This window comes from Streptomyces sp. CNT360 (assembly GCF_000424785.1).
In genome coordinates this window covers 16935-74605 of sequence record NZ_KE384247.1, presented here as the reverse complement: position 1 = coordinate 74605, position 57671 = coordinate 16935, and the positions used below count along the sequence as shown (strand labels likewise).

The 57671-nt window shown below is 73.5% G+C and carries 43 protein-coding genes, 1 tRNA gene and 4 pseudogenes (1 of these 48 only partly in view); 25 read left to right on the top strand and 23 right to left on the bottom strand.

All coding sequences use genetic code 11. The features are described from left to right. Positions 1-2785, top strand: partial view of a PAS domain-containing protein gene (locus tag H297_RS0132175; RefSeq protein WP_027740396.1) — the 3' portion only. The gene continues 1778 nt to the left of window position 1, outside the view; 2785 of the gene's 4563 nt are visible here — the last part of the coding sequence; its start codon lies beyond the left edge, outside the window; it ends in the stop codon at positions 2783-2785. Positions 2786-2860: 75 nt separating this feature from the next. Here the strand turns inward: H297_RS0132175 and H297_RS0132170 are convergent, their stop codons facing one another. From H297_RS0132170 to H297_RS0132105, 14 genes and pseudogenes are all read right to left on the bottom strand, one after another. Continuing rightward, on the bottom strand, positions 2861-4516 hold the full coding sequence (locus tag H297_RS0132170) for a long-chain fatty acid--CoA ligase (protein WP_027740395.1): 1656 nt from the start codon (positions 4514-4516) through the stop codon (positions 2861-2863). Positions 4517-4983: 467 nt separating this feature from the next. Continuing rightward, a pseudogene (locus H297_RS39705) lies at positions 4984-5550 on the bottom strand (SigE family RNA polymerase sigma factor); the annotation flags it as partial. 167 nt (positions 5551-5717) lie between these two features. Next, positions 5718-6884 (bottom strand): glycoside hydrolase domain-containing protein, encoded by a 1167-nt coding sequence (locus tag H297_RS0132160; protein WP_051352364.1) that lies wholly within the window; start codon positions 6882-6884, stop codon positions 5718-5720. A 143-nt stretch (positions 6885-7027) separates the two neighbouring features. After that, a complete protein-coding gene (locus H297_RS0132155; protein ID WP_027740393.1) occupies positions 7028-8188 on the bottom strand; it encodes a lipid-transfer protein in 1161 nt (386 codons plus the stop codon). After that, positions 8185-8697, bottom strand: coding sequence for a MaoC family dehydratase (locus H297_RS39700; RefSeq protein WP_037795867.1), 513 nt, complete (start codon positions 8695-8697; stop codon positions 8185-8187). The genes H297_RS0132155 and H297_RS39700 overlap by 4 nt, the downstream gene beginning before the upstream one ends. Then, a pseudogene (locus H297_RS0132145) lies at positions 8688-8873 on the bottom strand (acyl-CoA dehydrogenase family protein); the annotation flags it as partial. The gene H297_RS39700 and the pseudogene H297_RS0132145, both read right to left, overlap by 10 nt. Before the next feature lie 29 nt (positions 8874-8902). Beyond that, entirely contained in the window at positions 8903-9802 is a 900-nt protein-coding gene (locus H297_RS0132140) for a bifunctional MaoC family dehydratase N-terminal/OB-fold nucleic acid binding domain-containing protein (protein WP_027740391.1), read from the bottom strand. 194 nt (positions 9803-9996) lie between these two features. Then, positions 9997-10188, bottom strand: a pseudogene (locus H297_RS44765) (acyl-CoA dehydrogenase); the annotation flags it as partial. 56 nt (positions 10189-10244) lie between these two features. Further along, positions 10245-10421: pseudogene (locus H297_RS44760) on the bottom strand (acyl-CoA dehydrogenase); the annotation flags it as partial. 177 nt (positions 10422-10598) lie between these two features. After that, complete coding sequence (locus tag H297_RS0132125) at positions 10599-10880, bottom strand: hypothetical protein (RefSeq protein WP_027740389.1); 282 nt, start codon at positions 10878-10880, stop codon at positions 10599-10601. A 255-nt stretch (positions 10881-11135) separates the two neighbouring features. After that, the gene (locus H297_RS0132120; RefSeq protein ID WP_078514938.1) at positions 11136-11900 is read right to left on the bottom strand and encodes a TIGR03086 family metal-binding protein; all 765 of its coding nucleotides are present in this window, start codon (positions 11898-11900) and stop codon (positions 11136-11138) included. 75 nt (positions 11901-11975) lie between these two features. Further along, positions 11976-14321: an excinuclease ABC subunit UvrA gene (locus H297_RS0132115; RefSeq protein ID WP_027740387.1), complete on the bottom strand. Its 2346-nt coding sequence runs from the start codon at positions 14319-14321 to the stop codon at positions 11976-11978. A gap of 203 nt (positions 14322-14524) precedes the next feature. Then, a tRNA-Ser gene (locus H297_RS0132110) sits at positions 14525-14611 on the bottom strand. 43 nt (positions 14612-14654) lie between these two features. Beyond that, positions 14655-16448, bottom strand: coding sequence for a trypsin-like peptidase domain-containing protein (locus H297_RS0132105; RefSeq protein WP_027740386.1), 1794 nt, complete (start codon positions 16446-16448; stop codon positions 14655-14657). Positions 16449-16941: 493 nt separating this feature from the next. On the opposite strand from H297_RS0132105, the gene H297_RS0132100 reads away from it, so the two are divergent. From H297_RS0132100 to H297_RS0132090, 3 genes are all read left to right on the top strand, one after another. Next, entirely contained in the window at positions 16942-17838 is an 897-nt protein-coding gene (locus tag H297_RS0132100) for a glycerophosphodiester phosphodiesterase (protein ID WP_051352363.1), read from the top strand. A gap of 193 nt (positions 17839-18031) precedes the next feature. Continuing rightward, positions 18032-18847, top strand: coding sequence for an ATP-binding protein (locus H297_RS0132095; protein WP_027740384.1), 816 nt, complete (start codon positions 18032-18034; stop codon positions 18845-18847). A 128-nt stretch (positions 18848-18975) separates the two neighbouring features. Then, positions 18976-19974, top strand: coding sequence for an SEC-C domain-containing protein (locus H297_RS0132090; RefSeq protein WP_027740383.1), 999 nt, complete (start codon positions 18976-18978; stop codon positions 19972-19974). A gap of 264 nt (positions 19975-20238) precedes the next feature. On the opposite strand, the gene H297_RS0132085 is transcribed toward H297_RS0132090, so the two are convergent. Both H297_RS0132085 and H297_RS0132080 read right to left on the bottom strand, forming a co-directional pair. After that, positions 20239-20823 (bottom strand): hypothetical protein, encoded by a 585-nt coding sequence (locus H297_RS0132085; RefSeq protein ID WP_027740382.1) that lies wholly within the window; start codon positions 20821-20823, stop codon positions 20239-20241. A gap of 335 nt (positions 20824-21158) precedes the next feature. Further along, positions 21159-21887: a bifunctional DNA primase/polymerase gene (locus H297_RS0132080; RefSeq protein WP_027740381.1), complete on the bottom strand. Its 729-nt coding sequence runs from the start codon at positions 21885-21887 to the stop codon at positions 21159-21161. Positions 21888-22717: 830 nt separating this feature from the next. On the opposite strand from H297_RS0132080, the gene H297_RS0132075 reads away from it, so the two are divergent. The 3 genes from H297_RS0132075 to H297_RS39695 all read left to right on the top strand — a co-directional run bounded on the left by H297_RS0132075 (position 22718) and on the right by H297_RS39695 (position 27366). Further along, entirely contained in the window at positions 22718-24325 is a 1608-nt protein-coding gene (locus tag H297_RS0132075) for a PP2C family protein-serine/threonine phosphatase (RefSeq protein ID WP_027740380.1), read from the top strand. Between the two features lie 158 nt (positions 24326-24483). Further along, a complete protein-coding gene (locus tag H297_RS0132070) occupies positions 24484-25926 on the top strand; it encodes an aminopeptidase P family protein (protein ID WP_027740379.1) in 1443 nt (480 codons plus the stop codon). Positions 25927-26124: 198 nt separating this feature from the next. Continuing rightward, complete coding sequence (locus H297_RS39695) at positions 26125-27366, top strand: PP2C family protein-serine/threonine phosphatase (protein ID WP_486589761.1); 1242 nt, start codon at positions 26125-26127, stop codon at positions 27364-27366. A gap of 31 nt (positions 27367-27397) precedes the next feature. On the opposite strand, the gene H297_RS0132060 is transcribed toward H297_RS39695, so the two are convergent. After that, a complete protein-coding gene (locus tag H297_RS0132060; RefSeq protein ID WP_027740378.1) occupies positions 27398-27841 on the bottom strand; it encodes an ATP-binding protein in 444 nt (147 codons plus the stop codon). Between the two features lie 189 nt (positions 27842-28030). Between H297_RS0132060 and H297_RS0132055 the strand changes: the two genes are divergently transcribed. The 9 genes from H297_RS0132055 to H297_RS0132015 all read left to right on the top strand — a co-directional run bounded on the left by H297_RS0132055 (position 28031) and on the right by H297_RS0132015 (position 38687). Continuing rightward, entirely contained in the window at positions 28031-28954 is a 924-nt protein-coding gene (locus H297_RS0132055) for a hypothetical protein (RefSeq protein ID WP_027740377.1), read from the top strand. A 220-nt stretch (positions 28955-29174) separates the two neighbouring features. Next, positions 29175-29897 carry a YcnI family protein gene (locus tag H297_RS0132050; RefSeq protein WP_027740376.1) on the top strand — a complete coding sequence of 241 codons (723 nt, stop codon included), beginning with the start codon at positions 29175-29177 and terminating at the stop codon, positions 29895-29897. 162 nt (positions 29898-30059) lie between these two features. Then, on the top strand, positions 30060-30719 hold the full coding sequence (locus H297_RS0132045; RefSeq protein ID WP_027740375.1) for an SCO family protein: 660 nt from the start codon (positions 30060-30062) through the stop codon (positions 30717-30719). After that, complete coding sequence (locus tag H297_RS0132040) at positions 30716-31234, top strand: copper chaperone PCu(A)C (RefSeq protein WP_027740374.1); 519 nt, start codon at positions 30716-30718, stop codon at positions 31232-31234. The genes H297_RS0132045 and H297_RS0132040 overlap by 4 nt, the downstream gene beginning before the upstream one ends. 11 nt (positions 31235-31245) lie before the next feature. Continuing rightward, on the top strand, positions 31246-33561 hold the full coding sequence (locus tag H297_RS39690; RefSeq protein ID WP_486589760.1) for a copper resistance protein CopC: 2316 nt from the start codon (positions 31246-31248) through the stop codon (positions 33559-33561). Positions 33562-33583: 22 nt separating this feature from the next. Further along, entirely contained in the window at positions 33584-34969 is a 1386-nt protein-coding gene (gene efeB / locus H297_RS39685) for an iron uptake transporter deferrochelatase/peroxidase subunit (protein WP_078514936.1), read from the top strand. A 56-nt stretch (positions 34970-35025) separates the two neighbouring features. Further along, the gene (gene pheA, locus H297_RS0132025) at positions 35026-35955 is read left to right on the top strand and encodes a prephenate dehydratase (protein WP_027740373.1); all 930 of its coding nucleotides are present in this window, start codon (positions 35026-35028) and stop codon (positions 35953-35955) included. A gap of 546 nt (positions 35956-36501) precedes the next feature. Beyond that, on the top strand, positions 36502-37830 hold the full coding sequence (gene serS / locus H297_RS0132020) for a serine--tRNA ligase (protein ID WP_027740372.1): 1329 nt from the start codon (positions 36502-36504) through the stop codon (positions 37828-37830). Continuing rightward, a complete protein-coding gene (locus H297_RS0132015; protein WP_051352362.1) occupies positions 37827-38687 on the top strand; it encodes an HAD family hydrolase in 861 nt (286 codons plus the stop codon). The genes serS and H297_RS0132015 overlap by 4 nt, the downstream gene beginning before the upstream one ends. Positions 38688-38709: 22 nt before the next feature. On the opposite strand, the gene H297_RS0132010 is transcribed toward H297_RS0132015, so the two are convergent. Beyond that, positions 38710-39699 (bottom strand): AsnC family transcriptional regulator, encoded by a 990-nt coding sequence (locus H297_RS0132010; protein WP_027740370.1) that lies wholly within the window; start codon positions 39697-39699, stop codon positions 38710-38712. Positions 39700-39870: 171 nt separating this feature from the next. Here H297_RS0132010 and H297_RS0132005 point away from each other — a divergent pair, with 171 nt between their 5' ends. Then, positions 39871-41481, top strand: a complete 1611-nt coding sequence (locus H297_RS0132005) for an MFS transporter (RefSeq protein WP_027740369.1) — start codon at positions 39871-39873, stop codon at positions 41479-41481. Here the strand turns inward: H297_RS0132005 and H297_RS39680 are convergent. Further along, a complete protein-coding gene (locus H297_RS39680) occupies positions 41447-42523 on the bottom strand; it encodes a WYL domain-containing protein (protein WP_051352361.1) in 1077 nt (358 codons plus the stop codon). The two genes, H297_RS0132005 and H297_RS39680, sit on opposite strands and share 35 nt — an antisense overlap. A gap of 99 nt (positions 42524-42622) precedes the next feature. Between H297_RS39680 and H297_RS0131995 the strand changes: the two genes are divergently transcribed. The 5 genes from H297_RS0131995 to H297_RS0131975 all read left to right on the top strand — a co-directional run bounded on the left by H297_RS0131995 (position 42623) and on the right by H297_RS0131975 (position 48407). Further along, the gene (locus tag H297_RS0131995) at positions 42623-43261 is read left to right on the top strand and encodes a TIGR03086 family metal-binding protein (protein ID WP_051352360.1); all 639 of its coding nucleotides are present in this window, start codon (positions 42623-42625) and stop codon (positions 43259-43261) included. Between the two features lie 127 nt (positions 43262-43388). After that, positions 43389-44858: an FAD-binding protein gene (locus H297_RS39675; RefSeq protein WP_051352359.1), complete on the top strand. Its 1470-nt coding sequence runs from the start codon at positions 43389-43391 to the stop codon at positions 44856-44858. A gap of 246 nt (positions 44859-45104) precedes the next feature. Continuing rightward, positions 45105-45914 carry a hypothetical protein gene (locus tag H297_RS39670; RefSeq protein ID WP_037795866.1) on the top strand — a complete coding sequence of 270 codons (810 nt, stop codon included), beginning with the start codon at positions 45105-45107 and terminating at the stop codon, positions 45912-45914. 270 nt (positions 45915-46184) lie between these two features. Continuing rightward, positions 46185-46919, top strand: a complete 735-nt coding sequence (locus tag H297_RS0131980; RefSeq protein ID WP_037795865.1) for a FadR/GntR family transcriptional regulator — start codon at positions 46185-46187, stop codon at positions 46917-46919. Between the two features lie 126 nt (positions 46920-47045). Next, positions 47046-48407 carry an MFS transporter gene (locus tag H297_RS0131975; RefSeq protein ID WP_027740366.1) on the top strand — a complete coding sequence of 454 codons (1362 nt, stop codon included), beginning with the start codon at positions 47046-47048 and terminating at the stop codon, positions 48405-48407. Between the two features lie 95 nt (positions 48408-48502). On the opposite strand, the gene H297_RS0131970 is transcribed toward H297_RS0131975, so the two are convergent. From H297_RS0131970 to H297_RS0131955, 4 genes are read right to left on the bottom strand one after another with little or no spacing between them, the layout of a single operon-like run. Then, positions 48503-49225 carry an ABC transporter permease gene (locus tag H297_RS0131970; protein ID WP_027740365.1) on the bottom strand — a complete coding sequence of 241 codons (723 nt, stop codon included), beginning with the start codon at positions 49223-49225 and terminating at the stop codon, positions 48503-48505. A 22-nt stretch (positions 49226-49247) separates the two neighbouring features. Further along, positions 49248-50198: an ABC transporter ATP-binding protein gene (locus H297_RS0131965; RefSeq protein ID WP_027740364.1), complete on the bottom strand. Its 951-nt coding sequence runs from the start codon at positions 50196-50198 to the stop codon at positions 49248-49250. Then, entirely contained in the window at positions 50195-51196 is a 1002-nt protein-coding gene (locus H297_RS0131960; protein ID WP_078514934.1) for an ABC transporter permease subunit, read from the bottom strand. Before H297_RS0131960 ends, H297_RS0131965 begins: the two co-directional genes overlap by 4 nt. Next, positions 51186-52142 (bottom strand): ABC transporter ATP-binding protein, encoded by a 957-nt coding sequence (locus tag H297_RS0131955; protein ID WP_027740362.1) that lies wholly within the window; start codon positions 52140-52142, stop codon positions 51186-51188. Before H297_RS0131955 ends, H297_RS0131960 begins: the two co-directional genes overlap by 11 nt. A gap of 697 nt (positions 52143-52839) precedes the next feature. Between H297_RS0131955 and H297_RS0131945 the strand changes: the two genes are divergently transcribed. The 3 genes from H297_RS0131945 (at position 52840) to H297_RS0131935 (ending at position 57430) form a co-directional block, all read left to right on the top strand. Beyond that, positions 52840-54678: an SDR family oxidoreductase gene (locus H297_RS0131945; protein WP_051352358.1), complete on the top strand. Its 1839-nt coding sequence runs from the start codon at positions 52840-52842 to the stop codon at positions 54676-54678. A gap of 125 nt (positions 54679-54803) precedes the next feature. After that, positions 54804-56093, top strand: coding sequence for a MerR family transcriptional regulator (locus H297_RS44755; RefSeq protein WP_486589759.1), 1290 nt, complete (start codon positions 54804-54806; stop codon positions 56091-56093). 431 nt (positions 56094-56524) lie between these two features. Beyond that, the gene (locus H297_RS0131935) at positions 56525-57430 is read left to right on the top strand and encodes an LLM class flavin-dependent oxidoreductase (protein ID WP_027740359.1); all 906 of its coding nucleotides are present in this window, start codon (positions 56525-56527) and stop codon (positions 57428-57430) included. Positions 57431-57671: the final 241 nt, after the last annotated feature.

The window sequence follows — 57671 nt, the reverse complement described above, 5'->3', positions numbered from 1 at the left end:
GGGCACCGAGCACGGGGAAACGACGGTCATGCCCATGCCATCGGCCCCGGCGCGCGGGACGGGAGGGACCGGCCGGACCGCAGCCGAGGAGTTCCGGGGAGACGGCCCGGGGCCGCAAGCGGTACCGGGGCAGGGCGCGACGCAGGACCCGGGTCAGCACTCGGGCCAGGGCGGGGCGAGTGCGGGCCGAGGGCGGGCCCACCCGCCCGGTCCGGGCCGGGAGCTGGAGCAGGGCCCGGGGCCGCAGGTTCCGGCCCCGGGCCCTGCCCACGGGCCGCAGCAGTCCCGCGGGCCGCAGCAGGGCGTGCCGGGACCTGGCGGTCAGGGGGCCGGGGCACCGATGGCCGGCGGCCTGGAGCCGGTACGGGACCCGCGGCAGGGACCGCCCGCTCTCGACCACGTGCCCGACCCGCGGCAGAGCCTGGAGTTGGGACCGGGGCCGTCCGCCTCTCCCTCAACCGGTCGAGGCGGCCCCGGCGACGGGTCCGGCGGGCCCTCGCCCGCCCTGCCCGACCCGTCGGGCGCCTACGCGCTGGCACCCGCCCGCACGTCCGCGGCACGCATCCCCGCGCAGACCCCACAGGCCGCGCAGACCCCACAACAGGCGGCGCAGGAAGCCCCTCACGGCGCGCCCGGCGAAGGGATGGCGCACGAGGCGGCCCGCGAAGGGACGGCGTCCGCTCCTCCGTCCGAAGAGGCGTACGAGGAGGGGGCGGCCGTGCCCCGGCCCACCGGTCGACGGCGGCGTCGGCCCAGCCCGGACGAGGAGCAGCACGAGCAGGCCGGGACGGGCGGCGAGAGCGCGACGCGTGACGCCGCCGGTCCCCTCGCACTGCCGCCCGTACCCGCGCAGGGCAGTGGGCGGCGCGCCCGGCGCGCGCTGACCGACCCGGCGGAGGAGGCGTCGGGCCCGTACGGGAGCGGGGCCGCCGCGCAGCCGGGCGAGACCGACCCGCAGCCCGGCGAGGCCGTGCAGCACGCGGGCGGGCCTGCCGCGTACGCCGGTGGCCCGTACGCGGAGGATGCCGGTCAGGAAGCACCGTACGGCGAGGGCGCGTTCGGGCCGGGCGGGCCGGAAGCGGCGGGGGACGTGTCCGGCGGGCTGGAGCTGCCGTCGGCAGGCGGCCGAAGGGCCCGGCGCATCGCTGCGGCGCGTGCGCGGGCGCAGGCCGAGGCCGAGGCGCAGCAGGGCCCGCGGCACGCGCCGTTCGCCCTCCCACCGGTCCCCGCCTCCGACGCCTCCGAAGAGCTCGCCGCTCCGGCCGACGCGGCGCCGCAGGACGTGCGACCGGAGCTCCCGCAAGAGGTGCCGCAGGAGCCCGGGCAGGGTTTCCCGGACGCCGACGCCGCCGACAGCGGCGCGGGCAGCAGCACCGGGACCGGTGCCCCGGGCAGCGACCCGGCTCAGCCGCGGGATCACTCGGTGGTGGCCGCCAGCCCCATCCTGGGCGGCGGCCCGTACCCGCAGCACACGCCGGGACAGCAGGCAACGGGCCGGTCCTCCGGCGCACAGCCCCACCCTGGAGCACCGCCTTCGGGCGGGCAGTCCTCGGGCGGGCAGCCGGGGACGCCGGCCGACCCGTACGGAGCGGACCAGGGCCCTCGGGTGCGGACTCTCGGTCAGGGACTGCCGTTCACGGAGCGGATGGCGGAGCAGGCGGCACAGCAGTGGCCCGGCTCGCCGTCGTCGGCGCCCTCGGCCTCCTCGGCCATACCGTCCACCCCCTCCACCCCGGCTCCGCCGCCCGGCACAGGCCGCCGTCGGAAGTTGGCGACCCCGCAGGAGCGGCCGACCGGCCGGTCCGGCACCGCGCCCGCACCGGGCGGGCCGGAAGACACCCAGCAGTCCGCCCCCGAGGCGGGCCCTGTCTCCCAGCCGCTGCCACGGCCCCAGCCCCAGCACCAACCCCTGCCGCAGCCCCAGCCCCGGTCCCCCTCTCCGTCGCAGTCCGGTGAGGACGTGACGGAGGGGCCGGAGCCGTTGGACGGTCCGGACAGTCCCGTCGCGATGACGGACGGGCGCAGCCCGGGGATGCCGCCGCACGCGCGGGACGACGAGCTGCCGCCCGAGCCGTTGGACAACCCGCGGCGGCTGCTGGTCTGGCCGGAGCCGGACGTCTCCACCCAGCAGGCGCTCTCGGACCGCGGCTACCGTCCCGTCCTGGTGCGCTCGCGCGAGGAGGTGGACGCGCAGATCGCGGCGTATCCGGCGGCGCTCTTCGTCGATCCGCTGACGGGCCCGATCACCAGGACGGCGCTCCAGTCGCTGCGCACGGCGGCCGTGGCGGCCGAGGTGCCGGTGCTGGTGACGGCCGGACTGGGCCAGGCCACGCGGGAGGCGGCCTTCGGCGCGGACCCCGCGGTGCTGCTCAAGGCGCTGGCCCCCCGGGACAGCGAGCAGCATCCGCCGCGGGTCCTGCTGGTCGAGGAGCAGCAGGCCGTCGCGGCGGCGTTCGCGGCGACGCTGGAGCGGCGCGGGATGCGCGTCGCGCACGCCCCGACGGACGCGGACGCGGTGAACATCGCCGCACAGGTGCGGCCGAACCTCGTGGTGATGGATCTGATGCAGGTGCGGCGGCGCCGCGCGGGCATCATCGACTGGCTGCGGGTGAACGGGATGCTCAACCGCACCCCGTTCGTCGTCTACACCTCGGCGGACCTGGATCCGGGCGAGCTGCCGCGGCTCGCGTCGGGCGAGACGGTGCTGTTCCTGGCGGAGCGTTCGACCAGTGCCGAGGTGCAGTCCCGGATCGTCGACCTGCTGGCGAAGATCGGCGCCAACTGACCCCGGCGCGCGCCCCGACGGTGCCGCGGGGCCGTCCGGCCGGTGACACCGCGCCCGGACGGCCCCACGGGACGTTCACAAGGTGGTGACGTCCAGGTCGCCGGCCGCGTACTGCCCGCGCAGCACCTTCTTGTCGAACTTGCCCACGCTCGTCTTCGGTACGGCGTCGAGGGTGGCCCAGCGCTCGGGGAGCTGCCAGCGGGCGACGGTCTGTCCGAGGAAGGTGCGCAGCTCCTCGAACGGGACGGACGCGGCGCCCTCCTTGAAGACGACCGTGGCCAGCGGGCGCTCGCCCCACTTGTCGTCGCTGACGGCGACGACAGCGGCCTCGGCGACGGCCTCGTGCGCCATCAGCGCGTTCTCCAGCTCGACGGAGGAGATCCACTCCCCGCCGGACTTGATGACGTCCTTGGCGCGGTCCGTCAGCGTCAGGTAGCCGTCGGGGCTGATGACGCCGACGTCACCGGTGCGCAGCCAGCCGTCCGGGCTGAACTTGTCGGTGGGCCGCAGCGGCGGCTCGTCGACGCCGCCGAAGTACGCTGCGGCGATCCAGGGGCCGCGCACCTCCAGTTCCCCGGGGGACCGTCCGTCCCAGGGCGCGAATCCGCCGCCGGGTGCGGCCAGCCGGGCCTCGACTCCGGCGGGGAACCGGCCCTGGGTGACCCGGTAGGGCCACTCCTCCTCGGGGTCGAGGCCGCCCGGCGGGTGGGCGAGGCTGCCCAGCGGTGAGGTCTCCGTCATGCCCCAGGCGTGACAGACGCGTACGCCGTGCAGCTCCTCGAAGGCCCGCATCATGCTGGGCGGGCACGCGGACCCGCCGATGGTGACGGTCTTGAGGCAGGAGATGTCGCGCGGCGTGGCCGCCAGCTCGGCGAGGAGGCCCTGCCAGATGACGGGGACGGCGGCGGCGTGGGTGGGGCGCTCGGCCTCGATCATCTCGGCGATCGGCGCCGGCTGGAGGAAGCGGTCGGGCAGCAGCAGGCCGACCCCGGTCATGAACACCGCGTGCGGCAGCCCCCAGGCGTTGACGTGGAACATCGGGACGACCGGCAGCGAGGTGTCCGCGGTGGTCAGGCCCATGGACTCGGCCATGTTGACCTGCATGGAGTGCAGGTAGACCGAACGGTGGGAGTAGACGACGCCCTTGGGGTCGCCGGTGGTGCCGGAGGTATAGCACATGGCTGCCGCGGTGCGCTCGTCGATCTCCGGCCAGTCGTAGTGGGTCGGGCGCCCGGACAGCAGATCCTCGTAGTGGTGCACCCGGGGGGCGCAGCCCTCCAGCAGGGAGGTGTCGCCCGGCCCGACGACGACCAGGTGCTCGACCGTCTCCAGCCGGGGCAGCAGCGGGGCGAGCAGGGGCAGCAGCGTGCCGTTGACCAGGACGACCCGGTCGGCCGCGTGGTTGATGACGAAGACCAGCTGCTCGGCGGGCAACCGCAGGTTGAGGGTGTGCAGTACGGCCGCCATGGAGGGGATCGCGAAGTAGGCCTCCACATGCTCGGCGTTGTTCCACATGAGGGTTGCGACCCGGTCCTCGGGGCGTACGCCGAGTTCGTCACGGAGGGCGTGCGCGAGCTGTGCGGCGCGCTCGCCCGTGGCGCGGAACGTCGTACGGTGCGGCTCGGCCTCGCCCGCCCACGTGGTGATCCGCGCCTCGCCGTGGACGGTCGTTCCGTGGCGGAGGATGCGCGAGATGGTCAGCGGTACGTCGTCCTGCATCGTGCTCAGCACCGGGGCCTCCCGAGGTACGGCGGTTACGCGGAGCAGACGCGGTACCTCCTGCGAGGGGGCGGCACGGCGGTCCGGCCACCGGCGGCACCCCGGGTGCGACAGCACGGAAGCACCACGGTCCACCGCAGCCCGACGACCCGACACCTGTACGCAGGGGTAACGCGCTGGTTCCGCGGAAGCCTGCCACCGACCGCTCGGTATGTCACGGGGTCCCGCGCATCCGGCCCGCTCACAGCCTTCGCGAGCGACCGGCCGCGCTTCCGGAGCTGTCGCCTCCGCGGGCCGGCTGCGGCGCGGGGTCAGGCCGCAAGTGGCGCCCGCTCGGCCGGGCCGGGGCCCCACGCGCGCGGCGCCGCCTCGGCACCCGGCGTCCTTTCTCCTTCGGCCGCACCGGTGCGGTCCGCCCGGTCCGCCCGCCCCGATCGACCCGCTCGGCCCCCGTGCGCCTCCGCGCGGATGTCGGCGACGAGCTGCGGATCGTCCCGCAGCTTGGCCAGGGCGCGGGAGACGGCGCTCTTGACCGTGCCGACGGAGACTCCGAGCACCTCGGCGGTCTGCAACTCGCTCAGGTCCTCGTAGTACCGCAGCACCACCATGGCGCGCTGCCGGGCGGGCAGCTTGAGCACCGCCCGCCACATCGCGTCCCGTACGGCCTGCTGCTCGGCGGGGTCGGGTGCGGGCAGCGGGTCGGGCTCGGGCAGTTCCTCGCACGCGAACTCGTCGACCTTGCGTCTGCGCCACTGCGAGGTACGCGTGTTGACCAGCGCCCGGCGCACGTAGCCGTCCAGCGCGCGGTGATCGGCTATCCGGTCCCAGGCCAGGTAGGTCTTGGTCAGCGCGGTCTGGAGCAGGTCCTCCGCGTCGCTGGGGTTGGCCGTCAGGGAGCGGGCGGTGCGCAGCAGCACCTGGCCGCGGGCCTGAACGTAGGAGGTGAAGGTGAGCGGTGATCCCCCGGAGGCTGGCGGCACCGCAGGGGACCCCGCGTGCGTCGTGGAGGTGGTCCGGGGAGTCCGAACAGTCCCAGGCGTGGTCATGGCATCCACGCTAGGAGCCGCCGCCCTGCACCGGATCGCCCCAAGGTCGCGAAGCCGCGTCCGTCTCAGGGTGTAGGGGTGGTGGTACCTACACCTCCTGTAGGTGGAGGGCGTCCGCTCCGGGGCTCAGGGGCGTGTAGGGGGCGCCACCCTCACCCCGGCCCGGGTCACCCGACGACGGCGACGGGCGCGTCCACCAGGTTGTGATCGACGGTCACCGTGTGTCCACCGTAGGTACGTTTCGAGCTGCCGGTGTGCTGGTGGATCCGGCGGTGCGGCTGCCACGCCTTCGGGTTGATGTTGCGTTCGTCGTCCGTGGAGGCGGGCACGTGCCAGCGCGCGAACCACACCGCCGTCGGCAGCCCCCGCGCCCCCGCCGCGCGGGCCGTCTCCAGGTGGGCGGCGCCCGAGTTGGCGCTGCCGTAGAACCCGGCGACGTACCCCTGGGCACGTACCGCGCTGTTCCACCCCTGGATGAAGCGCAGCGTGGTGTCGGCACAGCTCTTGTTCTTGTGGTGGTACGCCTCCATGTCGAGGTAGAGGGCGCTCTTCTCGGCCATGTGGAACCGCTGCGCCTGCCGGACCGCGTCCTGCCCCTCACGCTGCCCCTGCGCATAGGGGTACTTGCTGCTCATCCGGAACTTCTGCTTGTTCTTCGCGACGACGCAGGGCGCCTGCGAGCCGACGTAGATGGGCATCAGTTTCCAGCCCTGCCGGTTGACCTCGGTGACCCAGTCGGGGCTCAGATGCTTCTGCTGCGGGCAGGCACGGCCGCGGCCGCCGATGTAGATGCCCGCGGCGCCGAACGGGGAGGCGTCCTTCCACGCGCGCATGGTGGCCGTCGAGGGCGCCTGGCAGGTGTCGAAGGCCTTCCCCTGGAAGATCTGCGCGCCGAAGTCGCGGGGGTCGCCCACGACGAGCGACGGCTGGTCGGCCGGTACGCCCGGTGCGCCGGGCGCTTTCGGGTCGGCGGGCACGTCGGGTGCGGCGGGATCGGTCAGCTTCCGCGCGTCGGTGGAGGTGGAGGGCTCGCCCGCGGGCGACTCCGACGTCGGGGCCGAGGAGGTCGAGGGGCGGGACGTCGAGGGCTGCGATGCCGACGGGTCCGGCGTCGACGGTTGCGACGCCGATGGCTGTGACGCCGGGGGCTGCTGCGACGGGGGCGCCGAACCGCCCGGGGCGGGGGACGGGTCGGAGTCAGCGGCAGCGGCGGGAGCGTGGTCGGGCGGTGCGGGCTCGGTACCGGCGGCGGGGAGGGCGGCGCCGGTGAGCGCGGCGGCGAGCGCGGCCGAGACGAGGGCCGCTCGTCGCATCATCAGACTTTTTGTCGCCATGAGGCGAGTGAACGAGCCACGGCCCGCCGAACCGCTCAGGCACGCCAGCAGCGCCCCCGGATTCAGCCGTCTGCCGGGCACCCACCGGTCGCGCCCCTCCCAAGCCGTCCCCCGTCCGGGTCACCGGCCCCCCGACTCACCGGTCACCGGGTCAGCACCAGTCCCGAGGTGGGCACCCCGGTGCCCGCTGTCACCAGGACCCGCTCACATCCGCCGACCTGGTTGACGGAGGTGCCGCGGAGCTGCCGTACCGCCTCGGCGATGCCGTTCATGCCGTGCAGGTACGCCTCGCCGAGCTGACCGCCGTGCGTGTTGAGGGGCAGGGCCTCCTCCGCGACGAAGGCGGCGCCCTCGCCGGGGCCGCAGAAGCCGAACTCCTCCAACTGCATCAGCACGAACGGGGTGAAGTGGTCGTACAGGACGGCCACATCGATCTCCCCGGGCCGCAGTCCGCTGGTGCGCCACAGTTGGCGGGCCACCACGCCCGTCTCGGGCAGCCCGCTCAGGTCGTCGCGGTAGAAGCTGGTCATCTGTTCCTGTGCGCGGCCCGCGCCCTGGGCCGCGGCGGCGACGACGGCCGGCCGGTGCCGCAGATCGCGGGCCCGCTCGGGGGTGGTGACCACCAGCGCCTGGCCGCCGTCCGTCTCCTGGCAGCAGTCCAGCAGCCGCAGCGGTTCGACGATCCAGCGGGAGGTCGCGTGGTCGGCCGGCGTGAGGGGCGCCCCGTAGAAATAGGCGGCCGGGTTGGTGGCGGCGTACTTCCGGTCCACCACGGCGACGTGTCCGAACGCCTCCGGGGTGAGCCCGTAGGTGTGCAGATAGCGCTGCGCCACCATGGCGACCCAGGAGGCGGGTGTCAGCAGTCCGAAGGGCAGCGCCCAGCCGAGCGCCGCCCCCTCGGCCGAGGGCTCGCGCTGCTGCACACCGGAACCGAAGCGCCGGCCGGACCGCTCGTTGAACGCCCGGTAGCACACGACCGTCTCGGCGAGCCCGGTGGCGACCGCCAGCGCGGCCTGCTGGACGGTGGCACAGGCGGCGCCCCCGCCGTAGTGCACCCGCGAGAAGAACGACAGCTCCCCGATACCGGCCGCCTGCGCGACGGTGATCTCCGGGCTGGTGTCCATGGTGAAGGTGACCATGCCGTCGACGTCCTGGGGGGCGAGCCCCGCGTCGTCCAGTGCGGCGCGGACGGCCTCCGTGGCGAGGGCCAGTTCGCTGCGCCCGGAGTCCTTGGAGAACTCGGTCGCTCCGATGCCGACGACGGCTGCCCTGCCGCCGAGTGTGTCGGGGGCGCGCAGGCTCATGAGCGGGTGCCCTCCCGCTCCGGCGCACCCGATCCACCGGGCGCCGCCGCAGGGACGGTGACCGTGACGGTGCCGGTGACGTGGTTGCCGAGCCGGTTGGCACCCCGTACGGCGATCTCCACGAGGGTTCCGCCGTCAGCGGCGAGCGCACCGTCGGAGGCGCTCGCACCGGGCGCGGCGGGGCCGGCAGGCATGACGGCGACGACCTGTCCGGTCAGCTTCATGGTGTCGCCCGGGTGGTTGGGGGCGCCCAGCCGGATGGCGACCTTGTGCAGCACGGCGTGCGGGCCCGCCCAGTCGACGACGTACCGGCCCACCAGACCGTTGGTCGTCAGGATGTTCATGAAGATGTCGGGCGAGCCCTTCTGCTGCGCGGCCTCGGCGTCGTGGTGGACGTCCTGGAAGTCGCGCGAGGCCAGCGCACCGGAGACGATCAGCGTGCGGGTCACCGGGATCTCCAGCAGCGGCAGTGCGTCGCCCTCGCGCGGGCCCGGTTCTGTTACCGCCATGCGGCATCTCCCTCCGGATCGGACAGTGCCTCTCCCGGCGCGCCGGGAGAACCGAGACGGGCGGCCAGTCGGCGGCCCCACAGGAAGTGCCGGTGGGGCGGGTGGGTGAGATCGGCGCCGACACCACCGTGCAGGTGCGCTCCGGTGCGGACGCCCCTGCGGCCCGCCTCGGCGGCCGCCTGCTCCTCGGTGGGGGTGAGGTCCATCAGAGCGCCGCCTGTCCGCGCGGCTCGGCGGCGCGGAAGACGGGCAGTTCCAGCGCGTCGTCCACCCGCAGGAACTCCAGCTCCACCGGCATCCCGATGCGCACCTCCTCGCACGGCACACCGACGACGTTGCTGACGATCCGCACGCCCTCGGCCAGTTCCACCAGCGCCACCGCGTACGGCGGATCGAAGGCGGGGAAGGGCGGGTGATGCATGACGACGTAGGAGTAGACGGTGCCGCTCCCGGACGCCTCGACAGCGGACCACTCGGCGGAACCGCACGCATTGCATCCCGGCAGCCAGGGGAAGCGCGCAGTTCCGCAGGCGTCGCAGCGCTGGAAGAGCAGCACATGCCGGGCGACCCCCTCCCAGAAGCCCGCGTTGTCCCGGTTGACGACGGGACGGGGCCGGCGGGGCGCGTCCGTACGCGCTCGCGCGGGGCCGTGCGGGCGGTACTTGAGGATGCGGAACCGGTGCGTGCCGACCAAGGCGTCGCCGACGCGCACGGACATGCGGGTCGTGACGAAGTGACCGGTGCCCAGCTTGGTCGTCTTGCGCGGGGAGACGGACTCGATCACCGCGTCGAAGGTGATCTCGTCCCCGGGACGCAGCGGCCGCGTGTACTCCTGTTCGCAGTCGGTCGCGACCACGGAGGTGTACCCGGCGCCGTCCAGAGCGCCCAGCAGGTCGAGGTAGGGCCCCTGCCGGCCGGGCTGCCCGTCGATCCCGGCCATGGTCCACACCTGGAGCATGGTCGCGGGCGCCGAACCGTCCGGCGGTACGGGGTGGCCCAGCGCCTCGCACCAGTGGCGGATCATGGCCGTGCCGACCGGGTCGCGCCCGTGCGCCGGCGGGGCGGCCGGGCGCCCCTCGTAGCCGCGCAGCCGCTCGTACAGCACGTCAGGTCCCGTCTCCGGCCCCGCCTTCGTCTCCGGCCTCCCGTCGGACCCGGTGTCGGCCCCCGGGCGCGGCTGCGCGTCAGCGCCTGTGCGCGTCCCAGGCTCCGACTCCGGACGCTCGGGAGCGTGCTGCCCAGCGGTCTCCGCCGTCTCCTGGCCCGCCCCGCACGTGGAGCCGGGCGTCCCCGGTGTGCTCACCGTCGCCTCCTGGGCATCCCGAGCCGCATGGTCGCGGCGATCTCCCGCTGGACCTCGCTCACTCCGCCCCCGAACGTGTTGGTCTGCGCGGCTCGGTTCATCGGCGTTCACCGGCGTTCATCGGCGTTCCTCCGCTCGGCCTCTCCGCCCTCGCACGCACCCGGCGAACCGGACCGCACCGCGTCACCATGGAGACCGGGGCGCCCGCGCGGTGGGCCTCCTCGAAGAAGACGGACTGGTTGTCAGGGCCGCGCCCCTGGCCGCCGTACTCCACCGGCTGGTGCGGACCGAGCCACCCGTCGGGCCCGACACGGCGCAGCAGCGTGCGCTGCCCGGCATCGCGGGATGCCGGTAACACGCCGCAGCAGGCGTGCAGTTCGGCGCGGAGCGCACGTTGCCGCTCGGTGGGCACGGGATGCATTTTCTGACTGTCCGTCAGGAATACGGGCACTGTCAACAGCCCGCGCACCGCTACGGTGCGGCTGCCCGACCGCCCCCGGGAACGCGACCGCGCGCCCGCGATCGGCATCGCGGGCGCGCGGCCTCAGCCCGTCCCCATGAACGCCCGGCCCGTCAGGCCGGCCGGTCGTTCAGCGGGTCACCACAGGTTGTGGAAGACGACGGTGGTGGTCTCGTTGTGTGTCACGTTGGCCTGGTTCACGTCCGCACCGTTGCCGTTGACGGTGGCATTGTTGGCGTTGTTGGTGTTGTTTCCGTCACCCACGGCGCCCTGCACCTGGGAGTTCGAGCTCGCGTTGGAATTCGATCCGTCGTCCGCAAGGGAGCCGTTGTCCGCCTGGGCCACGCCGGACATGACGGCGACGGCGAACGGAAGGGCGGCGGCGGCCGCGATGACGCGGGCGGTACGGATGCGTGCCATGTTCAGTCCTCCAGGAACCGTGAGTGCGCCACGAGAGCGCTCTGCACAAGAAGTGCCTTGCTGCCGTCGGCAGTTGGCCTGCTGCCGGCGGCCTCGCTGTACGACGTCGCGGATCCAGAGTTGCCCACCGCACAACGGGTGAACCACTCCTGACGGGTTGTTTCCCTCGCAAGTATGACGACGTGTCGATAAACCCCCCGTACGCCCCCGAGCCCGCTCACGCTCCCCCACGGGCACACGCTCACCCCCCTCCCGTCACGCACCGGGCGGCTGCCAGTCCGGGTCCCGGCCGGTGAGCGCCACCACCTGTGCCAGCAGCGGCGCACCGGGACGGGTGGGCACGACGGGGCCGAAGAGGCCCGCACCGCTCGCCTCGTCGGCGGCGGCCGCCAGGAAGGCGTGCAATGGGCGCAGTTCGGCCTCGGTGACCCTGTCCGCCGCCCTGTCGGCCCGGTCGGCCTCACCGTTCCCGTCGGCCCCGTCGGCATCCTCGATCTCGTACGGCTGCCCCGTCGCGCGCGCGAGGTCCCAGCCGTGGACCACCAGTTCGTCCAGCGTCACCAGTCCGGCCTCCGCGCCCGTCAGGGCGAGGCCGCCGGCCTGGGTGTCGCCCGTCCAGGCCGCCGGCTCCGCCCAGGCCGCCGCCAGCTCGGCAAGGCGGCCCGGGACCCGGGTGCGCCATCCGTCCCGGAGGGGCCGCCGCCCGCCGTCCGCCCGGGCCCCCGAGGTGTCCTCGCCGAGGTCCTTGCGCGCGGTGCACCGCAGTCCGACGGCGAGGTCGTCGATGTGCCGCAACAGGTCCCGTACGGCGAAGTCAGCGCAGGGCGTCGGGGCGTCCAGCACCCCCTCGTCCACCGCCACGACGAGGGCCGCCAGCCGGTCGGCAGCCGGGGTCAGGTCCACGGCCACCCCGTCCCCCTCCGCACCCGCCCCGGTGTTCTCTGCCGCACCCGCGCCCCTCGCCGGGCCCCGGGTGTTCCGCACGTCGCCCGCGTTCCCCGCGTTCCTGTCGTCCGTCATCTCCTGCGCCTCCCGCGCTCCGCTACCGCCGGATCACCGTCTCCGCACGGAGACCGCCCGGCCCGCCGCCCCTCGTCACAGGGCCTTGCGGAGATGGTCCGCCGTGTGTGTGCCCCCGGCGCGCACCATCTCCTCCGGCGTGCCGGTGAACACGATCCGGCCGCCGCGCGTGCCCGCTTCGGGGCCGACATCGATCACATGGTCGGCGTGCTTGACCACTTCCAGGTCGTGTTCGACCACGACGACGGTGTTGCCCGCGTCCACGAGCCGGTCCAGCAGGGCGAGCAGTGCCTCCACGTCCGCCATGTGCAGCCCGGTGGTGGGCTCGTCGAAGACGTAGAGACCGCCCTTCCCGTGCAGCCGGTGAGCCAGCTTGATCCGCTGGCGCTCTCCACCGGACAGCTCCGAAAGCGGCCGGCCGAGCGTGAGGTACCCGAGCCCCACCTCGCGCAGCGGTGCGAGACGGCGTCGCACGAGCCCGTCGAAGGGCGGGCCGGCGACATGCTCCAGCGCCTCGTCGACAGTCAGGGCGAGCAGATCGGCGACGTTCTTCCCCCGTACCCGGTAGGAGAGCACCTCGTCCCGGAAACGCCGCCCCTCGCACACCTCGCACACGGTGGTCACCGGGTCCATGAAGGCCATGTCCATCGTGATCGTGCCGCGCCCCCGGCAACCGGGGCACCCACCCGCCGAGTTGAAGCTGAATGCTCCCACTCCCACCCCGTGCTCCCGCGCGTACGTCCGCCGGATCGGGTCCCACACGTCCGTGTACGTCGCGGGGGTGGAACGCGGCGAGACACCGACCGCCGACTGATCGAGAACGACCGTCTCCGGGTGGGCCGCCGGCAGCGCCACCGCTGCCAGCGTGCTCTTTCCCGAACCGGCCACCCCCGTCACCACGGTGAGCACGCCGGCCGGGAAGTCCACGCCGACGTCCCGCAGGTTGTGCGTCGAGGCGTTCCGCACCGGCAGCGCACCCGTGGGTGTGCGGCGCAGCGCGGCCGGCTTGAGGCCGGTCCGCTTCCGGAAGCGCTCCCCCGTGAGGGTCCCGCTCGCGGCCAGCTGAGCCACGCTGCCCTGGAAGACGACCTCGCCGCCGCGCGCACCCGCCCCTGGCCCCATGTCGATCACATGGTCGGCCAGGGCGATCACCTCCCGGTCGTGCTCGACGATCAGCACCGTGTTCCCCTTGTCGCGCAACGCCCGCAGCAGGTGGCCGAGCCGCTCCACGTCCCGGGCGTGCAACCCGACGCTGGGCTCGTCGAAGACGTACGTCATCCCGGTGAGGCTGCTGCCCAGGTGCCGCACCGTCTTCAGCCGCTGGCTCTCCCCGCCCGACAGCGTCCCCGTGGGCCGCTCCAGGGTGAGGTAGCCCAGCCCGACCGCGTCGATCCTGCGCAGCGCGGCCAGCGCCGCCGCCACCGGCGGGCCCCCCACGGCGTCCTGGGCCACCCGCGAGCCGGCCAGCCATGCCACCAGGTCCCGGATCTCCATGGCACACAGCTCAGGCAGCGACCGCCCCTCGATCCGGGACGCCGCAGCCCGCTCGTTCAGCCGTGCCCCGCCGCACGCCTGGCAGACCACCTCGCTGACGACCTGCTCGGCCTGTCGGCGCTCCCGCTCGCCCAGCGTCGCCAGGCCCGGTTTGAGGAAGCGGCGCGTGAACCGCGGCACCAGGCCCTCGTAGTCGTTCACGGCGAGGGACTCGAACCCTTCGCCGCCCTGCGGACGGTGCGGCCGCTGGGTCTTGAAGCCGCCGCCGTACAGCAGCGTTTCCCGCTCCCGCGGGGTGTACGCACACAGCGGCTTGTCCGGGTCGAGCACGCGTGGGGCGTCCTCCCACCGCGGCCCGTCGGCCCCCTCGTACACGCGGATCTGCGCGTACCGCTTCCAGTAGTTCGTCCCCACCGCGAACGCCGGGTGCCTGATGGCGCCCTCGTTCAGCGACTTCGACTCGCCCAGCAGCTTGGTCAGATCCACCCGCACCGTGCGTCCCAGACCCTCGCACGCGAGGCACATGCCCTCCGGGTCGTTGAACGAGTACCGGTGCGAGAACCCGGCACCCGGGTGGGCGCAGCGGGAGAAGAGCACCCGCAGCACGGGGTTGACCTCCGCCATCGTCCCCACCGTCGAGCGTGCACCGCCGCCGGCCGGCCGCTGGTCCACCACGATCGCCGGCTTCAGGTTCTCCAGCGCCTCGAACCGTGGCCGCTCGTACCGCGGCAGCCTGCTGCGCACGAACCACGGGAAGACCTCGTGGAGCTGCCGCTGCGACTCCACCGCGACCGTGTCGAACACCAGCGACGACTTGCCCGAGCCCGACACCCCCGTCACCACGGTCAGCTCTCCCAGCGGGATCCGCAGTGACACCCCGCGCAGGTTGTTCTGCCTGCCGTCCCGCAGCACGATGTGCCCGCGCACGGTACCTCCCTCTCCCTCGCCAGAACCCCACCCTCCCCCGGAAACCCGACACCCCCTGTCCGGTTTCCGGCCCTCTTCCTCCCTGGCCTCCCCCGCTGTGCGCACCCCCGGCAGGCGGTACCGGGAAGCACCCGCACACAGCGAAGGGGCATCACCTGTGCGGTGGTGCCCCTTGGCAAGCTGAGCTCTCAGTCGGTCCCGTGCGGAGGCGGTGGGATTTGAACCCACGGAGGTGTTGCCACCTCTACGGTTTTCAAGACCGCTCCCTTCGGCCGCTCGGGCACGCCTCCCCGCGTCGTCGCACGGACGACGCGGGGACAGCCTAGCGCGTGATCAGTTGTCGTCGCCCTTGCGGGAGCCGAGGGTGACCTCGACGGTGTGCTGCTTGCCGTCGCGCTCGTAGGTGATCTTGACCTTTTCGTCGGGGTTGTGGGACCAGATGGTGCCGATGAGGGTGGGGCCGCTGTCGATCACCGTGTTGTCGAGCTTGGTGATGACGTCACCGGGCTTGAGGCCCGCCTTGTCCGCGGGGCCGCCCGGGGTGACGGGCTCGTCGCCGTTCTGGCCGGAGCGGGAGATGGTGGCGCCCTTGCCCTCGCCGCCGAGCTGAACGGTGGCGCCGATCACCGGGTAGACGGGCTGGCCCGTCTCGATGAGTTGTTCGGCCACGCGCTTGGCCTGGCTGGAGGGGATGGCGAAGCCGAGGCCCACGCTGCCGGACTGACCGCCGCCCTCCATACCGCCGCCGCCACCGCCGCCCGACTGGATGGCGGAGTTCACGCCGACGACCGCGCCCTGCGAGTTGAGCAGCGGACCGCCGGAGTTGCCGGGGTTGATGGAGGCGTCCGTCTGGAGCGCGTTCATGTACGACGCCTGGCTGCCCTTGCCGTCGCTGGAGGCCACCGGACGGTTCTTCGCGCTGACGATGCCGGTGGTGACCGTGCCGGAGAGCCCGAACGGCGCGCCGATCGCGATGGTCGCGTCCCCCACGGCCACCTCACCCGAGTCGGCCACCGGCAGCGGGTTCAGCTTGCGGTCGTCGGCACCGCTCAGCTTGAGGACGGCGATGTCGTACCCCTGGGCCTTGCCGACGACGTGGGCGTCGTACTTCTTGCCGTCGGAGAAGGTCGCTGTGAGCTTCCCGCCCTCCGTCGCGTTGGCCACCACGTGGTTGTTGGTGAGGATGTGGCCTTCCTTGTCGAAGACGAAGCCCGTACCGGTGCCCTCCTCGCCGCCGCCGGACGCGCGGATGGTGACCACGCTCGGCAGCGCCTTGGCGGCTATCCCCGCGACCGACTTGGGCGAGCGGTTCAGCTTCCCGGGGTCGGACGAGGAACTGATGGTGGTGCTGCCGCTGTCCGAGCGGTCGGCGGCCCAGAAACCGATGCCGCCGCCGATGCCGCCGGCCACCAGAGCGGCGACGACCACGCCGACGATCAGCCCGTTGCGGCGCTTCCTGCCGCCCGGCTCGGGGCCGCCCGGGGCGGAGCCCTGGGGCATTCCCCACGGGTCGTGCGGCGGCATCCCGCCGCCACCCGGGCCACCGGGCCCGACCGGTCCGCCCGGGCCACCGCCGTACGGGGGCGGAGGCGGGGGCGTCTGGTGGCCCGCGCCACCACCCCAACCGCCGGACTGGCCCGCACCACCGTCACCGGCCCCGCCGTAGCCCCCCGCACCGCCACCGGCCGGTCCACCGGGCTGCGACCCGCTCATGGTGGGAGCCGGGGGTGCTGCGGGTGCCGCGGGGAAAGCAGCCGTGTCCGCAGGAGCGTCGCCCGGCTCACCCGGGGTGGCCGCCGGCCCGGTCGGGGCGGCCGGACCAGCCGGGACCGCAGCCTGGGGCGCGGTCGGTGCATCGGCAGGGGGTTGCGGGGCCTGCTCGGGGACGCGCGAGGAGTCCGCGGTGTTCTCCGGGCCGCCCGGAGCGGCACCACCGGCGGAGGAGGGCGGGGAAGCAGAAGCGGCGGCAGTGGCAGCAGAAGCGGAAGCGTCCGGGGAGGGCAGCGAGAAGTCGCCGTCCTCACGGCTCGTCGGGGCGCCGGTGGACGGGGCCCCGGCCGGCGCCGGAGGCGTGGGATCCGACCCCGCCGCAGGCGTCACGGCAGCGCCCTCGTTCTCGGTGCTCACAGCTCACTCCTCATCAGGTGCACGACATCGCAGGAAGTGCGGTTGCGTATGGGGGTTCCCATGGACAGCTTTTCCCATCACACGTCAGGCGGACGTAAGCCAATGCTGAGCCTCCGCACTCCCGTCCTTACATCGGACCAACACGGACGAAACTCCCGGCCGTCGGCGGCCACGGGCCGACGCGTGTGCGACGGCGTCGACACGCCGTTCGAGGGCTCACCCTCGACGCGCTCCGCACATTCGCACGCACATACTCCACGGTCACGGCACCCAGCCTAGGCGCGCCCCGGCGGAACCGCCCCTCGGGGAAGCCCGGTGGAGCTCCGGAATACCGACGGGGCCGACCAGACCGACGGGGCCGACGGGGCCGACGGGAGACCGGGGAGTACGGACGGTCGGGGGAACTCTCCGAGTGGGTCCGCAGAGCTGTCCGCAAAGCCGTGCGCAGAGCCCTGCGCAGCGTGCACGCCGACTCCGGTGGCACGATAACCCGGTGAGCAACGAGATCGACGCCGGGCGCCGCCGCCGTCTCGCGCGCACTCCCGCCGTCATCGCCCACCGCGGTGCCTCCGTGGAGGCACCGGAGCACACGCTCGCCGCCTACCGCACTGCCATCGAGGAGGGTGCGGACGGGCTGGAGTGCGATGTGCGGCTGACCGCCGACGGCCACCTCGTCTGCGTCCACGACCGCCGGATCGACCGCACCTCCAACGGCCGGGGCGCGGTCTCGGCGTTCGAGCTCGCCGACCTGGCCGCGCTCGACTTCGGCTCCTGGAAGGGCCGGGACGCCGACCCGTACGAGTCCCCGGACACCGCCTTGGACACCGACGCGACCGACGCCAGGACAGGCGCGCGCGCCGCCGTCCGGCCGGCCGGCCCCTCCGCCGGCGCCGACCCCGACCGCACCTCCGTCCTCACCCTCGACCGGCTGCTCACCCTGGTGGCGCAGGCGCCGCGTCCGGTGGAGCTGGCGATCGAGACGAAGCACCCGACACGCTGGGCAGGGCAGGTCGAGGCGAAGCTGCTGGAACTGCTGGAGGCGCACCGGCTGGTCACCCCCGTGCGGGTGATGAGCTTCTCCGCGCGTTCGTTGCAGCGGGTACGCGTCCTGGCCCCGCACCTGCCGACGGTCTTCCTGATGCAGTTCCTGCTGCCCCGCCACCGCGACGGCAGGCTGCCGAACGGGGTGCGCGTCGCGGGCCCGAGCGTCCGCCTGCTGCGTGCGCACCCGGAGTACGTGGAGCGGGCGCACCGTGCGGGCAACGAGGTGCACGTGTGGACGGTGGACGAGCCGGCGGACGTCGATCTGTGCGTACGGCTCGGTGTCGACGCCATCATCACCAACCGCCCGCTGCAGGTCCGGGCCCAGCTCGACGGCGAAGGGGGCTGAGGGGCCGCGCGTCGCCGTACGGGACCCGGCGGTGCAGGTCCGGTGGCGGAGCGGTGCGGGCCCGGGAGTGCACCGGCGCATTCGGTGCTTATGGGAGACGTGCGAGTGCGTCAAGAGAACGGGAGTGGCCGGTTTCCGCCGCCCTCGACGGGGGCATTCATCCCGTTGGCGTGGGGCAAAGGAGGTCTCGGGGGTGGCGTTGGTGGTGGCACAGCAAGTGCCTGCTTCGTCGGCCATGGCCGTGCCCCATGGTCCGTCGGGTGTGCGGCTCGCACGGCGCAGGATGCGCGAGGAACTCCTCGCATCCGGCACGCCTGACACGGTCGTCGATGATGCGATCTTGATTCTTTCGGAACTCCTCAGCAACGCGTGCCGGCATGCGCGGCCCTTGCACGAAGGGGCCGCCGGGCCCGGCGAAGGATCCGACGCCCGTGACGGAGCCGGTGCGGGTGCCAGGATCGGTCCGCGCAACGGCGCCGGTGCCCGCGAAGGGTCCGGCGGTGCGCCCGGTGGCGACGTCGCGACTGTCAGGGCGGCGTGGTCCAGGGACGGGGCAGGTGAAGTGACCATCGCGGTCACGGACGGTGGCGGGCCGACCCGTCCACTTCCGGCCAAGCCCTCCGTCTCGGCACGCGGCGGCAGGGGGCTCGCCATCATCACCGCCCTGGCCCGCGACTGGGGCGTCCGCTCCGAAGGGGACCGGCCCCGCCGAGCCGCCGTCGCACCGCAGCGGACCGCAGCGGACGGCCCGGCAGCGGGCAGCACCGCACGCGGTGACACGCTCGGTCGCGGCAGTCCGTACGGCCCGGACGACCCCTGTGTCCCGTACGGATCGGCCGGGCCGGTGGACGGGGCGCCCGGGGTGACGGTCTGGGCGGTGCTCCGGCCCGACACCTCGTTCAGCGGCAGGGTCGCCGCCAGCCTGGGTGGCCTCGCCCCCGACCTGGGTGGCGGTCTCGGCGGTGACGGCGGTGAGGGGTTCGACCTCGCAGCCGTGGAAGAGCTCTGAGGGCGGCCCCCTGCCACCGGACGTCCCTCCCGGCCCCGTGCCGTCGGCAGCCGTCCGGGCAGCACGGCGTGCCCGGCAGCCACTAGGATCGCGGCGCCCACAACGCCGCACACGGGAGTACCGCTCGCATGGCCAAGAAGCGCCGACCCCAGCCAGTTGCCACTGCCGCCACCGGGACGGCAGACAGCGGGAGCTACCCGGTGGTGGGGGCACGTCAGCCGTGCCCCTGCGGTTCGGGGCGCCGTTACAAGGCCTGCCACGGCAGGGCGGCGGCACAGGCCGCGACCGAACTGGTGCGCCGCCCGTTCGAGGGGCTGCCCGGGGAGGCCGACTGGGTGGCGCTCCGCGAACTGGTCCCGGCGGCCACCGCGCGGCTGAGGCTCAAGGGGGGCCTGCCGGAGGGTGTTCCGGCGATCACCCTGGCGACGGTGCTGCCGATGGCCTGGCCCGCGCTGCGCCGGGAGAGCGGTGAGATCCTGTTGGGCCTCCAGAACGACACCGCCTCCGGCGACCTCAGCCGGGACCTCGCGGACACGCTGCGCCGTGCCCTCGCTGCCGAGCCCGGCACGCCCGTGGACGCCGGCCGGCCCGACCCGCAGGGCCTCCGGTTGCAGGACCTGCTCGACCTGGACGCCCCCTTCGAGCCGGAGGTGCACTCCGGGTTCGAGTTCTGGGTGGAGGGCGAGGAGCAGCCCGCCGGTGAGGTCGCCGCCTCGCTGGAGAGCGCCAACTCCGCGGCCATCCCGACGGCCCGGCTCACCGGTGTGCCGGGCGCCTACTGGTGCGAGACGCCGGAGAAGAACCACCTGCGCTGGGTGATGGCCCAGCCGGAGGAGCAGTTGCTGGACGCGCTGGCCCGGTTGCACGCCGCGGGCGCCTCGTCACTGGACGAGCAGCGGGGGTCCGGCGACGCCGAGGGCTCCCGGCTGGTCGGCTCCTTCCGGGCGCACGGGCTGACCGTGCCGGTGTGGGACCTGCCGTCGGGGATGACGGCCGAGGAGTGCGAGAAGCCCGCCGCGGCGTTCGCCGAGCGGTTGGCCGAGGCGCTGGCGGTGACCGCACCGCTGACGGCCGAGGAGCGGCGCGCCCGCAGCGGTCTCACCAACCGTCAGGTGACGCTGAGCTGACGGCAGTCGGGAGATCCGGTGCGGGGTTTGCGCAGGACCCGTGACCGTGACTCCGGTCACACCGCGGGTCCAACTTGCCCTACTCGCAGGTAAATCGGCGTCCGGATTCGCGCGATCGAATTTGCTAACCGCCGATCTCTTGTTACCGTTCTAGAAGCCCGGTCGCTGGTGCATCCCCCGTCGCCAGCGACCGGGTTCTTCTTTTGCCCGCTCGCCCGGGCGCACGCGGGGCCGCACCCTCAACTCCGCCTCGCAAGCGCGGTGTTACTTTCCGCTGTCGGCCCGCAGCAGCAGCCGCTCCCCGTCGGCCGACGCCACCTCCGCCACCGCGGAGTACGCCCCGGCGGCAGCCGCTTCGCGCCCCTGCGGTCGGCGCCCGCGCGGCGTCTCGCACAGCTCCCGGTCGTCCGCCGGGACCATGGTGCAGCGCACCCGTGTGGTGTGTCCCTCCGGGCCGTGCAGGGTGAGGACGGCGGGCAGGGCGCCGCGGGTGGCGTTGCGGTAGGAGGCCCGCGCCCAGGTCTCGCCGCCCTCGGTCAAGACGCAGGTCCGGACCTCCACTCCTTCGGGTGAGGCGACTTCCGGCCCGCAGGAGGCCCCGGGCCGCCCCTTTTCAGCCGCGTCACCCCGCGCCTGGTCCGCCGTACGGCGCTCCTTCCGGCCGGCATCGTCGTGCCGGACCTCCGCGACGGTGTCGCGGTGGGTGCGGGTCTCCTCGAAAGCCCTGGCCGCCAGCCGTGCGTCCTCCCCCGCGACCGCCGCGGCGAGTGGCACCGCGCCGACGAGCGCGACCGTACTGGCGAGCGTGATCACGCGCAGCCGGGACGCGCGCTGGTGCGGCTGGAGCATGGGAACCCACCTGGGCGAGAACGGGACGAGGGAAGGCGAGGGAGGGGAGGAGGGAACAGGAGGGAACGAGGGAACCGGGCCGACTGATGCGGTGAACATATCGGGGCGAAGGGGGCGGGCACGCGGCAAGGGCGCCCGTATTCCCCACAATTCAGCACGGCTCCAACCCGTACGAGTGAACAGCCCCCGCAACCATCCGGCCACCACTCGGTCGAACGAGCCCTCCGCACGGCGCGTACGAACCCGCCGGGGCGCGGGGGCGCACGGAGCCGCAGGGGGGCGAGCGCCGCGGAGTGGGCCGCGCGCCCCACGGGCGCGTCCCGGAGGGCGCTGTGTCAGTACGCCAGTCGGCTTCCCGTGTCGGGTGTCGCGGCGCTTTCCTCGACGAGGACGTCCAGCAGGGTCTCCATCCGGGGCAGCCACGGGCGGCGGTCGTCCGTACCGCATTCGGGTTTCCGTTCCCAGCGGACCTTGCCGGCTCCGGTGAGGGAGCCGGGCAGCGGTACGTAGCCGCCGTCGCCGTGGAACCGGAGGCAACTGGGCACCTGGTCCTGCGCGTACAGCAGGTCGCCCAGCTCTTCGAGGCCGTAGGGCGCGACCAGCACGGAGAAGCGGGTGGGGGTGGCGATCACCGGGCCGAGCCGGACGCCGGTGCGTGCGAAGGTGGCCAGGGCACGCGCTCCGGCGACGGCGGGCAGGCTCAGTGCGCAGGCAGCGGTCCCCCCGGTCGCCAGGATGACGGGGGCGTCCGGCTTGGCCTCCCACCACCAGCCCACCATGGCCGCGTCGGTGGTGGCCGCGAGCAGCACGGGCTCGAAGGGGTGTGCGCCCGGCACCACGCACTCCGGGTCGCGACACGCGCAGACGGCGGATTCGCCTCTTCCTCCGCTGGAGGCGAGGGGAGCGCCCGGGACGACGGGCCACTGCCACTCGGTGGCCGCTGCCAGCGCCGTACTCCGCATCGGGGACCGCTGGGCGGACCGTGCGGACCGCGCCCGGAACCGTCGGCCCTGGAGCCACCCCCAGGGCAGGAGGGAGCGTCGCCTTCCGAGGATCTCGCGCATGAGCGCTCGTTCCTTTCCGTGAACGCCGAACAACCCGTACAAACGCCTGCAACGCCTCACAACGACCGCCGCGCGTCGAGCTGGGCGACGCGCACAGCCGGTACAACGCGAACAGCCCGACAACGGCACCCGTGGGGTCCCCACGCGGCCGTACGGGGCTGAACCGGCCGGCAACCGGCCGGGTGCCTGCTGCCGAACGCCGACTGACCGTGTTGAGCGGTCTCCCGGCTCCGAAACCTGCCGAAGACCGTGGTGACCCGGTGTGCTGGTGGCAGCGCATCATGCTGCGGGTCGAGCGTGGAACGTGGCGCGGGGTGGCGCGGATATGGCGTTCGTACTGCGGACTGCCACCTGCGCCGCTGCTGCTCGTACTTGCTCGTTACCGGCCGTACGGCTCCCCCGGCCTTTCACCGGGAGGGACCCTGGCTGCGCTCGTACCGCGTCTGTGCTGCCTGGTGCAATTCCGCGACTGTGCTGTCCCGCGAACTCGTGCTGTCCCGCGAAGAGGGACGGGCGTGGCCCGCTGCCCTCTAGGACGCCATGTGTCCCCACAGGGTTCCGTACCCGCAGCGTCGGTGCCAACGCGCTGCTGAACGGCTTCAGTCGACCGCAGTATGCATGTCAGGTGGGCGATTTTCCGCCAATCTTTTCGCCCCACGGCCTGTCCCCCGTGCAGTGTCTCCTCTTCCGGACATGCTCGGCACCGCAGCGCACGTGCTGGACATGCCTCACCAGCATGTGTACATGTAGTGCCATTGATAGCGGAGCAGCATGACATGGGGGTTCGCGATGCTGTTGGGACAGTTCGTCCGTACTCCGAGCCGCCGCCCATGACCTCCCCTCACGTACCGAAAGTGGCTGGAATCAAACCGGCGGCTTCCTCGAAATCCCCGACGAGCTCCGCCTCGTCGACGTCCGCGGCGGCAGCGGAGCCGCCGGCCGCACCGGAGCCTCCCGTGTCACCAGAGCCCTCTGTACCCCCGGAACCCGCGACGTCCGCCGAGCCCTCGGCCGGTGCGACCTCCACGGCCGCTGCCACCGCCGCGGCCGCCACCCCCGCCTCCGCCACGACTCCCCCGGTCTCCGCCCTCCCTCCCGCAGCCCCGCCCGCACCGGAGGTCCGCTCCGCACGGGGGCAGCCGCCGGAGCGGACCCCGGCGGCCGGTTCACCCGCGGACCGCAACCGGATCTGCGATCTGTCCTGCCTGCTCGACATGACCACCCGGCTCGCCCGCACCGACCACCTGGACGCCGCGCTGCACGAGACGCTGCGCGCCGGGGGCGTACTGCTGGGCGCCCCGCGCGGGCTGATCGTCCTGGAACCCGGCACGCGCCCGGGCTCCACCCCCGGCCTCACCCCCGAGCACACCGTCGGCTCCGGACTGGGGCGTGCCGAGCTCGGCGAACTGGAGACCGTGCCCTCGCTGTTCCCCGCGGAACCGGCCGCTCCCTCGTCCGCGGCGGAGCCAGGTACCGCCTGCGCCGACATCGCGGCCGACGACGGCGCCGATCCGCGCCACCGGCAGGTGGCCGCCCGCCTCGGGTACGCGGCCACCTATGCGGTGCCCCTCACCACCGGGTCCGGCGCCCGCCTCGGTGCGGCGGTCTGGCTCTACGACGAGCCCGGCGAGCCGACCGCGCGCCAGCGGGAACTGCTGGCCGGCTACCTGCGGCACGCCACCGAGCACTGCGCTCGGCTGGGCGAACTCGCCCGTACCCGCGCCGAGTCGGCCGCCCTCGGCGAGAAACTGCTGCCGCGCACGCTGCCGCGCATCCCCGGTGTGACGCTCGCGGTGCGGCACCGTACGACCCCGAACGGCGGCGGGGACTGGTACGACGCGCTGCCGCTGCCCGACCGCACCGTAGGGCTGGCCGTCGGCTCGGTCACCGGCAGCGGCCCGGCCGCGGTGGCCGCCATGGGGCAGCTGCGCGCCTGCCTGCGCGCGTACGCCGTGATGGAGGGCGAGGACCCGGTGGCGGTCCTCTCCGACCTGGAACTGCTGCTGCGGCTGACCGCACCGGCGACCTCGGCGACCGCCCTGTTCGCGTACGCCGAGCCCGCCGCCCGCAAGGTGCTGCTGGCCGGCGCCGGGCACTGCGCGCCGCTGATCGTGGGACCGCGGCGCACCGAACCGGTGGAGACGGCCGTCTCGGCGCCGCTGGGGATGCTGGCCTGCTGGGAGGCGCCCAGCGCGGAGGTCGAGCTGGGCGAGGGCGAGACGCTCCTGTGCTACACCGACGGGCTGCTGCACCGCACGGGGCAGTCCATGGACCGCGCCTTCGCCCGGCTCCGCTCGGCCGTCTCCGCGGCGCCGCGCGCGGTGCGCGACGACCCCGAGGCGCTGGTCGACCACGTGCTGCGTACGGTACTGCCGGAGCCGCTGGCCGACCTGCCCGACCACCCCGAGGACGTCGTCCTGCTCGCCGCCCGCTTCTGAGGTCACCTCCGCCCCCGGCCCGCTCACCCGCCCCTCCCGACAGGCGGAGCCCCCGTGGCGCCTGTTCTTGGGGGAAGGTCACATCCGCGCGGCTCTGGACCAGCGGTGTGCCGCCCATACGATGGAAGGCGGTTCCAACCGTCCAAGAGGAGGCACACGTGGCAGACGACGCCGCTGACGAGCAGCCGATCAAGCAGCGGAAGAACGGCCTGTACACGGGCGTCTCCGACGAGCTGGCGGAGAACATGAAGTCCGGCTGGGCCGACACCGAGCGGCCCGGCCTGGAGCCGATCGCGCAGGCCGCCGAGGCGGCCGGGCGGCGCGAGCGCCTGTCGGCGCGGTTCCCCGGCGAGCGGCTGGTCGTCCCGGCAGGCAACCTGAAGACCCGCTCCAACGACACCGAGTACCCCTTCAGGTCGTCCGTCGAGTACGCCTACCTGACCGGCAACCAGACGGAGGACGGCGTACTCGTCCTGGAGCCGACGGGTGCGCAGGGCCACACCGCCACGCTGTACCTGCTGCCGCGCTCCGACCGGGAGAACGGCGAGTTCTGGCTGGACGGCCAGGGCGAGCTGTGGGTCGGCCGCCGCAACAGCCTCACCGAGAGCGAGAAGCTGTACGGCCTGCCCTGTGCCGACGTACGCACCGTCACCGACGTGCTGCGCAAGGCGGCCGGCCCGGTGCGGGTCGTACGCGGCCACGACGCGGGCGTCGAGGCGGCGCTGGCGGACAAGGTCACCGCCGAGCGGGACGAGGAACTGTGCGGCTTCCTGTCCGAGATGCGGCTGGTCAAGGACGGCTTCGAGATCGGCGAGCTGCAAAAGGCGGTCGACTCGACCGTGCGCGGCTTCGAGGACGTCGTCCGCGTCCTGGACCGGGCCCAGGCCACCTCCGAGCGCTACATCGAGGGCACGTTCTTCCTGCGTGCCCGCGTGGAGGGCAACGACGTCGGCTACGGCTCCATCTGCGCCGCGGGCCCGCACGCCACCACGCTGCACTGGATGCGCAACGACGGCCCGGTGCGCGCAGGTGAGCTGCTGCTGCTCGACGCCGGCGTGGAGACCCACACCCTCTACACCGCCGACGTGACCCGGACCCTGCCGGTCGACGGCCGCTTCACCGACTTCCAGCGGAAGATCTACGACGCGGTGTACGAGGCGCAGGAGGCCGGTATCGCCGCCGTCAAGCCGGGCGCCAAGTACCTGGACTTCCACCACGCGGCCCAGCGGGTGCTGGCCACCAGGCTGGTGGAGTGGGGCCTGGTCGACGGGCCGGTCGAGCGGGTGCTGGAGCTGGGCCTCCAGCGCCGCTGGACGCTGCACGGCACGGGCCACATGCTCGGCATGGACGTGCACGACTGCGCGGTAGCCCGCCGCGAGACGTACGTCGAGGGCACGCTGGAGCCCGGCATGTGCCTGACCGTGGAGCCGGGTCTGTACTTCCAGGCGGACGACGAGACGGTGCCCGCGGAGTACCGGGGCATCGGCGTCCGTATCGAGGACGACATCCTGGTGACCGAGGACGGCAACCGGAACCTGTCCGCCGGGCTGCCCCGCACCAGCGCCGAGGTCGAGAGCTGGATGGCGGAACTGCGGTCGTAGAAGCGGCCGGACGCCTAGGATCCGAGCACAGCGGCGAGCGAGGCCCCACGGCCGGGGCAGGCGCGCCGGGGGCAGGGTGACGGCAGTCGTCCCGCCCTCGCCACAGGCCCGCTGACCCTGTCACCGACGAGGCTGTGCCGACGAGACTGTGCTCGTCACCGACCAGGCTGTGTTTGTCGACGAGGAAGTGAGCACGCTTTGGCCTCCCGGGTGCGGACCGGACTGCTGGCGGCGTTCCCCTTCCTCGCCATGGCCGCCGTCGGCGCCGCCGACATGACGGGCGGGCCCGGGATCGGGCTCCAGCCGATGATGGCGCTCGGCCCCGCCTTCGCCGGGCTGACCGGCGGCAAGCGGCGCACGGCGGCGGTCGGCGCGCTGGCGCTGGCGCTGTCCATCGCGCTGAGCTTCTACAACGGCCAGTTCGGCGAACGGCGGGGCAACGCCACGCTGATCTCCGTGGCGGGCGTCTCGGTGGCGGCGCTCGTGGCCACCGCGATGCGGCAGAACCGGGAGGCCGAGCTGGCCAACGTGCGCTCCATCGCGGAGGCCGCCCAGCGCGTCCTGCTGCGCCCGGTACCGCGCGGAGCCGGACGACTGCGGATCGCCGTCTCCTACACCTCGGCCGTCGCCGAGGCCCGGATCGGCGGCGACCTGTACGAGGTCGTCACCTCCCCGCACGGGGTGCGCGTCATCATCGGCGACGTGCAGGGCAAGGGCCTGGAGGCCGTCGAGACGGCGGCCGTCGTCCTGGGCGCCTTCCGCGAGGCCGCCTACGACGAACCGGACCTGCCCATGGTGGGGGAGCGCCTGGAGCGGGCGCTGGACCGGCATCTGCTGGGGGAGAAGTTCGTCACGGCGGTCCTCGCACAGGTGCCGCACGGCGAGGAGAACCGCACGGCGACGCTGCTCAACTTCGGCCACCCGGCGCCGCTCGCGGTCCGGCAGGACGGCAGCGTCCACTTCGCCGAGCCGCCGCGCCGCTGCCTGCCGCTGGGGCTCGGGCTGCACGGCAGTGAGTCGCCCGCCGCGCACGAGGTGCCCTTCGCCCCCGGTGACCAGCTCCTGCTCTACACCGACGGCGTCACCGAGGCGCGGGACACCGACAACCGCTTCTACCCGCTGGACCAGCGGGCCCACCTGCTGAAGGACCCGGACCCGGAGGGCGCTTTGGAGGCCGTCCACCGGGACATCCAGGAGCATGTCGGCTCCACCCTCAACGACGACGCGGCGATGCTGTTGCTGCGGTACCGCAACTACGCGGCGGCGACCGGCCCCGCACCCGGCAACACGGACGGCCCGGGAGAACCGGGGGAAACAGCCGCATCGGGTGAGCCGGGAGGACCGGACGGGACGGACGGACCGGTAGCGGGCCGGCTGGACGGCACTGCCGCGGACGGGCCCGACGGGGCTGCCGCGGGCAAGCCGGCCGAGTCCGGCTAGGCCGGACCAGGGGGCCGCCCGGGCTCCGCGCTCAGGAGGCCGGCAGCAGGGCGCCGTCCCGGCGGGCGAGGATCTTGTCGAAGCTGACGACCGCACCGCCCTGACCACCGCGGTTCCGGAACCGTACGTGGTCGGCAAGGGACTCGATCAGGTAGAGGCCGCGCCCGCTCTCCGCCTCGTTCCCGCACCGCGCCGGGTCGTAACCGGCGGGAAAGCCCGGCCCCGTGTCGGCCACTTCGATACGGCAGCGGTCGCCCTCCAGATAGGCGGAGACGCGGTAGGCACCCGCCAGGTCGCCGCAGGTGCTGCCGTGCTCGACGGCGTTCGCACAGGCCTCCGACAGGGCGAGGGACATGTCGTAGGCCACGTCGGGGTCGACACCGGCGGCTTCCATGGAGCTCAGCAGAAGATGCCGCGCGAGCGGCACACTGGCGGCTTCGCGCCGTAGCCGGAGAGACCACCACAGGCTGCTCATGCTCACCCTCCATGCGGCTCGACACACGGGTTACCTATTGCCTGCGTGTCCGGGCACTACGCGGGGCCGTCGCGATGACCCCCGTACGGCGGAAACGGCAGGGCCTCCCGGTATCCGGCGGTCTTCCGCCGTGTACCGGGCGGCCCTGCCGTGTACCGGGAGGCGGCGCGGTGAGATGATGGCGCGGCCATGACTGCCGGAGCGGACTTCAGAGCGCTGCGGGCCGCGGTGTTCGCCGCGGCCTGCGTCACTGTGTCCGCCGCCGGTCACGTCCTCGCCGCCGGGATCATGATCCCGCTCGCTCCGCTCACGCTCGGCTTCGGCTGCGTGTTCCTCCTCGCCCTCGCCCTCGCGGGACGGGAGCGCTCGCTGCCGGGCATCGCCGGGCTGCTGACGCTGGGGCAGTTCGCCCTCCACCTGCTCTTCTCGCTCGGCACGATGGGGGCCGCACCGTCCGCCGCCGGACGGCAGGCCGGCTCCGCCGGAGGTGACGGCGGGGTACGGGCGCTGGCCGGGAAACTCCTGTGCGGCCACAGCGCGATGGGCATGAGCGAGGCCGAGGCCCGCCGGGTCGTCGCACACGCCGGGCTCGACCCGCACACCGCCGCGTCCACCGCGCCGGTGTCCGCCGCGGGCGGCAGCGGTGCGGGCGCGGGCGGCACCGGGGCGGGCAGCGGCGCCGGGGACGCGGCGCACCACGCCATGCACGCCGCCGACACGGTGCCCTTCCCCGACACCCCGCTCGACTGTCTGCGGGATGCGGCACGCGCCGCCGTGGGCATGTTCGACGCACCGATGCTGTGCGGGCACCTGTGCGCCGCGCTGCTGCTCGGCTGGCTGCTGCGGCGCGGCGAGGCGGCACTGTGGCGGCTGGTACGGCTGTCGGCCGACGCCGCCGCCGCGGCCGACGAACTGGTGGCCGCACGCGCTCTGCTGCGTGCCCTCGCCTACGTACGGGCGCTGCACGCCGGGCTGCTGCCGGGCCTGCCGGTACGGGCCGCCTTCTGCCGGCCCTGCGACGAGCGGGCTCCCCGCTCCGCACCGCTCCACGACACGGTACGGCGACGCGGTCCGCCCGCACTCCCGGTGGACGCCTTCGCGCTCGCGGCCTGACGGCCTTCCGCACGACGACGACCCCGCCCACGCCTCGGCCACCCGGTGACCACCCTGCGCACCCGACGAGCTGCGCGTGCCGTGCCGGGCGAGGGGCGTGCGGTCCGACAGGGGGCGCCGTGCGGGCCGTCGCGCCTGCCCGTGCGTCCGCGTCTGCTGTCACTCGACCCGTCGTGTCATTCACCTGTGCCACTCATCCGTGTCACTCAGGAGCGCATTCATGAAGATCGCCAACCGCCGTGCCGTGACCGTCGGCGCGCTCGCCGCCGGAACCGTCCTGCTGGTCGCCGGGCCTGCCGCGGCGCACGTCAGCGTGGACCCGCAGCAGGCCCCCAAGGGCGGCTACAGCACGGTCGACTTCAAGGTTCCCAACGAGAAGGACGACGCCTCCACCGTGAAGCTGGAGGTCACCTTCCCCACCGACCATCCGCTGGCCTCCGTGATGCCGCAGCCCGTTCCCGGCTGGGACGTCGAGGTCGAGAAGAAGAAGCTGGACAAGCCGATCGAGACACACGGCGAGAAGATCACCGAGGCCGTCTCGAAGGTCACCTGGAGCGGCGGCAAGGTGAAGCCGGGCCAGTTCCAGCAGTTCCCCGTCTCCCTTGGGCAACTGCCCGAGGACGAGGACCAGCTCGCCTTCAAGGCCCTGCAGACCTACGACGACGACGACGTCGTGCGGTGGATCGAGGAGACGCGGAAGGGCGCCCCGGAGCCGGAGCACCCGGCGCCCGTGCTCAAGCTGACCGCCGCCGGCCAGGACGGTGCGGCCACCGGCTCCGCCGCGTCCGGCGACGGCAAGAACACCGAGCAGGCCGCCGCCTCCGACAAGGGCTCCGGTGACGGCTCCGACACCACCGCGCGGGTTCTGGGCGTGGTGGGCATCGTCGTGGGCGCCGCCGGTGTCGCTTTCGGCGTCCTCGCAGGCCGCCGCCGCGCCTCCTGACCGCACGCCCCGGACCGGTCCTTCCCGACCGGTCGCCCCGACCGGCCTTCTCCGGCCGGTCGCACGCGGGGCGGGCGCCCGTGTCCGCCCCGCGTGCGCGGGCGCCCGTCCGAGGCGCCCGCAGACCACCCCACTCGACACAGCACGAAGCGGACAGCACCTATGCGCACTACCCGAACGGCGACAGCGGCGGCGGGCTTCGCCGTGGCCGCCGCCCTCGCCCTGACCGGCTGCGGCCCCGACGGCGGCGACGGCGGCGACAAGCCGGCCACGGTCGAGCACCAGCAGAAGAAGGGCGGCACGGTTCTCGACCAGCCCTTCAGCAAGCCGGACCTGACGCTCACCGACACCCACGGCAAGAAGTACGACTTCATCAAGGAGACCGAGGGCCGCCCCACCCTCCTCTACTTCGGCTACACCAACTGCCCCGACGTGTGTCCGCTGACGATGAGCAACATCGCCGTGGCCAAGTCGAAGCTGTCCAAGGAGGAGCAGAAGAAGCTGCGGGTCGTCTTCGTCACGACCGATCCGAAGCGGGACACCCCCGGGGAGCTGGGCAAGTGGCTGCGCGGCCAGGACCCCTCGTTCACCGGGCTGACCGGCGACTTCGACTCCATCCAGGCGGGCGCCCGCAGCCTGGGGGTGAGCATCGAGCCCTCGTACAAGAAGAAGAACGGGGACATCGTCTCCACCCACGGGGCCCAGGTGCTCGCGTTCTCCCCCAAGGACGACAAGGCGCACGTCCTCTACACGGAGGGCAACACCGACCCGGAGGTCCTGGAGAAGGAACTGCCCGCGATCGTCGAGGGGAAGAAGCCGTGACCGTTCGGCCCCGTGTCCCCGCCGCCCGCCGGCCGCTCGCCGCCGTGGCGCTCGCCGCGGCCGGTGTGCTCGCCCTGGGCGCCTGCTCCTCGTCCACCGGCTCCGAGTCGTCCTCGTCGTCCTCGGGCGACAAGCAGAAATCCGCGGACCGTCCCGAGCTCAAGATCAAGGGCGCCTACGTACCCCAGCCGCCGACCGGCAAGACGGCGGGCGGCTTCCTGACCGTCCGCAACGGCGGCGGCGCCGACGAGCTCACCTCGGTCTCCAGCGACATCGCCGGCGAGGTCGAGATGCACGAGACGGTCAAGCAGCAGATGCGGCAGGTCAAGACACTGCCCGTTCCCGCGCACGGCCGACTCGACCTCGGGCGCGGCGGCAACCATCTGATGCTCATGGACCTGAAGCACAAGCCGGTCGAGGGGCAGACGGTCACCTTCGTCCTGCACTTCGCCAAGTCCGGTTCCGTCACGGTCAAGGCTCCCGTCGAAGCGACGAACTACACACCCGAGAAGTGAGGTTCGCAGGCGTGCCGTACACCACCGACCCCCCGCGCCCCGCCACCGCCGACCGCGTCTCCGCGGCGCGGCACCACCGCACGGCCGGCCCTCCCGGCGCCCCTGGCGGCCCCCGTGCCGCGGCGGTTCCGCGCGCCGTGGCAGCTGTGCTGGCACTGGGCCTGGCGCTGCTCGGCGTGCTGGCCACCGCCGGGTCCGCCGCGGCGCACGCCGCGCTGACCGGCAGCGACCCGGCGGACGGCTCGGTGGTGCACGACGCACCCCGCCAGGTCACGCTCGACTTCTCCGAGGGCGTGACCATGTCCGACGACGCGATCCGCGTCCTCGACCCGCGCGGGGCGCGGGCCGATACCGGAAAGATCCGGGACACCGGCACGGCCGGCCGGACGCAGCGCGCCGTCTCCCTCAAGTCGGGGCTCGCCAAGGGCACCTACACGGTCGCCTGGCAGGCGGTCTCCGCCGACAGCCACCCGGTCTCCGGGGCCTTCACCTTCTCCCTCGGAAAGCCCTCCAAGACCGCTGCCGAGGTGCCGCAGCAGGAGGCGGACACCGGCGGCGGCGCCGTCGGCACGCTCTACGGCATCGGCCGGTACGCCGCCTATGCGGGGTTCGTCCTGCTGGTGGGCAGTGCGGCCTTCGTGCTGCTGTGCGCTCCGCGCGCCGCCTCCGCCCGCGCGGTGCAGCGGCTCACGGTCACCGGATGGATCGTCCTGACGGCTTCCACACTCGCCCTGTTGCTGCTGCGCAGCCCCTACACCGGCTCCGGCGATCTGGCCGACGTCCTCGACCTGGGCGGGCTCAAGGCCGTGGTGGGCACCAAGCCCGGCGCCGCCCTGGTCGCCCGGCTCCTCCTGCTCGCCGCGGCGGCGCTGTTCGTCTCGGTGCTCTACGGCACGTACGCACGGCGCGGACAGGAGGCGAACGCCGCACCGGACGGCGGGCGGGGCGGCCGCTCCCGGGCGGCGGGTGCATCCGGTGCCACCGGTGGATCGAGTGGGTCCGGATCCGATGGGACCGGTGAGGGAGGCGACGAGGCGGCGGCCGGGCGGGACGAGGCACGGGCGGAGCGGGACCTGCTGTACGGGCTCGCCATCGGCGGCACCGTCGTCGCCGCCGGGCTCGCGGCGTCCTGGGCGATGGCCGAGCACGCCTCCACCGGCATCCAGACGGCACTGGCCATGCCCGCCGACATGCTGCACCTGCTGGCCGTCGCCCTGTGGCTGGGCGGGCTGGTCACCCTGCTCACGCTGCTGCGCCGGGGCCCCTCCCCCTCGGGCACGACGGTACGGCGCTTCTCGGCGACGGCCCTCACCTGTGTGACCGTGCTCGCCGCGACAGGGCTGTACCAGTCGTGGCGCCAGGTGGGATCCTTCAGCGCGCTGACGGGCACCTCGTACGGGCAACTGCTGATCGTGAAGGTCGTCCTGGTGGCCGTACTGGTGGGGGTCGGCTGGTTCTCCCGACGGTGGACAGCCAGGTTGACGGAGGTTCCCACGGAGGGAGAGAACCGCTCCGCGAACGGCGGCTCCCCCCGCGCGGCGGCCATCCCCCGCAAGCGGGCACCGGAACGCGCCCCCGAGCCCACTCGTGCCTCCGTCGGCACGGCCGACCGGCGGGCCGGCAGGGCCGCACGGCGGCGCAGGGACGATGACGGCACCCAGCGTGTCGCGGACGAGGCGCCCTCCGACACCTCTCTTGGCGGTCCTGGCAATCCTGGCGGTCCTGCCGATCCCGTACGTGCCGCGCAGCTGGCCCGGCAGCGTGCCGCGGCCAACGCCGCGCAGCGGCGCAAGGAGCGCGACGCCGACCCGCAGCGCAGCGGGCTGCGCCGCTCGGTTCTGACGGAGGCGTCGATCGCCGTCGTCCTGCTGGCCGTCACCACTGTCCTGACCAACACCGAGCCCGGACGCACCGAGGAACAGGTGCGGGCGGCGGGCGGCAAGGACGCAGGTTCCGGTGCCGCACAGGGTGCGCCTTCCGGGCCGCTGGACCTGAAGGTGCCCTTCGACACGGGGGGCCCGCACGGCAAGGGCACGGCCGCGCTGAAGCTCGACCCCGCAGCGCGCGGCGCCAACACGGTGGACCTGCGCACCAGCAACCCCGAGGGGCACCCCCTCGACGCCCCGGAGGTGAAGGTCTCCTTCACCCTCCCCGCGAAGGATCTCGGGCCGCTGCCTGTCACCCTGAAACCGGTCAAGGGCGAGAAGGGCCGCTGGAAGGCCGCCGATGTCCGGCTCCCGATGGCCGGCAGATGGAAGGTCGCGGTCACCGTCCGCACCTCGGACATCGACCAGATCACCGCCTACAAGACCGCCACCGTCGGCTGAGCCGGAACGAACCGAGCGAGACATGAGCACGCACCACGACCGCACCACCGCGAGCCCCGCCCCCGGGCCCCGCCGCGACGACGACGCGGGCGGCCGGTCCGGCGGCGCCACGGCCCGCCGAAAGAGCCCCGCAGGCCGCTCCGGGGCCGACCCGGGAGGCGGGGAGGGCGCCGCCGCCGCGGCGCTGTCGCGCCGGAAGCTGCTGGGGACCGCCTCGGCAGCGGGCGCGGGTGGTCTGGTGCTGGGGGCGGCCGGGGGTGCGTGGGCGCACGCGGCGGCACAGGACGCGCCGCCGACGGCGCTGACGACCCTCGGCTCCACCGGCGTGGCCTTCCACGGCACGCACCAGGCGGGCATCGTCACGCCCGCCCAGGCGCACGGCTACCTGGCCGCGTTCGACCTCGCGCCCGACGCGGACCGCAAGCAGGCGGCGGCGCTGCTGCGGCGCTGGTCCGAGGCGGCACGGCGGATGATGGCGGGCGAGCCACCGCACGCGGGCGCGCACGACACGGGGATCGCGCTGGACGCGGGCCCGTCCTCCCTGACGGTGACGTTCGGCTTCGGCCGTACGTTCTTCACCCGTACCGGGATGAAGGACAAGCTGCCGCAGCAGCTGGCCCCGCTGCCCGACTTCTCCGCCGACGCGCTGGACAAGAAGCGCTCCGACGGCGACCTGTGGGTGCAGATCGGCGCCGACGACGCGCTGGTCGCCTTCCACGCGCTGCGCGCCCTCCAGCGCGAGGCGGCCGGGGCGGCCCGGCTGCGCTGGCAGATGGCGGGCTTCAACCGTTCCCCGGGGGCCACGGACCGCCCTCGCACGGTGCGCAACCTGATGGGCCAGGTCGACGGCACCAACAACCCGAAGCCGGCAGAGCACGACTTCGCCGAGCGGGTCTTCGTGCCCGCGTCCGGGGAGCCGGCGTGGATGCGGGGCGGGTCCTTCGTGGTGCAGCGGCGCATCCGGATGCTGCTCGACGCCTGGGAGAAGCGCTCACCGGGCGAGCAGGAGCGCATCGTCGGACGCCGCAGGTCCGACGGCGCACCGCTGTCCGGCGGGCACGAGCACACCGACCCGGATCTGGACAAGCGCGGCAAGGACGGGTTCCCGGCGATCGCTGCCGACGCGCACATCCGGGTCGCGGCGCCGGAGACGAACGGGGGCGCTGCGATGCTGCGCCGCCCGTTCTCCTTCCACGACGGGTTCCGCGACGACGGCGCCCCGGACGCGGGGCTGCTGTTCCTGGCCTGGCAGGCGGATCCGGTACGCGGGTTCGTACCCGTGCAGCGGAAGCTGGACCGCGGGGACGCGCTGTCGAAGTTCCTGCGGCACGAGGCGAGCGGACTGTTCGCCGTGCCCGGCGGCCCGGCGAAGGGCGAGTACGTGGGGCAGCGGCTGTTCGAAGGCTGATGCCCAGCGTCTGAGACCGGCGCCCGGTGGGGGTGGGGCGGGACTACCGTGGCGGCATGTCATCTGCGAGTCGCTACACCTATCTCGGCCCCGAGGGCACCTTCACCGAAGCCGCGCTGCACACGCTCCCGGAGGCCGCCACCCGCCAGCTCACCCCGACGGTGTCGGTCCCGGCGGCGCTGGACGCCGTGCGGGGCGGCGAGGCGCAGGCGGCGTTCGTGCCGATCGAGAACTCGGTGGAGGGCGGCGTGACCGCCACGCTGGACGAGCTGGCGAGCGGCCGCAGGCTGATGATCTACCGGGAGGTGCTGCTGCCGATCGCGTTCGCGCTGCTGGTGCGCCCCGGCACCACCCTGGAGACGGTCAAGACGGTGACCGGGCACCCGGTGGCCCAGCCGCAGGTGCGCAACTGGCTGGCGTCCCACCTGCCGGACGCGGTGTGGGAGTCGGCGGCCTCGAACGCGGACGGTGCCCGCCTGGTGCAGGAGGGCCGGTACGACGCGGCCTTCGCGGGCGAGTTCGCCGCGGCGCGCTACGGGCTGGAGCCGCTGGTCACCAACGTGCACGACGCGGAGAACGCGACGACCCGGTTCGTGCTGCTGGGGCAGCCGGCCCGGCCGGCGGCGCCGACGGGGGCCGACAAGACGTCCGTGGTGTTCTGGCTGCGGGGCGACCAGCCGGGTGCGCTCCTGGAGGTCATGCACGAGTACGCCTCGCGGGGCGTGAACATGATGCGGATCGAGTCCCGGCCCACGGGGAAGGGCATCGGCCAGTACTGCTTCTCGGTGGACTGCGAGGGGCACGTGCAGGACCGCCGGGTCGGCGATGTGCTGATGGGCCTGAAGCGCTCCTGCCGTGCGGTGCGCTTCCTGGGGTCCTACCCGCGCGCCGACGCGCAGCCGCCGACGGTGCGCTCCGGGATGGCGGACGAGGACTTCGTGGCGGCGGCGGACTGGCTGACGCGCAGCCTGGACGGGCGCGACTGACCCTGTCCCGTGCCGGTGGCCGACTGTACACAGCGGCATCGAAGTTATCCACAGGCGCGGATGGCGACCTGTGCACAAGTCGACAGAGAGCGCGGGAGAAAACGGACTCTGTCGACAAAACCGCATGGAGACCCCGATGTCGTCCACAGCCCCTCCGGTCCGCCCCCGTCAGCACAATTCCGCCGATCAACTCTTCGGAGGGAGTTGATCCCCCTCGAACGAGCGGAAATTTCGGGTTTACCCGCGGAATTCCGGGAGCGCCGAACTGATAGCGGAACACAGCTCCGCCATTTCCACAGCACGGCTCCCCGGCCTGTGGAAAAGTCTCCCTTTGCTTGTCAACGCTGTGGATAAGTCCCGGCGACTCGGCACCGGAACACCGCTCCAACTGGCCCCACGGAGCGCGCAGTCGGCTCGCGCCACGAATTCCCGGACCCCTCTCCGTGCCCCGCGGAAACACACACCCCAAAACTGTCAATTCGGACAAATGACAAGCAAAGGGATTTCGCATCGAGTGCGGCCGTGAGCCACCGGTACCCTGGCGGGGTGATTGACCTTCGCCTGCTCCGTGAGGACCCCGACCGTGCGCGCGCCTCCCAGCGCGCCCGTGGAGAGGACGTCGACCTCGTCGACGCGGTGCTCTCCGCCGACGAGCGGCGCAGGTCCTCCAGCGTCCGCTTCGACGAACTCCGCTCCGAGCAGAAGCAGCTCAGCAAGCTCGTCCCCAAGGCCGAGGGCGAGGAGAAGGCGGAGCTGCTGCGCCGCACCGGCGAGCTGTCGACCGCGGTGAAGGCCGCCGACGCCGAGAAGGACGAGGCGGCGGCCGAGACCCAGGAGCTGCTGCGCCGGATGAGCAACCTGGTGCACCCGGACGTCCCGGTCGGCGGCGAGGAGGACTTCACCGTCCTGGAGACCATCGGCACCCCCCGCGACTTCGGCGCGGAGGGCTTCGAGCCGAAGGACCACCTGGAGCTGGGCCAGCGCCTCGGCGCCATCGACGTCGAGCGCGGCGCCAAGGTGTCGGGCTCGCGCTTCTACTTCCTCACCGGTGTCGGCGCCCTGCTGGAGCTGGCGCTGGTCAACGCGGCGATCGCCCAGGCCACCGAGGCGGGCTTCACGCCGATGCTCACGCCCGCGCTGGTCAAGCCGCAGGCCATGGACGGCACCGGGTTCCTCGGCCAGGCGGCCCAGGACGTCTACCAGCTGGAGAGGGACGAGCTGTACCTCGTCGGAACCTCCGAGGTGGCCCTGGCCGGCTACCACATGGACGAGATCATCGAGGCGGACCGGCTGCCGCTGCGCTACGCCGCCTTCTCGCCCTGCTTCCGGCGCGAGGCGGGCTCCTACGGCAAGGACACCCGCGGCATCTTCCGCGTCCACCAGTTCGACAAGGTGGAGATGTTCTCCTACGTCGACCCGGACGACTCGCAGGCCGAGCACCGCAGGCTGCTGGAGTGGGAGAAGCAGTGGCTCTCCGCCCTGGAGCTGCCGTTCCAGGTGATCGACGTGGCCACCGGCGACCTGGGCTCCTCGGCAGCGCGCAAGTACGACTGCGAGGCGTGGATCCCCACCCAGGGCAAGTACCGCGAGCTGACCTCCACCTCGGACTGCACCCAGTTCCAGTCCCGGCGCCTGTCGATCCGCATGCGGGGGAGGGCCGGCGGGAGCGAAGCGCCCCCCGGCAGGGGCGGTGGCCGGGCGACGGGCGGGCAGGTGCAGCCGCTGGCGACGCTGAACGGCACCCTGTGCGCCGTACCGCGCACCATCGTCGCGCTGCTGGAGAACCACCAGCAGGAGGACGGTTCGGTGTGGGTGCCGCCGGTGCTGCGGCCTTACCTGGGCGGGCGCGAGGCGCTGGAGCCGGTCACCAAGTGAGCACCGCCGCAGACGCCCACGCCACCGGCGCGCCCGTACCCGCGCCCGCGTTCCCGTACCGGCTGGTCGCCACGGACCTCGACGGCACGCTGCTGCGCTCCGACGACACCGTCTCCCCCCGCACCCGGGCTGCGCTGGACGCGGCGGCCGAGAGGGGGGCCGCGCACATCGTCGTCACCGGGCGGGCCGTGCCCTGGACGAAGCAGATACTGGCCGACCTGGACTACCGGGGCCTGGCGGTGTGCGCGCAGGGCTCGCAGGTCTACGACGCGGGCGCCGGGCGGCTGCTGACCTCCGTCACGCTCGACCGCCGGGTCGGCAGGCAGGCGCTGGAGCAGTTGGAGAAGGAGGTCGGCCCCGTCGCACTGGCCGCCTCCCGGGACGGCGTGGACGGCCAGGTGCTGGCCGGGCCCGGCTACCGGGTGACCGACGGCCCGCTGCCCTACGCGCCCTTCCGGGACCGGGAGACGATCTGGCAGGAGCCGCTGAACAAGCTCTACATCCAGCACGACCAGCTCGACGACGACGAGCTGGCCAAGGCCGCGCGTGCCGCCGTCGGCGACCTGGTGGGCGTGGTGATGGCCGGCGAGGGCATCGTGGAACTGCTGCCGCTGGGGCTGAGCAAGGCCAAGGGGCTGGCTCTCGCCGCCCGGCGGCTGGGGATCCGTGCGGCCGAGACCGCCGCCTTCGGTGACATGCCCAACGACATCCCGATGTTCGCCTGGGCCGGGCACGGCGTCGCCATGGCCAACGCCCACGAGGAGCTGCTGGCCGTCGCCGACGAGGTGACCGCCGCCAACGACGAGGACGGCATCGCGCTCGTCCTGGAGCGCTGGCTGACCGCCGTCCAGGACTGACCCGCACGGCCCCGACCGGGGCTCAGGTGTGGCCCCTCACGGGTCCCTGCCAGAACGGGCCGGGCCCCTTCAGGCTGCGCACCACCGGGTAGGTCTCCAGGCCGCTCACCCCGGGCAGCCGGGCGACGGGGCCGGTCAGATACGCGTACAGGGCCGCGGAGTTCCTGCACACGACCGTCATGAAGAGGTTGGCGGGGCCGGTGGTGGCGCAGGCGAACGCCACCTGCGGGTGCGTGGCGACCGCCTGCCCGACGGCGTGCAGCTGTGCGGGCGGCACCGACAGCCAGATGGCCGCCCGCAGCCCCTCGTCGAACGGGTACGCGCCGTAGTCGAGGTCGAAGTAGAGCACGCCGTCCGCCCGCAGCTCCGCCATGCGGCGCCGCACCGTGGAGGCCGACCAGCCTGTCGCCTCGGCGAGCTCCGGTACGGGGGCACGGCCGTCGCGGGCGAGCCGGTCGAGGAGCTTGTGGTCGTCGGTGGTCAGCCGGACCGGCTCGTGCGCCGGGCCGGCCGGTGGCGGGGAGAGGGCGGCCACCTGTTCGGCGCTCAGCGTGCCCGTCTTGAGGATCAGCCCCTCGGCGCCGCCGAAGAACTGGTGGAGCTGGCAGTAGGCGTTGACGGCCAGCACGCGCGGGGTACGCGGCAGTTCGCGCAGCAGCAGCGCCTCACCGCCGCCCTCCCGCCACCAGTCGTCGCGGGACCGCGCCACCGCGCTCACCTCGGTACCGCCCGCCATCAGCGACACCCACGAGGTGTCCGTCCGGCGTGCCAGTGCTCGGGCGAGCGGGGTCGCCGCGTCGGGCGGGGTCGAGACGCGGAGCATCCAGACGGTGTCCCCCACCGCCGCGGGCTCCGTCAGCCCGAGCACCCGCACCCCGCGCCCGCCGCACAGCTTCGCCCAGCGGCGCGCGACGGTCTGGTCCGAGACGCCCAGGACCTGCGCGATGCGGGAGAACGGGGCCCGCCCGTCCAACTGGAGCGCATGCCCGATCTGCCGGTCCAGGTCGTCCAGCGGCGGCGGCGTACGGGACTGCGCACGCGAGGGCGTACGGGACTGCGCAGAGGGCGGCGTGACGGACGTGCCGGTGTCGGTTTGCACCACAGCGACGGTAGACGATGTCGGGATCCGCCGGGATTCCGGTGCTGCCTCGGCCGTCGGCCGGCCGTCGTCGAGTCTGGCGGCATGACGCACAGAAACGAGAACGGCCCCGGATGGTGGCCGCTGGTCGCCCTGTCACTGGGCGGCTTCATGCTGCTGATCGACGTGACGATCGTGAACACGGCGCTGCCGAGGATGGCGACCTCCCTGGGTGCCTCGTTCACCTCCCTGCAGTGGGTGGTGGACATCTACGCCGTCGCGCTGGCCGCCCTGCTGCTGGCGGCGGGTTCCCTGGCCGACCTGCACGGCAGGCGGCGGATATTCGCCGGCGGCCTGGTGCTCTTCGCCCTGGCCTCGCTGGCCTGCGGACTCGCCCCCGACGCGGGCTGGCTGATCGCGGCCCGTGCCGTGCAGGGCGTCGGCGCGGCAGCCGTCTTCGCGGCGAACGCACCCCTGATCACCGCCACCTACCACGGGCGGGCCCGGGGTGTGGCCTTCGGCGTGTGGGGCGCTGTCAACGGGGCCGCGGCCGGAAGCGGGCTGGCGCTGGGCGGCGTACTGACCGAGTACGTCGACTGGCGCGCCATCTTCTTCGTCAACGTCCCGCTGACGGCCCTCGCCCTGTGGATCACCTTCCGCACGGTGCCCGAGTCCCGGCCCCCGCGCCAGGCGCGGTCCCGGGTGGACTGGCTGGGCGCCGGGCTGTTCACCCTGAGCGTGGGCGCGCTGACGTACGGGCTGGTGCGCGGCGGTGACGCGGGCTGGGGCGACGGGCTGACGGTGGGGACGCTGGTCGCCGCCGGGCTCGCGGCGGTCGCGTTCGTCCTCGTCGAACGGGTGTTGGGAGCCGCGTCCGCGCGGGGTTCCAGGGCCGGTGCGGCGCCGCTGCTGAACCTGGCCCTGCTGCGCAACCGGTCTTTCACCGTCCTCATGGTGGCCGCGCTGCTGATCCAGGCCGCCGCGTTCGCCCACTTCGTCTACAGCGCGCTGTGGGCCCAGTCCGTGCTGGGGATGAGCCCCCTGGGCGCGGGGCTCGCCATGCTGCCGATGTCGGCGGTCTCCTTCGTCGTGGCCGGCGTGTTCGGCGGCCGGCTGCAACGGATGCGGCCCCAGTACCCGCTGGGTGCCGGGGCGCTGGTGATCGGGGCAGGCGTGCTGACGCAGATGCTCGTCTCCCCCGGCTCGTCCTGGACGGCGCTGCTGCCCGGGCTCCTGCTCGTCGGGGTGGGCGTCGGTGCGGCGCTCACCGTGCTGGTCTCCGCCGCGCTCGGCTCCGTACCACCGCAGCAGGCCGGGCTGGCCAGCGGTGCCGTCAACACCTTCCGGCAGTTGGGCTACGCCCTCGGTGTCGCCGTGCTGGGCACCCTGTTCGCCACCCGGGTGCGCGAGGTGCTGATGGGCCACGGCGTTCCCGCCCCGGCCGCCGAGGCCGCGGGGGGCGGCCGGGCACAGGAGGCAGGCGTGCCGATGGGCCTCGTCCGCGAGGCGTTCGCGGCCGGGCTGGACCGCATCTTCCTGGTCTGCGGCGCCGCCGCGCTCGTCGCAGGGGTGGCGGTGCTGCTGTTCGTCCGCGGGCGCGCGGCGACGGCGCACGCGCCGGAGCCGGGACGGATGCCGGAGACAGGAGCGGTCCCGGAACGACTGCGGGAGGGCGGCCCGGCTACGGCGGAGAAGGTCCACTCCCCGGCGCCGTGACGGGGCGCCCCGCCCCCGTTGGCCGTGGCTCTCCCTCGTACAGCCGGGCCACCTGACGGGCCCGGCGGACGAGCTCCGCGCGGGCCTCGGGCGGGTCGAGGATCTCCACCCAGGGGCCGAACTGGAGGAGTTGGCAGACGGCGGGGAGCACGGGGTAGGCGAGGCGGACGGTCACCCACGCGCCGGTGGCCTCCGCCGCATCGTCGCCGCCGGCCGCCGGGGCGTCCTCCCCCGCGTCGGCAGCTCCCCTCTCGGGGGGCGCGGTGAGGGTGGGTCCGACGATGCGGGTGAACATGTCGAGCCGGGAGCTGCGCACCCGCGCGGTCACCCGCACCTCCCTGGGCCGCTCCTCGACGCGGCGGCGCAGGGTCTGCCAGACCTCGTCGAGTTCCACCCCGGCCCGTCGCCTGACCGGCTCCTCGACGACCTTGGCCGCGGCCATCCGGTCCACCCGGAACAGCGCCGGGGAGCGCCGCCGGTCGGCCACCAGGTACCAGACCCCCGCCTTGCTGACGAGACCGTAGGGATCGACCGTGTACGTGTGCAGGCGGGTGCCGCCGCCGTGCCGGTAGCGGATGCGCAGCCTGCGGTCGGCGAAGACCGCGGTGTGCAGCTCGTCCAGTTCGACGTCCGGGAGGGGCCCGCTCAGCCACCGGTCGGGGTCCACCAGGATGCGGCGGCGGGTCAGTTCGGCCCCCGGACGGTGCGGCGCGGGCAGGGCCGCCATCACCTTGCGCAGCGCGGAGCCCAGCGCACCGTCGAGCCCGAGCGCCGTGTGGGCGCCCTGTGCGGCGAGGACGAACAGGGCGCGCGCCTCGTCGCTGGTCAGCCCCGTCACGTCGGTGCGGTACCCGGGCAGCAGCCGGATGCCGCCGTGCCGGCCGCGTTCCGCGTAGACGGGCACACCGGCGGCCGACAGCGCCTCCACGTCGCGGTAGATGGTGCGCGTGGAGACCTCCAGCTCCGCCGCGAGTTCGTCGGCAGGCACCCGGTCACGCGTCTGGAGGAGCAGCAGGACGGACAGCAGCCGGTCTGATTTCACGTCCCCACAGTGCCGCAGAAAAGCTTGACGGTCGATGTCAGGTTTTGGCGGCAGACTCCTCGTCGTCCACAGCTACCGGTCACGACCGAGGAGTCACCCATGAGCGATGCCCCGAGCAGCGCGGACACCCGGCAGTTGCCCGACCCCCGTCCGCTGTACGGGCGCGCCGCGGAGCAGCTCCACCAGCTCGTCGCCGCTGCCGCACCCGAACAGCTCGACCGTCCGACACCGTGCGCGCAGTTCGACGTACGCGCCCTGCTGGGCCACCTGGTGGAGAGCTCCCGGCGGATCGCCGCCGTCGCCGAGGGCGGCCCCGCGCGGCAGCCGACACAGGCACCGGAACAGCCGGCCGACGTACCCGACCAGGACTGGCCGAAACTCTACGACGAGGCGCGCACCCGGATGAGCACCGCCTGGTCGAGCGACGCCCTCATGGACACCGTCGTGACCGTCCCATGGGGGCGGCTCCCGGGCCGCATCGCGCTGGCGAGCTTCGTCGTGGAGACCGTCACCCACGCCTGGGACCTGGCGCGCTCCCTCGGCCGCGAGGGCGAACTCGACGAGGAGCTGGCCGCCTTCGCGCTGGCCGCAGCCCGGCGGGCCCTCCCGGCGGAGGGCCGGGAGGGGCTTCCGTTCGGCGAGGCGCAGCCGGCGCCCGAGTCGGCCGGCACGTACGCCCGGCTCGCGGCGTGGACGGGCCGGGACCCGCAGTGGGACGCCTCGACGCCCGGCCGCTGAGCCGGGGCGCGGCGGCCCGGACCGGCCCGCCGGGCAGGGCCGGTGAACCGCACCGACGGGATGAAAGGGATGCGCATGAGGCACGGGGACGAACGGGATGCACGCAACGAGCGGGAGGGCTGAGGCGATGGGACACGCGGGGCTGGAGAGGCTGCGTGGCGCGGTGCGCGGTGCGGTGCTCGCGCCGCAGGACGCGGGCTACGACGAGGAGCGCACCGGCTTCCAGAGAAGCGCCGGGCACCGCCCGGACGTGATCGTGGCGGCCCGGACGGCGCAGGACGTGCGCGAGGCCGTCGGCTACGCCAGGACCTGCGGCCTCCCCGTCGCGGTGCAGGCCACGGGGCACGGGCAGGGCGCGGCCATGCGGGGCGGCGTCCTGGTGAGCACCCGGCACCTGACGGGCATCGAGATCGACTCCGAGGCCGGCACCGCCTGGGTGGAGGCGGGCGTACGGGCGGGTGACCTCGTCGCGGAGGCGGCACGGTACGGGCTCGCGCCGGTCAACGGTTCGGCACCGGGCGTCGGCGTCGTCTCGTACACGCTGGGCGGTGGCGTGGGACTGCTGGGACGGCGGTTCGGGTACGCGGCCGACCAGGTGCGGCGGATCGAGATCGTCACCGGGGACGCCGGCGCCCCGCTGCGCGACGTCACGGCGGACAGCGAGCCCGGCCTGTTCGCCGCGCTGCGCGGCGGTGGCGGCGGCTGGGGTGTCGTCACCGGCATGGAGATCGGCCTCGTCCCCGTCGAACGGATCTTCGGCGGGCGGCTCGTCTTCGACGGCGGCGAGGTCGCCGAAGAGCTGGTGCGGCTGTGGCAGAAGTGGACACAGACGGTGCCCGACGAGCTGACCTCCGCCGTGACCCTGCTGCCGATGCCCGACCTGCCCGGCGTCCCCGCGCCACTGCGCGGCCGGTATCTCGCACAGGTGCACATCGCGTTCGCCGGCACGCGTGCGGACGGCGAGCAGTGGGTCGAGCCCCTGCGCGCCCTCGGCTCCCTGCTGGTGGACGAGCTGCGCGAGATGCCGTACACGGAGTGTGCCTCGGTCTTCAGCGAACCCGACACCCCGCACGGCTATCGCAGCGCCAACCTCCTGCTCCCGCCCGGGGGCCTCGGCGACGAGGCGCTGCGCTCCGTCCTCGCGGCGGGCGGCCCGGACGCCGACGTCATGTGCGTGCTGAGCATGCGCCACCTGGGCGGCGCCCTCTCCCGCCCCCCGGCGGCCCCCGACTGCGTCGCGCACCGCGAGGCGGGCTACCTGCTGTACGCGCTCTCCCCGGTGACCGCCCGAGGCCGGGACGCCGGCGCGTCAGCCGGTACGGAGGATCCCGACGGCGGCGCGGAGGGGGCCGGTGGTGACGCGGAGGTCGTGAGGGCGCACGCGCGCGTGCTGGCACCGGCGGCCGGTGCCATGGTCGGCCGCAGCGCCAACTTCCTCTACGGGCCGCAGAGCCGCGACGTCGCCCGGTCCGCGTACCCGACTCAGGCGGCGGACCGCCTGGAGCGGCTGTCGGAGCAGTACGACCCGGAGGGCTTGTTCCGGTTCAGCCTGTGGAGCACCGCACGGGATTCGAAGAAGAATCCGTCAGACGCGTAACCGTACGAAAATCGGCTCGTTGCACCAGATGCGCGGAGGCGACTGGAGCAGACGGCGTCGAGAGTGTGTGAAGTGGTGGTGGCCGGTCGAGGCGCGGCCCGCGAAGGGCTCCTTGCCGGTAGTGCGGTACGTGGGAAGACATGAGCTGATCTCCGCTCCTGGTTCCTGGATACGGACACCTGCCGACCCCCAGGTGATCGGGGTCCGACAGTCATGTTCCGCGAACCGGACCCGAGGGGGTCTTCCATGTACACCGAGTCCGTACTGCTGGAGTCGCGCAGCGCGCGCTCCGGGCTGGCACACAGGGTCGAAGTGCTCGACGAAGTGAAGGCGTTGGCGTTTTCCACAGGCCGTGCACAGGCCACCACCCGGGATGTGGCCAACTACTTCGACGTGCCGCTGAAAACTGTGGAAAAACTCGCCGAGCGGCACCGCGAGGAGCTCACGAGCAACGGAATGACCGTGCTGCGGGGCGCTGACCTGCCTCGATATGAGACCGACAAGTTGTCGGTCTCATCCGAGGCGGGGCAGAGTTATCCACAGCGCCGCAGCGGTCTCACGGTCTTCGACCGCCGTGCGGTCCTCAACGTGGCCATGCTGCTGCGGGACAGCGTCGTCGCCCAGCGGGTCCGCAGCTACCTCCTCGGCGCCGAGGAGAGCGCCCGCGCGGCGAGCGGGTACGCCGCCCACCCGGGTGTGGAAGCGGTCCGGCGGTCGACGGAGGAGCTGCGCCAGACGGTCCGCACGCTGGCGGCGGGGTACGGCTCCCTCGACCGCAGGGTGACCCATCTGGAGACGGCCGGAGCCGAGCTGGGTGCCGTGCTCCAGGAGCTGGGGCCGGTGATCGGTCGCATGTCCACGCGGGTCGACCGTATGGACCACCGACTGGTGGAGACCGAACGGCGCACCGAGCGCACCGAGCAGGTGGTGTGCGCGATGAGTCAGCGGCTCGCGGAGATGGGCGAGGAGATGCGCGGGATGCGCCAGGACCTGCGAGGCGTCATGCGGGCCCTGGGCACCCGGCCCGTCCCGCCCAGGCAGCGCGACGGCAAGTGACCCGCACGGCGCCCCCGGCCCGCGGCATGTGACCGCAACGGCCGGGGGCGCCGTCTGCCCCTCTGTCCCGCTGTCCTGCTGTCCTGCTGTCCTGCTGTCCTGTGAGGAGGCTCTCGCGGGCGACGTCCGTGAACCCGTTCGAGCGAGTTGTAGGATGACTGGGCAACCGGGCGAGCCGGGGGGTCGTCCTCCGCAAGTGCCTTCCAAGGGCCCGGTGGCCCGCAAGCGGCACGGTCCTGCGGGCATCAGGGAAGACAGGAGCTGGGGAGAGTGGCACTGCGTGCGGCCGGACGGCAGTCGCTCGTCGACACCGTCGTCGACGAGCTGCGGGCGCAGCTCGTCGCGGGCGAGTGGCCGGTGGGCGAGCGCATCCCCACCGAGCACGCGCTCGCCGAACAGCTCCAGGTCGGCCGGAACACCGTGCGGGAGGCCGTACGGGTCCTGGTGCACGCCGGGATGCTGCGCTCGCGGCAGGGCGAGGGCACGTTCGTGGTGGCCACCGCCGACCCGGGCGACATCGTCCGCGGGGTGCAGCGCGCGGACGTCCGCGACGTACTGGAGCTGCGGATCGCGCTGGAGGCGGAGGGCGCCCGGCTGGCGGCCCTGCGGCACAGGGCGGCGGACCTGGAGCGGATGCGGGACGCGCTCGCCGCGCAGGCGGCGTTCCGGGACGGCCTGGGCCAGCCCGCAGACGGTCAGTACGAGCTGTACGCGGAGCACGACATCGAGTTCCACGTCGCCGTCGTCGATGCGGCGCACAACACCGCGCTGAGCGCCACGTACGCGTGGTTCAGCACGTCGGTACGGGACGCGCTGGTCGCCTCACTGCACGACAGGCACATGCCCCGCATCCACGAGACGGACCATCACGACCTCGTGGACGCCATCGGAACCGGCGACCCGGACGCCGCGGAGCGGGCCGCGAGGGCGCTGCTCGCCAAGCCGAAACAGGCCGTGGAAGCGCTGCTCGGCGCGGAGCGGGGGCCCACCGCCCCCGCCCGGTGAGAAGCCGCCCCGCAGGACCGACGATCCGCTCCGCAGCAGCGCGCAAGCCGCTCCGCGTGGAGCGAGAAGCGGGGCTGCCCCTCGGCGCCCGCCTCGGCACCACCGTTCAGCAGAAAGGCACCACCCATGTCCCCGTCCCCCAGGGAAGGACTCACACCGCCCGCCGAAGGGCTCACCGCTGAGGAGATCCTCTCGGCCGAGCTGATCGACGCGGAAGAGGATCTGACGCCCGCGCCCCCGGTGGCGGCGGCCCGCAGGAGGCTGCGCACGCATCCCTTGCTGCTGTTCGTCGGCATCGTGCTTGCCTCGCTCAACATGCGTGCGGCGCTCGCGGGTGTCTCACCCGTGCTGAGCGAGATCAGCGACGACTTCCGCATGACGTCGACGGTCAGCAGTCTGGTCACCACCATTCCGCTGATCTTCATGGGTGTGGTCTCGCCGCTGGCACCGAAGCTGGCGCGGCGCTGGGGGACGGAGACGGTGCTGCTCGGGGCGCTCGTCCTACTGGCGGGCGGCATAGTGCTGCGCATCGCACCGCCGCTGGTGGCGCTGTTCGCCGGGTGCGCGGTGGTCGGTTCGGGGATCGCGCTGCTGAACGTGCTGATGCCGGGGCTGATCAAGCGGGACTTCCCCGAGCGGGCCGCCGGGATGACGGCGCTGTACTCGACGGCGATGATCATGGGGGCGACCGTCTCCGCCGCCGCGGCCGTACCGCTGGAGCACGCGCTGGGCAGTTGGCGGGGGTCGCTGGTCTCCTGGGCGGTGCTGGCGGCGGTCGCGGCCGCCGCGTGGCTGCCGCAGACCGTGCTCGCGCGGCGCGGTACCCGGCACGGCGCGGCGGCCGCCGTGTCCGCGCGCCCCTCCGCGCCGTCCCCGGACGGTGCGGGTGCCGTCGCTCCGGCCGGTCCGAAGCTGACCCGCTCGCCGCTGGCCTGGCAGATCACCCTGTTCATGGGCTCCCAGTCGCTGATCGCGTACGTGACGATCGCCTGGCTGCCGACGCTCTTCACCGACCACGGGATGAGCAAGGCGAGCGCGGGACTGGTCTTCGCCTTCAGCACACTGGTGCAGATGGGCGGCTCGTTCGTGGTGCCGACGCTGGCCGGGCGGATGCGGCGGCAGCGGCTGCTGTGCGCCACGGTGGCGCTGTTCATGGCGGTGGGCATCGCCGGACTGCTGGTCGCACCCGTGGCCGGCGCCTGGGTGTGGGCGACGCTGCTGGGGCTGGGCCAGGGCGGCGCCCTCGGGATCGCCCTGACGCTGATGGTGCTGCGCTCCGGGGACGCGCACACGGCCGCACGGCTGTCGGGCATGGCGCAGACGTGGGGCTACCTGCTGGCCGCCGCGGGCCCCCTGGCGCTCGGGGCGGTGCACCAGATGACGGACGGCTGGACGGTACCGATCGTGCTGCTGCTGTGCGTGTGCGGGGCGCTCGTGCTGCTGGGCCTGGGCGCGGGCCGCGACCGCAGGATCAACGCGGCAGCATGACACGGGGCGGCGGCAGCCTGTCCGCTGCCGCCACCCGCACCGCGTGTCCTCCCCGCGGTTTCCGCCGTCCCTCCGTCACCGTCTCCCCGGGGTGCTCACTCCTCCCCGGCCAGCGTCAGGCTGCGCAGCTTCTGCCCGGCCAGGACGGTGCCGCCCACGGTGACGACGAGGAGCAGGACGACGCCCACCGGCAGCCCCACGGCGGAGGTGACGTCGGCACCGCTGCCCGCGATCCTCTCGGCCAGGGCGAGTGACCACTGCTGCACGCTGAGGGTCTTGGCGCCCTCGACCACGCTGCCGACGAGCGCCTCCCAGATCAGCGCGTACATCAGCCCGATGACCACGGCGTGCCGGCTGACCGTGCCCAGCAGCAGGAACAGCGCGCTGTAGGCGATCGAGGCGACCACGGCGGCGAGCGCGTAGGCCACCGCGAGCTGCTGGCTGTTGCCGTTCAGGATGAAGCCCGCCACCAGCACGGGGACGGCCGAGAAGACGGCGGTCACCGCGGAGGCGACGACGAACTTGGTGACGATGACGGTGGGGCGCCGTACCGGCTTGGACAGCAGGTAGACGACCGAACCGTCGTCGATCTCCGGCCCGATGGCGCCGGTCCCGGCGATGACGCCGATCAGCGGTACCAGGGTGGCCAGTGCGAAACCGCCCAGCAGTTGGCCGGTGACCGCGTCGTCGGCGCCGTTCATGGCGCGTACCGCGGCGGCCACGACGAGCAGCAGGGCCGGCAGCGCACACAGGATGAGCGCGCGGCGGCGGCCCAGCAGCGCGCGGTAGGTGAGTCGCGCGACGGTGGGATTGAACATCGGGTCAGCTCCTTTCCGCCGCTCAGGCCGCGACGAGGTACGAGAAGACGCTCTCCAGGGACTCGTCGGAGGGCGAGACGGTGTAGAGCCGGATGCCGTGCTCCTTGGCGACGCGGGGGAGCAGACCGGTGAAGCCGGTGAAGTCGACGGCCTGGATGTGCAGCGCGCCCTCGGTCCTGTCGAGTTCGATGCCCGCCGTGGAGGGGTCCGCGATGAGGGCGGCCGCCAGCCTGCGGTCGTCGCTGGAGCGCACCAGGTAGCGGTGCGGGCGGTCGGTCATCAGGCGGCGGATCTTGCGGAAGTCGCCGCTGGCCGCGTGCCGTCCGGCGACGACGACCTCGATGTGGGAGGCGAGCTGTTCGACCTCTTCCAGGATGTGCGAGGAGAACAGCACGGTGCGGCCCTCGTCGCCCATGGTGCGCAGCAGTTCCATCAGGTGCATGCGCTGACGCGGGTCCATGCCGTTGAAGGGTTCGTCCAGCAGCAGCACCGAGGGCTGGTGCACGAGCGCGGACGCCATCTTCACGCGCTGCCGCATGCCCTTGGAGTAGGTGGAGATCCGGCGGTCCTGTGCGTACTCCATCTCGACGGTGGCCAGCGCCTCGGCGGCAGCCGCGCGCGGGTCCGGCAGGCCGTGCAGTTCGGCGTTGGCCAGCACGAACTCCTGGCCCGTCAGGAAGTCGTACATGCCCTCCCGTTCGGGCACCAGGCCGATGTGCCGGTAGGAGCTCTCGTTGCGCCAGACCGGCGCCGCGGCGGCGCGGCCTCCGTCCGGCCCCGGGGAGGGCTCCAGGGTGACGGCACCGTTCGAGGGAGCGAGAAAACCGCCCATCATGTGGATGAGGGTGGACTTGCCGGCTCCGTTGGGGCCCAGCAGGCCGGTGACGCCGGGGCCGATGTCCATGGTGATGTCGTTGACCGCGACGACGTTCCCGAACCAGCGGGAGGCCCGGTCGATGTGGATCTGGGTCACAGTCCGGCCTTTCGGTAGCGGCGCTGCAGGAGTGCGTAGAAGCAGGCCAGGAGCGCGGCGAGGACGACGAGGTAGACGGCGCCCTGCGCACCGGTGAGGGTCTGCCCCTCGGGGAACCCGGAGGTCCCGCCGAGGAACCTGCTTTGGATGCCGTCCAGCAGCGTGCCCGGAGAGGCGAGTCCGAGCCAGCCGATGGCGGTCCCGTTGTCGGAGAGGGAGGCGATCCCCTGCAACGCGGTGACGAGGAAGAACGGCACCGTGACGGCGACGATGATCGCGGCGATGCCGAAGCCGCGGCGCGGGGTCAGCGCAGCGATCCAGGCACCGATCGCGCCGTACAGCAGGGCGAACAGGGCGCAGAACACCAGCCCTTGGGCGGCTCCCGCGGTCTGGTGCGCGAACCCGAGCTTCGCCAGCAGCCCGCCGACGTACATGATCAGTACCGGGGTGGCGGTGAAGACGAACAGCGCGGCGGACAGTGCCGTGTACTTGGCGGCCACGTAGTCGCCCCGCTCCATGGGACGCGAGAAGTACAGCGGTGTCGTCTTGAACCGCAGGTCCAGCGAGAAGGCCTGGGGTGCGGCGGCGGCGAGGTAGATGCCGATGAGGGGCTGCATCATCAGCACGTACTCGGAGTGGCCGACCTGGAGGTCCTTGCTCTTGGCGACCACGGTGACGGCGACGACGATGGCCGCCGGCAGCGCCACCGCGGCGAACAGCAGCATCGGCAGGACCTTCGACTTGGCCGAACGGCCCAGCCCGTAGGCGCCGCGCAGTGTCTGGCTGAACAGGGCCCGCCGCGCGTAGGAGCGGCCCAGGCGGGGGCCTTCGTAGCCGCGGTAGCCGATGTTGTGGATGACGTCCTGGCCGCGCCCGGGGGCGGTGCGCCCGGCCGCATCCTGTGCGGACGACTGCGCCGAAGCGGACGCACGCGCGTGCGCGTGCGGGGAGTCGGGTGCGGGGACGGATGTGTGCGCGGGAGTGCGGTCAGGCGACATTGCCGGCGCTCCTTTCCGTGAAGACCTCGGAGATCTGGTGCCGGCGCTGTTCCATGCGGACCAGCCCGAGGCCGAGGTCGGCCACGACGTCCCGCACCGTGTCGTAGGCGGACTCGTCCGCCACGTCGAGCGTGACCACATGCCCGGCGCCGGGGGCCAGGGAACCGGCCGGTGCCGGCTCGTGCGGGGTCAGCCCGGCCTCCTTCAGGGCCGTACGCAGGGCTGCGGTGCCGTCCGGTCGCGCCTCGGTGTCGGTGACCTCGACGGCCAGGACAGCGGTGCGCTGGGTGAAGTCGGAGGTGCTGGAGGAGCGCAGCAGCTTGCCGCCGTCGATGACGACGATGTGATCGCTGGTGCGCTCCAACTCGCCCAGCAGGTGCGAGGTGACCAGCACGGAGATGCCGAAGTCGGTGTGCACCCGGCGGATGAGGCCGAGCATCTCGTCGCGCCCGACCGGGTCCAGGCCGTTGGTGGGCTCGTCCAGGAAGACCAGCTCCGGGTCGTGGACCAGGGCCTGCGCGAGCTTGACCCGCTGCTTCATGCCGGTCGAGTAGCCACCCATCGGACGGTAGCGCTCCTCGTACAGCCCGACGTGGCGCAGCGTGTCGGCGGTACGTTCCCGTGCCGCGGCCGTGGGCAGCCCGGACATCCGCGCCATGTGGACGACGAACTCGGTCGCGGACACGTCCGGTGGCAGGCAGTCGTGCTCGGGCATGTAGCCGACGCGCTCCCGGATCGCGCCGCCCTGGGTGGCCACGTCCATCCCGAGCACGCCTGCGGTGCCCTCGGTGGCGGGGGAGAGCCCGAGCAGAATCTTGATGAGGGTGGACTTTCCGGCCCCGTTCGCGCCGACCAGACCGGTGACGCCCGGCTCTATGCCGACGGTCAGCCGGTCCAGGGCGGTCACCCGGGGGAACCGCTTGCTGAGGCTTTCGATCGCGATCACAGTCACGCTTCGACGCTAGGTGCGCCTCGTCGCGTCCGCGTCAGACGCAGCGCCGGTTTCCCCGCCCCGCCCCTACCCCTCAAGGGCGTCGGTCCGTACGCCTCAGGTCGGAGACGCCCGTAGGGGGTGACTGGACGAAGGTGGTGTGCGGCGACCGGGAACGGGAGGCGGCGCCGTAGAAGGGGCTGGTGCGGCGCGCCTGGCAGGACGCGGTCGACCCGTACCCGTGGCCGGTCCGGCCGGTGATCGGTGGTCGGCGGCCGGTGGACGGTGATCGGTGGTTCGGTGTCTGTGGTCGGCGGTCGGCGGCCGGTGGACGGTGATCGGTGGTCGGCGGCCGGTGGCCCCGTGGTCGGCCCGCGCCTCCGCGCCGCATGGCGTGCCCCGAGTCGGGCCGGACGACGTGCGGGACGTCGTGCGAACGTCGTGCCCCGAGTCGTGCGGGTTGCCTGCCCGAGTCGGGCGGGACGAGCCGAAGCATGCCGGTGAGGTGTACACGACCGGAGTTTTCCACAGGCTCGGCGGCGACCTTGACCATGCCAGGGGCCGATGTCACATTCGTCGATGTCAACGTGTTGCGGCGCGAGTACGGCAGGCACGCCGTGCTCGGACCGGTCACGGCCCGGGGCACGGCGTGCTCGGCGCAGCCATGGCCCGCGAGGCCTGCGGCGGCGCCGGCAGGAGGGAGCACAGCGGTATGAGCGGCGGGAAACCGAACCGGCGGGATGGCGGCCCGGCCACGGGCGGACTGCTGGAGGGCGCGCGGGAACGCCGCGTCGCCACGGGAGGGGTCGAGCTGTGCGTGGCCGAACTCGGCGACGCCGACCGGCCGACGGTGGTGCTGGTGCACGGCTACCCGGACAGCAAGGAGGTGTGGGCGCAGGTGGCCCGACGCCTCGCGGACCGCTTCCACGTGGTGCTCTACGACGTGCGGGGCTGCGGTCGCTCGACGGCGCCCCGGCCACTGCGTGGCGGCTTCACCCTGGAGAAGCTGACCGACGACTTCCTGGCTGTCGCCGACGCGGTGAGCCCGGACGCCCCGGTGCACCTGGTGGGGCACGACTGGGGCTCCGTGCAGGGCTGGGAGTTCGCCACGGTGGAGCGCACGAAGGGCCGGATCGCCTCCTTCACCTCCGTCTCGGGCCCGTCCCTGGACCACTTCGGCCACTGGATCAAGCGGCGGATGTCCCGCCCCACCCCGCGCCGCACCGCCCAACTGCTCGGCCAGGGCGCCAAGTCCTGGTACGTCTACGCGCTGCACACCCCGAAGCTGCCCGAGCTGGCATGGCGCGGCCCACTGGGCAGGCGCTGGCCACGGCTGCTGGAGCTGACCGAGAAGGTACCCGGCGACGGCTATCCCACCGCCTCCCTGAGCCGGGACGCGGCGCACGGCGCCTGGCTGTACCGCGACAATGTGCGCGCCCGGCTGCGGCGGCCCCGCACCGACTGCCACGCCCACGTGCCGGTGCAGCTCATCACCCCCACCGGTGACGCCTTCCTCAGCGAGCACCTCTACGACGAGCTGGAGCAGTGGGCGCCCCGCCTCACCCGCCGCACCCTGCCCGCCAAGCACTGGGTGCCGCGTACCCGGCCCGACCAACTGGCCGCCTGGATCACCGGCTTCGTCACCGGTGACGGAACGGGGCAGGTGTCCTCGTCGGGAACCGCCACCGGTTCGGGCCGGAAGGGCAGCACGTCCCCCGGCCGGCGCGCCGACCGGTTCGCCGGACAGCTCGTGCTGGTCACCGGCGGCGGGAGCGGCATCGGCAGGGCGACGGCCCTGGCCTTCGCGGAGGCCGGAGCCCGTGTGCTCGTCGTCGACCGCGACGGGGAGAGCGCCGCCCGCACAGTCGAGCTGGCCCGCCCGGCGGGCGCCCCGGAGACCTGGGCGGAGACGGTCGACGTCGCGGACGAGGAGGCGATGGAGAAGCTCGCCCGGAAGGTGGCCGCCGAGCACGGCACGGTGGACGTACTGGTCAACAACGCGGGCATCGGCATGGCGGGCTCCTTCCTGGAGACCACCACCGAGCAGTGGAAACAGACCCTGGACGTCAACCTGTGGGGCGTCATCCACGGTTGCCGCCTCTTCGGCCGGCAGATGGCCGAGCGCGGCCAGGGCGGGCACATCGTCAACACCGCCTCGGCCGCCGCCTACCAGCCTTCCCGCGCCCTGCCCGCCTACAGCGCATCCAAGGCGGCGGTGCTGATGCTCAGCGAGTGCCTGCGCGCCGAACTGGCGGGGCGCGGCATCGGGGTGACGGCGGTCTGCCCCGGCTTCGTCCACACCGGCATCACCCGCACCGCGCACCTCGCGGGGGCGAGCGAGGAACAGCAACAGCACTTCCGGCGCCGCACCTCGCGGCTGTACGCCCTGCGGAACTACCCGCCGGAGAAGGTGGCCGAAGCCGTGCTGCAGGCGGTGGTCCACAACCGGGCGGTGGTCCCGGTGACGCCCGAGGCCCGGGGAGCGCGGCTCCTCTCGCGACTGGCCCCGCGCGCCCTGCGCGGCATAGCCCGCGTCCAGCCCCCGGCATGACCCCCGGCAGGGCCCGCCTTCCCCCTTCGGTCTCCTGCCCTCCGGTCCCTCCTCCCCCTGGAGACCGTCCGGCGCCCCTGCCCTCGGCCGCTCACCGGGCCTCCCACCACCAAGGAGTGAGCACTGTGACTCCGTCCGCCCCCTTCTCCACCCCCGCCCCGGTGCCTTCGGCGGAGTACCGCATCGAGGACCTCGCGCACCGCAGCGGAGCGACGGTGCGCACGATCCGCGCCTACCAGGACAGGGGCCTGCTGCCCAGACCCGAGCGGCGCGGCCGGGCCAACGTCTACGACGACTCGCACCTGGCGCGGCTGCGGCAGATAGCCGAACTGCTGGAGCGCGGCTACACGCTGGCCTCCATCAAGGAGCTCCTCCAGGCCTGGGACGAGGGCCGGGGGCTGGGCGGGGTGCTGGGGCTGGTCGCGGAGGTCGACGGGCCCTGGACGAACGAGGAGTCGGGCCACATCTCCCGCTCGGAGCTGGCGGAGCTGTTCGGTGGCGAGCAGGACGGTAGGGCGATCACCGAGGCGGTGGCGCTCGGTGTGCTGGAGCCGCTGCGGAGGGGCCCCGCGAGTCCGCTGGGGAGGGGCCCCGCGGATCCCGGGAGGCCGGGGAGCCCCGGGGAGTCGGGGGAGCCCGGGGCATCAGGGAAGCCGGGGACGTCGGAGAAGCCGCGGACGCCAAGGACACCGGCGACGCTGGGGACGCCAAGGACGGCGGGGACACCGGGGGCACCGGCAGGAGCGGAAGGCACGGAGAAGCCGGAAGGGGCGAGCGAACAGGAGAGGGAGGAGGAGTTCCGGGTACCGAGCCCGAGGGAGCTGGCGGTGGCGGCGGAACTGCACAGGGCCGGGGTGCCGCTGTCGGCGATCACCGCGCAGTTGCGGGAGCTGCGCGGTCAGGTGGAGCACATAGCGGCCCGCTTCCTGGACTTCACCGATGAGCACGTCTTCATCCGCTACACCGGCACCCGTCTCTCGGAGGGCGACGCCTCCGAAGCGGCGGATCTGGTGCGCCGCCTCCGCCCGCTGGCGCAGCAGACCGTTGAGGCGGAGCTGGCCCGGGCCATGCGGAAGTTGGCGGCCCGCAACCTGCGGGACCACCTGCGCTCCGCGACCGCCGCCCGACCCCCCGTTCCCCTCCCGGACCCGGCCCGGGATTCTGCCTCCACCCCGGGCCCGGCCCCGGATTCCGTCTCCATCCGGGAGTCGGCCCCGAACAGGGTGCGGGACGCGGCGAACGGGGGAAACGGGGGGAACGCTGCGCGGAGTGAGCAGGTGTGCCTGCCCGCGGAGACGGTGGAGGCGGTACGGGAGCTGGTGGGCCCGGCACGGGTCGCGGAGTTCGTCGCGGCGGCAGCGGAACGGGAGGTGAGGGCCCGGTCGATGGACCGGATGGCGGCCGAGCGTGGCTGACGGGGCCCGGGCACGCCGCGACGCAGCGACGCCGGGACTCCAGGGGTGAGCTCCCGTACTCCCCCGGGGCCCCGCGCTTCCCGGCAGGGGGCACAAGGTGCGCGGGTGCTCAGCCGTGCATGCGGGCACCGGGCGTGCTGGTCACCCCGCATGTGGCGGGCGGTTCGGCGAGTTTCCGCCCGCGCCGAGCGGCCCGTCGCGGAACAGGTGCGCCGCTGGGCCGCGGGCGAGGGGCTGCTCAACCGGGTACCGCGGACCACGCCGGAAGAGGACTCACGCTCTCGGCAGGGGGACGTGCCCGTCGGAAGGGAGACGTGAGCTCTCGGGAGGGGAACGCGCCCTCCGCGAGAGAAACATGAGCTCTCGGGAGGGGAACGCGCCCTCCGGGAGGGAGACCTGAGCTGTCGGGAGGGAGACGTACGCTCTGGGGCATGAGTCTGCGCCTGAGCACCGTGATTCTGCCCGTACGCCGCTGGCAGGAGGGTGGCCGCGCGCAGTGGCAGCGCGCCGAGGAGCTCGGCTTCCATGCCGCCTACACCTACGACCATCTCTCCTGGCGGGTGCCGTTCCGGGACCGCACCTGGTTCGGGGCGGTCCCCACGCTGACGGCCGCGGCGGCCGTCACCGGACGCATCCGGCTGGGCACCCTGGTCACCTCGCCCAACTTCCGGCACCCGGTGACGCTGGCCAAGGAGCTGCTCTCCCTGGACGATCTGTCCGGCGGCCGGATCACGCTGGGCATCGGCGCGGGCGGCAACGGCTTCGACGCGACCGTGCTGGGGCAGAAGGCGTGGTCGCCGCGGGAACGGGCGGACCGCTTCGCGGAGTTCGTGCCGCTGCTCGACCGGCTGCTGACCGAGGACGCGGTCACGTACGAGGGCACCTACTACTCGGCGCATGAGGCCCGCGGCATCCCCGGGTGCCTTCAACAGCCGCGGCTGCCGTTCACGGTGGCGGCCACCGGCCCCCGCGGGTTGCGGCTGGCGGCCCGCCACGGTCAGGCGTGGGTGACCACGGGGGACCCGAAGGTCTCGGCGGACGGTACGCCGGAGCAGTCGCGGGCGGCGCTGGGCCGCCAGTTGGAGGGGCTGGGCCGGGCGTGCGCCGAGGTCGGCCGGGACGTGGCGGAGCTGGACAAGGTGCTGCTCACCGGCTTCACGCCGGAGGGCGCCGGTGTACTGGACTCCCTCGACGCGTTCGTCGACTTCGCGGGCCGCCATGCCGAGCTGGGCTTCACCGAGATCGTGCTGCACGCCCCGATCCCCGACTCACCGTTCGCCGCCGACCAGGCGGTTTTCGAGAAGATCGCCACCGAGGCCCCCGCCCGCCTCGGCTGAGACCACCGCTCCGGCGCGTCGACGCCGTCCTCCACTTCCCCCGAGCCCACCACTGCGACCCGCACCCGGCACCCGGGTCCATGGCCGCACCCGGCATCCGAGTGCATGGCCACGCCCGGCATCCGAGCCCATGGCTACACCCGGCACCCGAACCCATCGCCGCACCCGACACCCCAGCCCATGGCTACACCCGACACCCGAACCCATCGCCGCACCCGGCTCCCCAGCCCATCGCCGCACC

What these genes read in the sequence shown, in the direction of transcription:
- H297_RS0132160 (WP_051352364.1), bottom strand. Translation starts at nt 6,884, where the DNA reads ATGGCGACAAAAAGTCTGATGATGCGACGAGCGGCCCTCGTCTCGGCC.
- H297_RS0132155 (WP_027740393.1), bottom strand. Translation starts at nt 8,188, where the DNA reads ATGAGCCTGCGCGCCCCCGACACACTCGGCGGCAGGGCAGCCGTCGTC.
- H297_RS39700 (WP_037795867.1), bottom strand. Translation starts at nt 8,697, where the DNA reads ATGGCGGTAACAGAACCGGGCCCGCGCGAGGGCGACGCACTGCCGCTG.
- H297_RS0132125 (WP_027740389.1), bottom strand. Translation starts at nt 10,880, where the DNA reads ATGGCACGCATCCGTACCGCCCGCGTCATCGCGGCCGCCGCCGCCCTT.
- H297_RS0132120 (WP_078514938.1), bottom strand. Translation starts at nt 11,900, where the DNA reads ATGACGGACGACAGGAACGCGGGGAACGCGGGCGACGTGCGGAACACC.
- H297_RS0132090 (WP_027740383.1), top strand. Translation starts at nt 18,976, where the DNA reads ATGGCCAAGAAGCGCCGACCCCAGCCAGTTGCCACTGCCGCCACCGGG.
- H297_RS0132085 (WP_027740382.1), bottom strand. Translation starts at nt 20,823, where the DNA reads ATGCTCCAGCCGCACCAGCGCGCGTCCCGGCTGCGCGTGATCACGCTC.
- H297_RS0132080 (WP_027740381.1), bottom strand. Translation starts at nt 21,887, where the DNA reads ATGCGCGAGATCCTCGGAAGGCGACGCTCCCTCCTGCCCTGGGGGTGG.
- H297_RS0132075 (WP_027740380.1), top strand. Translation starts at nt 22,718, where the DNA reads ATGACCTCCCCTCACGTACCGAAAGTGGCTGGAATCAAACCGGCGGCT.
- H297_RS0132060 (WP_027740378.1), bottom strand. Translation starts at nt 27,841, where the DNA reads ATGAGCAGCCTGTGGTGGTCTCTCCGGCTACGGCGCGAAGCCGCCAGT.
- H297_RS0132055 (WP_027740377.1), top strand. Translation starts at nt 28,031, where the DNA reads ATGACTGCCGGAGCGGACTTCAGAGCGCTGCGGGCCGCGGTGTTCGCC.
- H297_RS0132050 (WP_027740376.1), top strand. Translation starts at nt 29,175, where the DNA reads ATGAAGATCGCCAACCGCCGTGCCGTGACCGTCGGCGCGCTCGCCGCC.
- H297_RS0132045 (WP_027740375.1), top strand. Translation starts at nt 30,060, where the DNA reads ATGCGCACTACCCGAACGGCGACAGCGGCGGCGGGCTTCGCCGTGGCC.
- efeB (WP_078514936.1), top strand. Translation starts at nt 33,584, where the DNA reads ATGAGCACGCACCACGACCGCACCACCGCGAGCCCCGCCCCCGGGCCC.
- pheA (WP_027740373.1), top strand. Translation starts at nt 35,026, where the DNA reads ATGTCATCTGCGAGTCGCTACACCTATCTCGGCCCCGAGGGCACCTTC.
- H297_RS0132005 (WP_027740369.1), top strand. Translation starts at nt 39,871, where the DNA reads ATGACGCACAGAAACGAGAACGGCCCCGGATGGTGGCCGCTGGTCGCC.
- H297_RS0131995 (WP_051352360.1), top strand. Translation starts at nt 42,623, where the DNA reads ATGAGCGATGCCCCGAGCAGCGCGGACACCCGGCAGTTGCCCGACCCC.
- H297_RS39675 (WP_051352359.1), top strand. Translation starts at nt 43,389, where the DNA reads ATGGGACACGCGGGGCTGGAGAGGCTGCGTGGCGCGGTGCGCGGTGCG.
- H297_RS39670 (WP_037795866.1), top strand. Translation starts at nt 45,105, where the DNA reads ATGTACACCGAGTCCGTACTGCTGGAGTCGCGCAGCGCGCGCTCCGGG.
- H297_RS0131975 (WP_027740366.1), top strand. Translation starts at nt 47,046, where the DNA reads ATGTCCCCGTCCCCCAGGGAAGGACTCACACCGCCCGCCGAAGGGCTC.
- H297_RS0131970 (WP_027740365.1), bottom strand. Translation starts at nt 49,225, where the DNA reads ATGTTCAATCCCACCGTCGCGCGACTCACCTACCGCGCGCTGCTGGGC.
- H297_RS0131960 (WP_078514934.1), bottom strand. Translation starts at nt 51,196, where the DNA reads ATGTCGCCTGACCGCACTCCCGCGCACACATCCGTCCCCGCACCCGAC.
- H297_RS0131945 (WP_051352358.1), top strand. Translation starts at nt 52,840, where the DNA reads ATGAGCGGCGGGAAACCGAACCGGCGGGATGGCGGCCCGGCCACGGGC.
- H297_RS0131935 (WP_027740359.1), top strand. Translation starts at nt 56,525, where the DNA reads ATGAGTCTGCGCCTGAGCACCGTGATTCTGCCCGTACGCCGCTGGCAG.